Here is a 53,224-nt window from a genome sequence, read left to right on the forward strand (position 1 = left end):
TCATCGGCGGCGGGGGCGGTTTGCGTCTCGGTCTGCGGCGCGGCCGCCATGGCCGGCTTTGGCTCGTCGATTTTGCGCTTGTTGAACACGAAAACTCCGGGGTTCTTCCGCATGATTTTCAAGCGCGTAGCACGGAGAGCCGCGCGGCCACAACCTAGCCATTCCCGTACCGGTTTGCCGAACCGTAGGCTGGGGTGCTAACGCGGCCCCAGCAGCAAACCCTTGGGAGATGGGATAAAATGTCCACGACGCGCTTCGATATCACCGGCATCGGCAACGCCATCGTCGATTATCTCCTCCCCGCCCATGACGATTTTTTAAGCCGGCACAACATGCCCAAGGGCGCGATGTCGCTGATCGACGCCGACACCGCCACCCGCCTGACCGCGGCGATGGCGGGGGGCGTGACCGCCTCGGGCGGCTCGGTGGCCAATTCCTGCGCGGTGGCGGCGGCGCTGGGGGCGCGGGTGGCGTTTCTCGGCAAGGTCGGCACCGATGAGATGGGCGAGGTGTTCCGGCGCGAAATCGCCGCCCAGGGCGTGCATTACCCCACCGCGCCGCTCACCGCGCCCATCCCCACCGCGCGCTGCCTGATCCTGGTTACGCCCGACGGCCAGCGCACCATGAACACTTACCTCGGCGCGGGCGGCGAATTCTCGCTGCATGACCTCGACGAAACCGTAATCGCGGCCTCCGCCATCACCTATCTTGAGGGCTATTTGTTCGATCCGCCCGCCGCCCAGGCGGCCTTTGCCGAGGCCGCGAAGATTGCCCGCGCCGCCGGCCGGCAGACCGCGCTCTCGCTCTCCGACGCGTTCTGCGTCGACCGCCACCGCGACGGCTTCCGCCGTCTGATCGCCGAGGGGGTGGACATCCTGTTCGCCAACGAGGCGGAGATCGCCTCGCTCTACCAGTGCAACAGCTTCGAGGAAGCGGCCTTCCACGCCGCCCAGGACATCCCGCTCGCCGTGCTCACGCGCAGCGAGGCGGGCAGCGTGGTGCTGCAGAATGGCCGCAGCGTGGCGGTGCCCGCCGTGCCGGTCGAGGTGGTGGACACCACCGGCGCGGGCGACGCCTATGCCGCCGGGTTCCTCGCCGCCTATACGCGCGGCGCCAGCCTGGCCGAGGCCGGGGCGCTCGGCGCCAAGGCGGCGGCGCTGGCGATCTCGCGCATCGGCGCCCGCCCGCCCGCCGATGAGTTGCGGAAGCTGCTCTGATGTGGGGCTATATCCTCGTCGGCATCGCTGGATTCCTGGCCGGGGCGCAAAACGCCGTGGCCGGGGGTGGCTCCTTCCTCACCTTCCCGGCCCTGCTCTTCGCCGGGCTGGACCCGCGCGCGGCCAACATCAACTCCACCATCGCGCTGTTTCCCGCGCAGGTGACGATGGGCTGGTCGGGGCGCACCATGGCCTCGGGCGCCTCGGGCCTGAGCCTGCGCACGCTGTTCGTCATCAGCATCGTCGGCGGCGCCATCGGCGCGGTGCTGCTGCTGGAAACCCCGGTCAGCATTTTCACCCATCTGGTGCCGTGGCTGATCATGTTCGCCACGCTGGTATTCGTCTGGGGCAATTTCTTCGCCAAGAAGCGGCCCGAGGGCGCCCCTCCGGCGTTGCCGGTTCCGGCGGCGCTGGTGCTGCAATTCATCATCGCGGTGTATGGCGGCTATTTCGGCGGCGGCATCGGCATCCTGATGCTGGCCACCCTCACCGCGCTGGGCTTGGCCGTGCGCAATGCCGGGGCCACCAAAAACGTGCTCTCGGGCGTGATGAACGTCGCCGCCGTGGTGATCTTCATCGCCCGCGGGCATATCGCCTGGGGGCTGGTGGCGGATCAGTGCGTGACCGCCATCATTGGCGGGCAGATCGGCGTGGCGATCCTGCGCCGGGCGCCGATGAACGTGCTGCGCATCGCCGTGGCGGCGATCGGCACGGCGCTCACCATCGGCATGTTTCTGCGCGCGTGAGCCCGAACGGCGCGAGCAGCGCCGGGGCCAGCGCCTCGCCGGTGAAAAACGCGGTGCCCGCTTGCGGGTGATGCGTGGCGGGCAGGTGCTGGGTCACGGCCAAGCTGCGCCGCGCCACCGGCAGCGCCGGGTCGAACCAGGAAATATCCGGCCGCAGGGCGGAGAATTCCTCCTGCAAAAAGGTGTAATGCGTGCAGCCGAGGGCGATGGCGTCGATGCGCCCGCCATTCTCCTGCCGGAATAGCGGCGCCACGGCGTCCTCCACCTGCACTGTCTCGCCGCGGAATTTGCGCTCCGCCAGCTCGGCCAGGGCCGGGGTGCCGAGCGAGAGCACCTCGCAGCCCGGCGCGAAGGCCTCGATCAACCCGTTCAGATAGGGCCGGCGCACCGTGGCGGCGGTGGCGAGCACGCCGATCACCTTGCTGGCGCTGGCGGCGGCGGCGGGCTTCACGGGCGGCACGCAGCCGATGATGGGCAGGTGATAAGTGGCGCGCAGCGCGGGCAGGGCGATGGTGCTGGCGGTGTTGCAGGCCACCACCACCGCCTGTGGCGATAAGGCGGCGATCGCCTGGCCGATCAGCGCCACGATATGCGCCAGCAGCGCCTCGTCGGGTTTTTCGCCATAGGGGAAGAAGCCGTTATCGGCGAGGTAGATCAGCTCCCGCGCCGGGGCGAGGCGGCGGAGCTGCCGCACCACGCCAAGCCCGCCAATGCCGGAATCGAAAACCAGGAGCGCCATGGCCCGCTTATAGATCGTCGGGCGAGGCGAAGGTTACGTCGCGGTGCACATGGATGGATTGCAGCACGCCAAAGCCCAGCATCACCGCCGTGAGCGCCGAGCCGCCATAGGAGATGAGCGGGATCGGCACGCCGCCAACCGGGATCAGCCCCATCACCATCGAGAGATTGACGAAGCAGTAGAGGAAGAAATTCGTGCCGATGCCCAGCGCCAGCAGCCGCCCATAGGTATGCCCGCAGGTCAGCGCCGTATGCAGCGCCAGCGCCACGATGCCGAACAGCAGCCCCAGCACCGCCAGGCTGCCGAGATAGCCGAACTCCTCGGCGATGATGGTGAACACGAAATCGGTCTGCTTCTCGGGCAGGAAGTTGAGCTGGTTCTGCGTGCCGTGCAGATAGCCCTGGCCGAAAAACCCGCCGGAGCCGAGCGCGATCTTGCTCTGGATGATGTTGTAGCCCGCACCCAGCGGGTCGGCGCCGGGGTTGAGGAAGATGTCGATGCGCGCCTTCTGATAGGCGTGCAGGTGGTGATAGATCACCGGCGCCGAGATCGCGACGATGGCGACGATGATGGCGAACCACCACCAGCGCACCCCGGCCCCCAGCATCACCGTGGCGCCGATCGTCGCCGTGATCACCGCCGTGCCGAGATTCGGCTCCTTCAGGATCAGCCCGACCGGGATCAGCACCGCCAGGGCCATGGGCAACACATAAAGCGGGTTGCCGGTTTGCTCCGGCGTGGCGCGCTTGAAATAATCGGCCAGCGCCATGGCCAGGAACAGCTTCATCAGCTCGCTCGGCTGGATCTCGATCGGCCCGAGATCGATCCAGCGTTTCGCCCCCAGCCCGGTATGCCCGGCCAGCATCACCACCAGCAGCAGCGCGATGCCCAGCCCATAGGCGGGCCAGGAGAGCTTGGCCAGCAGGCGGATATCGACCATGGCGATGCCGAGCATCATCACCAGCATGCCGCAGAAGCGGATGATCTGGCTCTGCGCGTAAGGCTCGGCGCTGCCCCCGGCGGCGGAATACAGGGCCGCATAGCCCACCCCGGCGAGCAGGCAAACGCAGAGCACGAACAGCCAGTTCACCCGGCCGAGCTTGCGCACCACGCCGAAGGAGCGCTCGCGGAACGGGCGGCGCAGGGCCAGGCTGTCATCGAGGATCATGTGTTGTTCACCGGCAAAGCGGGGCTGGGCGATTGCAGCGGCTGCGTCAGCGGGGCGTCGCGCCCGGCCGGGTCGTTCTGGATGGCGTAGGTCATCATCGCCTGCGCGATCGGCGCCGCGGATTGCGCGCCGTAATTGCCATGCTCGATCACCACGGCGATGGCATAGCGCGGATTGTCGTAGGGCGCGAAGCCGACGAACAGCGCGTTGGGCCGTTGCTCCCAGGCCATGGTCATGTCGTTGAAGTTCTTCTGTTTCTCGGCGGCGCTATTGTCATGCACCTGGGCGGTGCCGGTTTTGCCGGCCATCTGCACATCTGGCAGTTGCAGGCGCGAGGCATAGGCCGTGCCCTGCGGGTTGTTCACCACGTCGAACAGCCCCTGGCGGACGATCGCGAGATGGCGGTCGTCGATGTCGAGGGCCGGCCAGTCGCCGGGCGCGGCGCCGGTCTGCAATACGCCGCCGACGCGCCGCGTGATATGCGGCCCCACCGCGGCGCCCGCGCCGATGCGCGCGATCATCGTGGCCAGCGCCAGCGGGGTGAGTTGGGTGTAGCCCTGGCCGATGCCCTGCACCACGGTGCTGCCCTGCACCCAATGGATGCCGCGGCCGCGCGCCCAGTCCAGCGTCGGCACCAGCCCGGTGGCGACATGCGGCAGATCGCTGCCGAGATCGACGCCGAGGCCGAGCTTGGCGCCCATCGCGGCAATCTTGTCGATGCCGACCATCAGCGCGACCTGGTAGAAGAACACGTCGCAGCTCACCGTCAGCGCTTGGGTGACCGTGATGGTGCCGTGCGCGGTGTGGTTGTCGCACCAGAACACATGGTCGCCCAGCTTGAAGAAGCCGGGGCAGGTGAGCCGCGTATCGGCGGTCAGCACGCCATCCTTCATCGCCGCCAGCGCCACGGTCGGCTTGAAGGTGGAGCCGGGCGCGAACAGCCCGGATGTCGCCTTATTTTGCAACGGGTGCTTGGCGTCGGCCATCCAGGCGTTCCACACCGCCGTGGGCACGCCCCGGTCGAACAGCGATGGATCGAAGGACGGGGTGCTGGCCAGGGCCAGGATCTCCCCGGTGGTGGCGTCGAGCATCACCACCGCCCCGGCATTATCGGCCAGGCTCTGCACGGCGAGCTGCTGCAGCCCGGCATCGAGCGCGAGGGTCACGGTCTGCCCCGGCGTGCCGTTGTCATGCGCCACCTCGCGCACCACCTCGCCATGCACGTTGGTCTCGGTCTGCACGAAGCCCGGCGTGCCGCGCAGGGCGCTGTCCTGCGCGTCCTCGGCCCCGGTGCGGCCCACCCGCATCCCGGGCAGGGCAAGAACCGGGTCGGTCTTGGCCTCGCTCTGGTTGGGCCGGCCCACATACCCCACCGCATGCGCCGCCACCGGCCCCAGCGGATAAACCCGCGAGGACCCGGCCTCGACCACGATGCCCGGCAGGTTGGGCGTGTTCACCTCGATCGCGGCCATGTCCGGCCAGTCCAGCCAGTCTTTCAGCAGCACCGGAATATAGCCAGGCCGGTCTTTCAGGTCCTGGGCGATGCGCGCCTTCTCGTCGTCGGAGAGCGGCACCAGCTTGTAGAAATTCTCCAGCACTGTTTGCGGTTCGGGCGCCATGGCCTGCATGAACAACGCCCGCCAATGCTGCTGGTTCCCGGCCAATATGGCGCCAAAACGGTCGGTGATCAGCCCGCGCTCCGGCGCGACGAGCCGCTCGGAGATCGAGTTCTGCTCCGCCAGCAGGGCGTATTTGCTGTGCTGGGTGATCTGCAGATTATACAGCCGCGCGGCGATCCCAACGAACACCGCGCCTTGCCCGGCGCCGATCAGCAGCGCCCGGCGGCTGAAGGCCGAGCGGTCCTTGGCGGCGCGCCTCATGCCAGCTCCACCGCCGCGGCGCTGCGGTGCACGCGGATCAGCAGCCGCGCCAGCGCCGGATACAGCCCGGCGGCGAACAGACCCTGCCACAGTACCGGCCAGAGCGGCAGCAGGCGCAGCTGCAGAAGCCCTTGCGCGGCCCAGGCCAGCCCGGCCCCAGCCAGGGCGAAACCGATGAAGGCGCCCCAGCTGGTGAGGAAGCGCGCCGGGGCGAGGCGGCGCCGCGCGGCGATCACCGCGAGTTGCAGCAACAGCAGCAGCACCGCCCAGATCCCGAGCGGTGACAGGCCAAGCAGGTCCAGCAGCAGCCCGCACAACGCCACGAACGGCACCGGCAGCGCCGCCGGGCGGTACAGCGACCAGAAATATACGCAGGCCATGGCGTAAACCGGGCGCAGCGCCGCTTGGCTGGGCAGGCCGAACGGCATGCCCAGCACCACCAGCCCGGCGACCAGCATGAAGCCGGGGAAGGCCCAGCGCGCGGCGATATCGAGACGACGCCACAGCGTCAGCGGGCGGCGCAGGGCCGGGCCTTGCACCATGGTTCAGCGTTTCCTGTGATGCGTCCCGGCCGCGGCGGCGGTTTTGGCGGCCGTCTTGGCCTCCGGCTTGGTGTGCGGGATCGGCGTCAGCTCCGGCAGGTTTTGCGGGTAGCTGAACAGGCGCAGCACCCGCAGCGCGTCGAGATTGGCCAGCGGCAGCACCACCGGGTTGTTTTGCGCGTCATAATGCACCACCCCCACGGGCAGGCCGGGCGGGAAGGCTCCGCCTTGCGACGAGGTGAGCACCATCGCGCCCTCGGCTGGTGGGTGGCCTGGCGCCCAGTAGAGCAGCGCCGGGTCCGGCCCGTTGGTGCCGGCCATCAGCGCGGGCGCGCCCTCGGCCCCCAGCGCCACGGGAATGCGGCTGTTGATGTCGGTGATCAGCAGCACGCGCGCAGAACGCCCGCCCGCTTCCACCACCCGGCCGGCCACGCCGCGGCCATCCATGGCCACCGCGCCCACCAGGCTTTGCCCGTCCGCCACCGGCGGCACCGCGACCAGCACCGAGCGCGCATACACGCCGCCAAGATCGGCGACCACCTCGCCCGTGGAGAATGTCGGCGTCGGCTGCGGCACGTAGCTGAGCTGCGCCTTCAGGGCGTTGTTCTGCGCCTGCAGCGCCATCGCCACTTCCTGCCATTGCAGCAGCTCGGCATTTTGCTCGCGTAGCTGCGCGTTCTCCTGGCTGAGCGCGAAGAGATGCCCGATCGCCCCGGTGCCGTGCTCGGCCGCCTGGAGCGGCCCGGACACGGCCTGATACAGCGGCGCCAGCAGGTCATCGAGGCCCGCGCGCAGATGGTCGGAGAAATTCTGGTCGGCGCGGCCGATCAGCACCGCGCCCAGCGAAGCCATGAGCATCACCGGAAAGCTGAGGCGTGACAAAGCCTGACGGAACGGGACCGATAACCTGATCACCGGCAGCGCATCTCCCGAACGCAAAGAAATCCAGCGCAGGCAGATACCGCGAAACACCGGCCCCGCCCAGCCCGGAATCGCGAGATTCTGGCCAGGGCCCCAAATAAAAGTTAAGCCTGTGTTTCGCGCGCCCCGAAAATTGCGGTGCCGATGCGCACATGCGTGGCTCCGGCGGCGATCGCCGCCTCATAATCGCCGGACATGCCCATCGAGCGCACGGCCAGCCCATGCACATCCGCCATGGCGGCGAGGCGCCTGAAATGCGGCGCCGGGTCCTCATCGGCGGGCGGGATGCACATCAGCCCCGCTAGCTTGGCGCCGAAGCGCGCGCGCATGGCGCGGATGAAAGCGTCGGCCTCGGCCGTGGCCACGCCGGATTTCTGCGGCTCGTCGCCGATATTCACCTGCACCAGCAGATCCGGCAGCCGCCCCTCCTTCTGCGCCGCGCGCTCGATCGCGTCGGCCAGATGCGCGCGGTCCAGGCTGTCGATGGAATCGGCGATGCGCACCGCCTGTGCCGCCTTGTTGGTCTGCAGCCCGCCGATGATATGCAGCCGCGCGCCGGGCAGGGGGAATTTCTCCGCCGCCTCCTGCACCCGGTTTTCGCCGAACACGCTCTGCCCGGCGGCCATCGCCGCGCGCACGGCGTCCTGGGGGTGGGTCTTGCTCACCGCGATCAGGGTGATCTCCGCCGGGTCGCGCCCGGCCGCGCGCGCGGCGGCGGCGATATGGGCGCGCACGGTTCCAAGATTGGCGGCAATCGCGCTAGGGTCGGTCATGGATCAACGGTTAATCGCCTGGGCCCGCGCGGTAAAGCGTGGCCCCTTGCCGCCGCTATGGTTTTTTACCGATGCCACCCGCGCCCCGGACCCGCTGGCCGCCATCGCCGCGCTGCCGCGCGGGCTGTGCGGCGTGGTGTTCCGCCATGATGCCGCGCCCGGCCGCGCCGCGCTGGCCCGGCAGGTGGCCCGGCTCTGCCGCGCGCGGCGGCTGGCGCTGGTGGTGGCGGGCGATGCCGGGCTGGCGGTGTCGCTGCGCGCCGGGCTGCATCTGCGCGGCGGGCGGCAGCCGGGGCGGGTGAAGCCGCCGAAATTGCGCACCGCCTCGGCCCACAACGCGGCGCAGGTGGTGCGGGCCCGCCGGGCCGGCGCGGCGGCGGTTTTCATCTCGCCAATTTTTTCCACGGCCAGCCATCCCGGCGCGGCGGGGATCGGGCCATTTGGCTGGCGCCGTTTGGCGCGTCTGGCCGCGCCTGTATCTCCATTCGCCCTGGGGGGAATTTCCGGCCGCCGGATCCGAGCCCTCGGGCCGGGCTGTGCAGGGGTTGGTGCCATAGAAGCGCTGCTTTCCAGCCACTTTCCGGGTGATTCGCGACGGCCTTGAAGGCGTCCGAAAAAGTAAATCAAAGCAATAGGGATATTTACAAAGAAACTGTCATAAAACTGTCATAGTTCCTGATTTCATTATATAATCTGATTTTAAAATTTAACACTGTTGTCATAGTTTTGTGGCAATCGCGCCACAGTGGCGGCGGGATTATCGGCAGCCGCGCATTGGCGCATTGCTTCTCCTTTAAGATGTGGTTTTAAGGCGGCGGCGCGTTCGGTCCGGAAGGTCGGCGCGGTCCGGTTTGGGGGCCTTGGTCCCATAAAGTTACCAATTCCGCCGGGATTGCCCGGTGAACTAGGAGATGTAGTTTATGCGCAAGTTACTCCTTGCCTCAGTGGCCTCGATGGGTGCGCTGGCCGCCGTGTCCGGCGCCGCGCAGGCCCAGCCGGTTAAGCCGGTGGCGCCGGCCACCATCGTCGTTCACCTGAACGGCTACTTCCAGGCTGGCTTCGATAACGTGAACTCCACCTACAACAACTACATGGGCAGCAAGCTGAGCCCGATGGCGACCAATGGTGGCCTTCGCCTCTACCCGGGCTTCGACGCGATGACCGTCGACGGCCTTGGTTACGGTGTGCAGGTTGAGCTGCGCGACGCCTTCACCGGCGGCGGCAAGGGCGCCAACACCAGCGCCAATAGCGGCCAGGGCACCGGCAACATCTATGTGCGCCGCGCTTATGGTTACATCGGCACCCCGGATTACGGTTATGTCCGCATCGGCCAGACCGACGGCGCCTTCACCCTGGCGCAGACCGGCGTGATCGAGCAGTTCGGCGACGGCGCTCAGTGGGCCAATAACGACGACATGGACCTCTACACCGTGCCGTCCAAGGCGCAGCCCGGCCAGTTCATCTATGCCGACGTTGGCTCGCTCTACACCACGGACAAGGTGGTGCTGATCTCCCCGGCTGTCGCCGAGCCCTATCTGGGCGGCAAGCTCTCGGCCATCTTCTCCTATGAGCCGAACAGCAACGGCCTGAAGGCTGGCTATGGCCTCAACTGCGCGGTCGCCAACAACTCCTCCCCCGGCACCTGCGCGGCGGTTGCCTCCACCAACAGCGGCAGCGTGTTCAACGCCGTTGCTCGCCGCAACACCTTCGACTTCATGGCGCAATACGCGGTCAAGCTCGGCGGTTTCGACAGCAAGATTGCCGCCGGTCTGCTGAATGGCCAGCCGGAGCGCTACACCGGCACGTACAATGCGGCCTACAACCTCGACCAGCTGCAGGTCTTCCAGGTCGGCGCGCAGACCACTTATAAGGGCCTGTTCACCGATGGTGACGCGATGACCCTGGGCGCCAACGTCAAATGGGGCCAGACCCTGGACGCCTATGCGCCGAAGCCGGTTGGCGCGCGCAACGCGTTCTCCTACATCGTTGGTGGCAACTACGTGCTTGGGCCGTATGTGATCGGCGCCAGCTTCTGGGATAGCCAGAGCGCCGGTAACTACAACCCCTCCAAGGCCGGCACTGAGGCCCGCACCTTGTCTGAATACGGTATCGCCGCTGGCGCCAACTACGTGATCAGCAAGGATCTGAGCCTGTACGCGCAGTACATGTATGGCCACCAGCACCAGCCGGGCAACACCAACATGCCGAAGCCGACCACCGGCACGGGCAGCAACAACAATGTTCAGATGCAGCTCGTGAGCGCCGGCGCCACCTTTAAGTGGTAATCGCCTAACTCCGGTCACAGCACAGAGAGGGTGGCGGGCAACCGCCACCCTTTTTTGCGCCCATTACCATCCGGCCCTTGGCGAGGCCCGGCGCCAAGGCTAAAGAACGTGCAGATTTAGGGTTTTGGAGAGCTGATTTGCGGATCTTGAAAAAAACGGCCCTGCCCGCCGGATTGCTGCTGGGCACTCTGGCGCTGAACGCATGCAGCGGCGTCAAAACCAGCCAGGCGGACATCAATAACCCCGAGACCAAGGGGCTGCCCCCAGGCCAGACCGGCGAGGGCGCCCCGCTCTTCACCTTCGGCAAGAACAGCGGCGGCGGCAATGGCGGCGGCACCACCCAGATCCAGGTCAACGCCTATCTGTGGCGGGCCACGCTGAACACGCTGTCCTTCATGCCGCTGGTCTCGGCTGACCCGTTCGGCGGCGTCATCATCACCGATTGGTACACTCCGCCCGCCTCGCCGGGCGAGCGGTTCAAGGTCAACGCCTATATCCTCAGCCGCCAACTCACGGCGGATGCGGTGCAGGTGAGCGTGTTCCACCAGGTCAACCAGGGCGGCCAGTGGGTGGACAGCCCGGCCGATCCCTCCGTCGCCTCGGGGCTTGAGGACCGCATCCTCGCCCAGGCGGCCGATCTGCAGGCCGCGGCCAAAAACGCGCAGTAACATCGCGGGCCAACCAACCGGGCCGGGGGCGTCACGCTCCCGGCCCTTTTTTATGCCGGCCAGAGCCACGCCGCGCCGCGCACGCCCGAGGAATCGCCATGCCGGGCGCGCATGATGTTGGGGCTGAACGCGTCGGAAAAAATATAGGGGCGCATCAGCCCGGGCAGCTGGTCATAAAGATGCGCCATGTTCGAGAGCCCGCCGCCCAGCACGATGGCGTCCGGGTCGAGCACATTGGTGATGCTGGCCAGCGCGCGGGCCAGCCGGTCGGCATGCAGCGCCAGCGCCGCCTGCGCCTTGGCCTCGCCCGCGGCGGCGCGGGCCGGAATGGTGGTGGCGTCGCGCGCGGCGGGGCCGTCGCATTCGCGCGCCAGGGCCGGGCCGGCCAGATACAGCTCCAGGCAGCCCACCTGCCCGCACCAGCAGCGGCGCAGCGGCATTTCCTCGGCCCGTGGCCAGGGCAGCGGGGTGTGGCCGAACTCCCCGGCCAGGCGGTGCCGCCCCTCCACCAGCCGGCCATTGACGACGATGCCACCGCCGCAGCCCGTGCCGATGATCACGCCGAACACCACGGCGCAGCCCGCGGCCGCGCCATCCGACGCCTCGGAGAGCGCGAAGCAATTCGCGTCATTGGCCACGCGCACCGCGCGCCCGAGCAGCGCGGCGAGATCCTGGTCGAACGGATGCCCGTTCAGCGCGTTGGAGTTGGCGTTTTTCACCAGCCCGGTGGCGGGCGAGATGCAGCCCGGAATGCCGACGCCGACACTGGCCTTCACCCCGGCCTCGGCCTCGGCCCCGCGCACCAGCGCGGCGATCATCTCCAACGCCGCGCCATAGCCGGCGGGGGTTGGCGCGCGGCGGCGCAGAATCTCCTCGCCCCCAGGGCCGAGCAGCAGGATTTCGGTTTTGGTGCCGCCAAGATCGATGCCGATGCGATAGCTCATGGCGCTGTCATCCCCTGTTTTCATGCCTTGCTCAAGTCCGCGTCCCGGCGCATGTTCGTTGGCATGGGTGAACGTCTGATCGATGCGCAATATCAAAAATCGCCAATCCCCGTGCTGCGCGCCGCTAGGGCGTTGCGCGGGATGGAGCCGGGGGAGAAGCTGCGAATCCTCGCCACCGACCCTGCCGCCGTCGCCGATGTCCGCGAATTCTGCCTCGCCGCCGGGCACGCCCTGATCGCCGCCAGCGAGAGCCGCGGCGTGTTCAGTTTTTCCGTGAAGCGGGGAGACACCTGATGAGCGTGGCGCTGTTCACCCACCCGGCCGCGCTGGCGCACGACACCGGCTATGAGCATCCGGAATGCGCCGAGCGCATACGCGCCGTGCTGCGCGCGCTGGAGGCGCCGGAATTTTCCACCCTGCTGCGCGAGCTGGCGCCCCAGGCCACCACCGCCCAGCTCAAGGCCGTGCACGACCCCGATTATGTGGACGCGATCTTCGCCATGCCGCGCGACCGCGAGACGGTGATCGACGGCGACACCGTGTTCAACAGCGGCACGCTGGAGGCGGCCTTGCGCTCGGCCGGCGGCGCCTGCGCGGCGGTGGACGCGGTGTTCGAGGGCTGGGCCGAGGCTGGCTTCGTCGCCATGCGCCCGCCCGGCCATCATGCCGAGATCGACCGCGCCATGGGCTTCTGCTTCTTCAACAACGCGGCCGTGGCGGCGCTGCACGCGCGGGCGCGCTGGGGCATCACCCGTGTTGCCGTGGTCGATTTCGACGTGCATCACGGCAACGGCACGCAACATATGTTCAGCGCCGATCCGGGGCTGTTCTACGCCTCCACGCACCAGACCGGCAGCTTCCCCGGCACGGGCGCGGCCACCGAGCGCGGGGTGGCCAACAACATCATCAACGTGCCGCTGATGCCCGGCGCCACGGGCGAGGTGTTCCGCGGCGTGTGGGAGACGCAGATCCTGCCTCGGCTGCGGGATTTCGCGCCCGAGCTGCTGATCATCTCCGCCGGGTTCGACGCCCATGCCGCCGATCCGCTGGCGCAGCTGCGCCTGCGCGAGGCCGATTTCGCCTGGGTGACCACGGCGCTGCTGGAGGTGGCGGATGCCACCTGCCCGAAGCGTGTGGTCTCGTTGCTCGAAGGCGGGTATGATCTCAATGCTCTGGCGCAGAGCGCCGCCGCCCATGTGCGGGCGTTGATGCGGTTGTGATTTTCGCCCCGCCCCTGTAGGTGAACGGCCATGACCAAGAATGCCGATATTGCCGCGATGTCGTTCGAGGATGCCCTGGCCGCGCTGGAAGCGATCGTGCGCGGGCTGGAATCCGGCCAGCAGAAGCTGGAGGACGCCATCGCCGCTTATGAGCGCGGCGCCGCGCTGAAGGCGCATTGCGAAGAAAAGCTGGCGCAGGCCGAGGCGCGCGTGCAGGCCATCGTGGCCCGCGCCGATGGCGCGCTGACCCTGAAGAACGAGGACTGACCCATGGCGCAAACGCCGCATAAGGACGCCCTGGCCGAAGCCATGGCGGAAACCGCCCGCCTGGTGGAAGCACAGCTCGACGCGCTGCTGCCCGTGCCCGAAACCGCCGAGGCCAAGCTGATCGAGGCCATGCGCTACGCCGTGCTGAATGGCGGCAAGCGCCTGCGCGCCTTTTTGGTGATGGAGGTGGCGAAGCTGTTCGCGGTGAACAAGACCTGCGCCGCGCGCGTCGCCGCCGCGGTGGAGATGCTGCACGCCTATTCGCTGGTGCATGACGATTTGCCCGCCATGGACGACGACGATCTGCGCCGCGGCCAGCCGAGCTGCCACAAGAAATTCGACGAAGCGACCGCCATTCTGGCCGGCGACGCTTTGCAGACCCGCGCCTTCGAGGTGCTGGCCGAGCCCGATACCCATGACGATGCCGAGGCGCGCTGCGAGCTGGTGCTGGCGCTGGCCGCAGCCTCGGGCATGCGCGGCATGGTCGGCGGACAGATGATCGACATGGAATCCGAGGGCAAGCAGCTCAACGGCGCCGAGATCACCCGGCTGCAGGCGCTCAAGACCGGGCGGCTGATCCAGTTCGCGGCCGAGGCCGGGGCTATTCTCGGCCGCGCCTCCGCGCCGCAGCGCCATGTCATCGCCGCCTACGGGCGCGAGCTGGGCGGCGCCTTCCAGATTTATGACGACGTGCTGGACGAGATCGCCGATGCCGCCACGCTGGGCAAGACGGCGGGCAAGGATCTGGCGCAAGGCAAGGCGACCATGGTCTCCATCCTGGGGCTGGAGCGCGCCAAGGCGCAGGCCGAGCTGATGGCCGAGCAGGCCGCCGGGCATCTGGAGAGCTTTGGCGAAAAGGCCGATCTGCTCAAGGCCCTGGCCCGCTTCACGGTCAGCCGCAAGAACTGAGCCGGCGCGGCGAAGATTCGCTATAAAAAAGGCCCCGCGCGCGGGGCCTTTTTTTGTGCCGAGGGTCAGAACCCGTATTTCACGACCCGGTCATTGCTGGCCATCAGCTGCTTGTAGCGGCTGAGCGCCAGCAGCGGGAAGAAGCGCGGATAGCCGTGATATTTCAGGTAGAACACGCGCGGGAAGCCGACAGCGTTATAGGCCTGCTCGGTCCAGCTGCCCTGGTCGTCCTGCGCCGCCTGCAAGAATGCGATGCCCCGGCGCACGGCGTCGTGGTCGGCCAGCCCCGCCGCCATCAGCCCGATCACCGCCCAGGCCGTCTGGCTGGGCAGGCTTTGCGCGGCATAGCCCTGGAACTCGCCGGGCGGGGCGTCGGCATAGCTCTCGCAATCCTCGCCCCAGCCGCCATCCGCGCGCTGTTTCGAGATCAGCCACGCCGTCGCGCGTGTCACCATCGGGTCGTCATGAGCCACCCCGGCGGCGTTGAGCGCGCACAGCACCGACCATGTGCCGTAAATATAATTCGTGCCCCAGCGGCCAAACCAGGAACCGTCGGGCTTTTGCGTCTCGCGCAGATATTGGATCCCGCGTTCGATTGCCGGGCGGTCTTCCGGATAGCCGAGCTGGGCCAGGAACGAGATGCAGCGGGCGGAGACATCCTCGGTCGGCGGGTCCAGCAGCGCGCCATGGTCCGCGAAGGGAATGTGGTTGAGGTATTGGCGGTCGTTGTTGATGTCGAACGCGCCCCAGGCCCCGTTGGTGGATTGCATGCCGATGATCCACTCGCGCGCGCGAGAGATGGATTCCGCGTATTTCGGGTCGCCGGTGCGGTGCAGCAGCATCCCGGCCACGGCGGTGTCGTCCACGTCCGGGTAGTGCGGATTGGCGTATTGGAAGGCCCAGCCGCCCGGCCGCGTGCCCGGCGTGTTATCCGCCCAGTCGCCCACCACATCCAGCACCTGGCGGGGGATCAGCCAGTCGCACCCGGCCTTGGCCGCGTCCACCGCGCCGGCTTCCAGCAGCGCATGCCCGGCCAGGGCGGTGTCCCACACCGGGGAGAGGCAGGGCTGGCAATAGGCTTCGTCGTCCTTGATGACGAGCAGCTTCTTCACCGAGCCCATGGCGATGTCGAAATGCTCTTTGTCGCCAAGATGGTCGAACATCATCGCCGCATTCGCCATGGCCGGGTAGATCGCGCCCAGCCCGTCCTCGCCGTTCAGCCGCTCAATGGTCCAGGCGATCGCCTTGCGGATCGCCTTGTCGCGGTAGGCGGCGGGGAAATGCGGCTCCACCACGCGCAGCAGCGAGTCCAGCCCCTTGAAGAAATACCCCCAGGGCGATTTATACGGGCCGCGGATCCAGTCCTTGATCTGCGCCTGCGGGCGGGTGAAGAGTTCATCCACGAACACCTTGCGCGGGTTGCGCGCCACCGGCTTCTTCGCGGTCAGATACATCAGCGGCGTCATCACCGTGCGCGACCAATACGACACTTTGCGCATGTTGATGGGGAACCAAGGCGGCATCAGCATCAGCTCGATGGGCACCACCGGGCAGGCCTCCCACGGCGCGGCGCCGAACAAGGCGAGCTGGATGCGGGTGAACACGTTGGCGCGCTCCGCCCCGCCATGCGCCAGGATCGCCGCGCGCGCCTTGCGCATATGCGGCGCCTCCGGGGAGTCGCCGATGATCTTGAGCGCGTAATAGGCCTTCACGCTGGCCGAGAGGTCGAATTTGCCGCCATGGAAGAGCGGCCAGCCGCCGGGGTTGGTGGCATGGTCGCCCTGGATCCGGCGCAGGTAATTGCCGATTTTCTGTTGCAGCGTCTCGTCGATCTGGTCGAGATAATGCTCCAGCAGCACATATTCGGCCGGGATGGTGGCATCGGCCTCCAACTCGTAGCACAGATGCCCGTCCGGCCGCTGTTCGCTGGCAAGAGTGGCTTTGGCGCGGTCGATCGCGGTGTCGAGAATGGCGTTCATGACCCGGCTTTGACAAATTTTGCCGCGGATTGCCAGTGCGGCACGGCGGAAACGAGGGAAACATGGAAAGCTTTTATGCGCGCCACATTCTGCCATACCTGGTCCGTTGCGCTTGCGGCTGCGGGGCGCTGGAGGGCAAACGCGCGGCGCTGGTGCCGCGCGCGGCAGGGCGGGTGCTGGAGCTGGGCGCCGGCGGCGGGCTGAATTTCCGCTTCTACGACCCGGCGCGGGTGGAGCGGGTCATCGGCATCGACCCCAACGCCAAGCTGCGCGCCTTCGCCGAGGCCGCGCCCCGCCCGCCAGGGCTGCGGGTGACGCTGGAAGACGCCAGCGCCGAGGCGCTGCCCTTCGCCGGGGCCAGTTTCGACACGGTGCTCTGCACCTACATGCTCTGCACCGTGCCCGATGCCGGGCGGGCGCTGGACGAGGCGAAGCGCGTGCTGCGCCCCGGTGGGCGGTTTTTGTTCTGCGAGCACGGGCTGGCGCCGGATGCAGGGGTGCGGGTTTGGCAGCGCCGGGTGGAGCCGGTGTGGAAAAAGCTGGCCGGGGGCTGCCACCTCACCCGCCAGCCGCGCGCCGAGATCGCCCGCCGCTTCACCCTGACGGAGAGCGGCTGCGGTTATCTGCCCAAGGCGCCGCGCCTCGCGGGCTGGGTGGAATGGGGCGAGGCGCTGGCCTGAGCCGCGCCGGTTACGCCGGGTTGACCAGCGCCATGGCGGCGGCGTTGCCCGAGCGGATCGCCCCCTCGATGGTGGCGGGCAGGCCGGTATCGGTCCAATCCCCGGCCAGCATGACATTGGCGATCGCGGTGCGCGTGCCGGGGCGCAGCGCCAGCTGCGCGGGCGTGCCGCGGATGGTGGCGCGCTTCTCCCACAATACCCGGTTGGGCGGCACGGCGCTGTCGAGCTTGAAGGTCCGGGCCAGCTCGCCCCAGACCCGCGCGGCGATCGCCTCGTGGTCCATGTCGGCATAGCGGTTGGCGGCGGAGATGGTGACCGAGATCACATCTTTGCGCACGAACACCCATTCGCTCATGCCGCCCACCAGCCCCCAGAAGCCGGCCTCGCCAGGGTCCATCTGCGCGCGGAAATGCAGGTTGCAGATGGATTCGAATTCGGTCGGCACGTGCAGCCCCGGCACCAGCTCGGCCGCTACCCAGGGCGGCACCGCCACCACCGTGGCCTGGCCCGGCTGCAGCTCGGTCACCCGCTCGCCCATGCGCACATCGGCGCCGCGCGTGCGCAGCCATTCCAGCGCCGGGTCGATGAAGGTCTCCGACAGCCCGAGCCGCGCCCAGCGCGGCAGGGTGGCGTAGCCGCCGCGCTCGATGGTCTCGGCCAGCACCGCGCGCAGCGGTTCAGCCGAGGCGTCCTCGGGCATGGTGTTGAGCGCCGAGATCGCCAGCGGCTTGAGCAGGCGGTGGTAGAGCTGGCCGGCAGTGCCCACCAGCGCGCTCACGCTGTCGGGCCGGGTGGCCGTGCGCAGGCGCTTCAGCGCCCGGTATTGCAGCAGCCTCGTGCCCGGCACGCGCCGCGCGCGCGAGAACACCCACCACGGGAACGCGCCCTTGTTGAGCCGCAATGTCCAGTCCTGGCCGCTCACTACGTCGCGGAACGGGAAGATCGGTTCCGCCGGGCCGATGAGCGAGCGCCGCGCGCCGATGCGGTGCAGATAGGAGAGGGTGGAGATGTTGCCCGAGAGCAGCAGATGATTGCCATTATCGATGCGGCAGCCGAGCTGCTTGTCGAAATAGGAGCGCGCCCGCCCGCCCGCCTGCGGCGCCGCCTCGAACAGCACGACATGATGGCCCAGCTCGGTGAGCTGGCAGGCCGCCGCCAGGCCCGCGAGCCCGGCACCAATAACGTGGACACTCATTGTTTTTCTTTCGAACCAGAATGATGGGCGTCAGCTTCAGGCCAGCAGCAGGCGCGCGGCCAGCAACAGCTTGCGCCATTTCGGTAATTTAATCCTCTCGCCAGAATATTCAAAGTTTCGTTTACGAAGAATGGCCAAAAGGGGGAGGTAGCTCTGTGCCATCAGCCGTGCCGGGCGCATGGCGCGAGCGTCGCAGCGTGCCATGGCCTGCTCCGCCGCGGTGAAATAATGCTCGGCCAGACCAGCGAGTTTCGCGCACACCGCGGCGAGGTTGCGCGACCGCAACGCATCCTCTGGTTGTGTTGGCACCCCGGCTTCATCGAGCCATTCGCGCGGCAGGTAGAGCCGCCCGCGCGCCGCGTCCTCGCCCACATCGCGCAGGATGTTGGTGAGCTGCAGCCCGCGCCCGAGGGCGAAGGCGACATCATCCGCCGCCGCCGAGGCGTCGCCGAACACCCGCACCGAGAGCCGCCCCACCGCCGAGGCCACGCGGTCGCAATACAAATCCAGCTCAGCCATGGGCGGGGCGATGATCGGCTCACCCGCATCCATCTCCATGCCGTCGATGATGGCGAGAAAGTCCTCGGCGCGCAGGGCGTAGGTTTTCGCCACCTCGGCCAAGGCGCGGGTGATCGGCCCATCCGTCTCGCCCCGGTAGAACGCGGCCACGCGCGCGCGCCATTCGTTCAATTCGCGCTGTTTGGCGGCGAAGTCGCGGCCCTCCTCATCGGCGATGTCGTCCACGACGCGGCAGAAGGCGTAGACGGCGTACATCGCATCCCGCCGGTCCGGCGGCAGGATCTTCATGCCGTGATAGAACGATGTGCCGGAGCGCTTCACCAGCGCGGTGACATAAGCGGTATCTTCAGGGCTCACGCGGCATACCTCAGCCCCGCCAGGGTGGCGGTCAGGAAATCGAGTTTCGAGAGTTTCACCCGCGTCGCCAGCGGGTCCCCGGCCCGCAGCTTGGTGGTGAGCCGCCGCGCCAGCCCGGCGATCACCGCCGTTTCCACCCGCAGCCGGGGGGCGCGCACGGCGCGGGGCAGGGCGGCGGCGTCGCGGTTCAGCCGCTCGGTGGCGTCGAGCATACGGTCGAACACCGCGCGCAAATCCGGCACGGTTTCGCCCCTGGCCAGGGCGTCGGTCGCCAGCCCGGCCTCGGCCAGCCAGTCCTGCGGGATGTAGCAGCGGTCGAGGTCGCGCAGATCCTTGGCGCAATCCTGCATGTGGTTGAGCACTTGCAGGGCGGCGCAGAGCGCGTCGGAGGGCGGCCATGTCGCCTCGCTCTCGCCATGCAGGGCGAGCACATAGCGCCCCACCGGCGCGGCGGAGTAGCGGCAATATTGCAGCAGCTCGTCCCAGCTGGCGTAGCGGGTCTTGGTCGCATCCTGGCGGAAGGCGATCAGCAGTTCGCGGGCGTGGATGTCGTTCACCCCGGTTTCGGCGAGGCTGGCGCGCAGCCGGGCGGCGCTCGGGCTGCCCTCGGCGCGCGCCCCGGTCAGCACCGCTTCCATCGCGTCCAGCCGGGCGAGCTTTTCCTCGGGCGCCAGGGCCGGGTTGTCGGCGATATCGTCGGCATTGCGGGCGAAGGTGTAATAGGCGTGGATATGCGGGCGCAGCGCTTTGGCGATGAGCAGCGACCCGACCGGGAAATTCTCATCGCCGCGATCCTTGCCGGACCACGCCTCCACCCCGGCCGTGGCGGCGGTAGGCTTGGCGGGCTTGCTGTTGTCATTGGCGATCATTGGCGCTGGTCTCCATAGGCGCGGCTCTTCCATTGCGCCCCGGTGCCGCGCCAATGGTTCACCGCCGAGGCGATGGTCGCGGCCATGTAGAACAGGGCGATGCCCGGCAGCGCCAGGGCGAAATAATAGGGTTGTTTGTAGCGTTGCAGCGTGGGCAGATAGCTCAGGCAGGCCAGCCCGAAGGTGGCGAGGCCGAGGAAGAACCGCCAGCCGAAGCCGGAGAAAAGAATGGCCAGCGGCGCCGCCAGCCACACCACCGCCATGCCGAGAATGGTGCCCAGGAGCAGCGCCGCCGAATAATTGAGCTGGGTGAAGGCGGTGCGCGCGATCATGTTCCAGATATCGCGCGCCTGCGGGTAGGGGCGGATGGAGGTGGCGAGGCCGGAATGGCCGAGATAAATCGGCCCGCCGCGCTTCACCTCGCGCGCCAGGGTGCAGTCGTCGATCAGCGCGCCCTTGATTTTTTCCAGCCCGCCGATGCGCGCCAGCGCCTCGCGCCGGATCAGCACCGTGCCGCCCGCCGCCCCGGCGGTGCGCGCGGCCGGGTCGTTCACCTTGGCGAAGGGGTAGAGCATCTGGAAGAAATACACGAAGGCCGGGATCAGGAAGCGCTCGGCCAGCGAGGCGCAGTTTAGGCGCACCATTTCCGAGACCATGTCCGCCCGCGGGGTTTGCAGCCGCGCCACCAGCGTGGCCAGATGGCGCGGGTTATGCGTGATGTCGGCATCGGTGAACAGCAGCACTGGCGCGGTGGAAGCCGCCACGCCTTGCGAGAGCGCCCACAGCTTGCCCGACCAGCCCTCGGGCTTGGGCTGGCCGCTGAGGATGGTCAGGCGCTCATGCGCGCCCGCCTTCTCCGCCGTGCCGTCGGTCGAGTTGTCGTCCACCAGGATGACACGGAACTTGCCACCGTAATCCTGGCTCACCAGCGAGGCGATGACCGGCCCGATCGTCTCCGCCTCGTCGCGCGCGGGCACGATGATGTCCACATCCGGGTGCGTCAGCGGTTCGGTGGGTTGCAGTTCGGGCGCGGATTCCCAAAACCGCCCATGCAGGAAGAACAAATAGAGCCAGATCAGAAAGGCGAGGAACACGATCATGCGAGCAATCCTTCGGCGCGGAACCAGGCCAGCGCGTCGGCCACGGCGGCCTCGGCCGGGCGCGGGGCATAACCCAGCTCGGCCCGCGCCTTGGCGGAGGAGAAAAACATCGTCTTGCGGGCCATGCGCAAGATGTCCGGGGTCATCAGCGGCGTCTTGCCGGTGAGTTCGGCCACGCGCTCCATCGCCCAGGCCAGCGGCATCAGCGGCGCGATGGGCAGACGCAGCCGTGGCGGGCGCCGCCCGGCCAGCCGCGCCACCAGGGCGAAGAGCTCGCCCAGCATCAGATCCTCGCCGCCCAGAATATACGCCTCGCCGCTACGGCCTTTTTCCAGCGCCAGCAGATGCCCGGCCGCCACGTCGTCCACATGCACCACGTTCAGCCCGGTGTCGACATAGGCCGGCATCTTGCCGCGCGCGGCGTCCAGGATCATCTGGCCGGTCGGCGTCGGCTTCACATCGCCCGGCCCCACGGGGGTCGAGGGATTGACGATCACGATCTGCTGCCCCGCCGCAGCCAAGGCGCGCACCGCCTGCTCGGCGTCGTATTTGCTCTGCTTATAGGCGCCGACATGGTGCGCGGGCTTCACCGGCGTGCGCTCATCCGCCGGGCTGCCGTCATCGGTCAGGCCCAAGGCGGCCACCGAGCTGGTGTACACGCTGCGCTCCACCCCCGCGGCGGCGGCGGCGCGCAGCAGCGCCACGCTGCCGTCGATATTCACCCGGCGCATGGCCGCCACGTCCGGCACCCAGAGCCGGTAATCGGCGGCGACATGGAACAGATACCGGCAGCCCGCCAGGGCCGGGGCGAAGCCCGCCGGATCGTTGAGGTCCAGCGCCACAATTTGCGCGCCCAAGCCCTTGAGATTGCGCGTATCCGAGCCCGCCCGCGCGGTCACGCGCACGGTCAGCCCCGCTTGCCGCAGCGTTCGCGCCACCGCCGCGCCGACAAACCCGGTCGCCCCCGTCACCAGCACCAGATCGCCTTGCGCCAAAATCCCAGCCTCCCAAGGTTTGCAACGCCACCCCCCGGCCCCGTATATCAGCGCCGGGCTGGAGCCTGTAGAACGCATTGCCGCCTTTGGCGCAACCATGAGGACGATGATGAACGACATGGCCGTCGCAACCGCCGACCATAACGCGAGGCATTGGGGCTATCCGCACCCCGGCCCGGCCAAACCCGGCTCGGCCATGCATTTCGAAATGTTCACTCAGCTGCTCCGCGCCACCTACAACCCCTATAAGCCCGCCGCGCTCAACTGGCCGAAGTTGGCGCCCGAGGCGCTCGCGCGCATCACCTCTCTGCCGATCTGGGATATCGCGGTGCAGACCGAGAACAAGGCCGGGGCGCGCATCGAATTCTTCGCCCAGACGGTGAAGGAGCCGGCGCTGCGCGACGCGCTCACCCACATGGCGGGCGAGGAGCGCCGCCACCGTGACGTGCTCTCCCGCCTCGTCGCCGCCTATGACATTCGGGTGAAACCCGACGAATATTATGCCCTGCCGAACGACGCCGAATGGGGCTTCCTCGTCACCGGCTATTCCGAGTGTCTCGACAGCTTCTTCGCCTTCGGCCTGTTCGAGATGGCCCGCCGCTCCGGCTATTTCCCCGCCGAGCTGGTCGAGACCTTCGAGCCGGTGATCCAGGAGGAGACACGCCACATCATCTTCTTCACCAATTTCATCGCCTGGAAACGCGCCACCATGCCCTGGTGGAAGCGTCCGTTTTTCGAGCTGAAGGTGGCGGCGGTCTATGTTTATCTGGTATGGGAGCGCATCGGCCTCGCCAAGGCGGTGGACGGGCTGGAAGGCGCCGACGCCAATTTCACCGTCACCGGCTCGGAAGCGATCGCCGGGGAGATGGACACGGCGAAGCTGATCGATATTTGTCTGACCGAGAATGACCGCCGCATGGCCGGCTACGACGCGCGGCTGCGCCGCCCCACCACCGCCCCCACCCTGGCGCGCCTCGCGCGCCTCTTCATCAGGCCGAAAACATCTTGAGCCAGAAGCTGAAATTCCTGCCCGCCATCTTCGCCCTCGTGGGGGTGGCGGTGATCACCATCCTCGTCATCTATTTCGGCGCGGCGGATGTGCTGCGCGTGCTCACCTCGGTCAGCCTCGCCGGGTTTGGCGCCTATACCCTGGCGCAGCTTGGCATTTTGGCGGGGCTGGGGCTGTGCTGGCGCATGCTGCTGCGCTCGCACCAGGCGGGCAGCTATTGGCTGTGCACCTGGGGCCGCGCGGTGCGCGACGCCACGGGCGAGTTCCTGCCCTTCTCGCAGGTGGGCGGGTTCGTGCTGGGCGCGCGAGTGGTCTCGATGGGCGGGGTCTCCACCGCCAACGCCGTCGCCTCCACGCTGGGCGATGTCACCACCGAGTTCCTGGCCCAGCTCGTCTTCATCGGCATTGGGCTGACCATCCTGGTGCGCAAGGCGCCGCATTCCGAGCTGCTGCTGCCCATCGCCATCGGGCTGTGCGTGGCGGTGGTCGCCGGGGTGGGGCTGGTGCTGGCGCAGCGCGGCACGGGGGCGAAGATCTTCCGCGCCCTGGCGCTGAAGATCGCGGGCGCGGCGGGTGATGGCGCGGCCCAGAACATCGACCGGCTGCAAACCGCGCTCGACATCATCTATGGCGAGCGCGGCCGCCTCGCGCTCTCCGCGCTGTTCCATCTCGGCTGCTGGTTCGGCACCGCCACCGCCTCGTTCATCGGCTTCCACGCGCTTGGCGTGCCGCTCTCCTTCCTCGATGCCATCTGCGTCGAGGCGCTGCTGCACGCGATCATGGCGCTGGCCTTCTTCATCCCCGGCCGGGCCGGGATTCAGGAGGCCGCCTATACCGCGCTCGGCGGTATTTTCGGCGTGCCGCCCGATGTCGCGCTGTCGCTCTCGCTGCTGCGCCGGGCGCGTGATTTCGTCATCGCCGTGCCGGTGCTGGTGATCTGGCAGGGGCTGGAGGCGAAGAAGCTGAAGGCGACGGTGTGACCGGCGCCTGCCAGCGCGGCGCGCGCTAGCCCGGTGCGCATGGCAGCCAGATTATGGACGATGCGGCTGATGTTCGCGATGGCCGGATTTGGCATCTCCGTCTGGGCCATCACCATCCCCTTCGCCAAAATCCGTTTCGGGCTCGATGACGGCACGCTCGGGCTGATCCTGTTCGCGGGCGGGCTGGGCGGGGTGCTGGTGTTTCCGCTCGCGGGCCTGGCCGTGGCGCGCTGGGGCAGCCGCGCGGCGCTGGCCGGGGCAGGGCTGGCCACGGGGCTGATGCTGCCCTGGCTCACCCTGGCGCCCTCGCCGCTCTTGTTCACCGCGCTGCTGTTTGGCTATGGCGCGCTGTTCGGGGTGTTGGACATCTCGCTCCAGGCCCAGGGCGCGGTGGTTGAGCGCCTCTCCGGGCGGTTGCAAATGTCGGGGTTCCACGCCTGGTACAGCCTCGGCACCCTGGCCGTGGCCCTGGCCAGCAGCATGCTGCTGCGCCTGGGCATCCCGCACGCCACCGGCGCGCTGCTCACCGCCGCGGCCATGCTGCTCCTGCTCACCCAGGTCTGGCGCCTGATTGGCAAGGCCGGCGATCCGCCCGCCGAGGGCCCGCATTTCTCCTGGCCCAACCGCGCCACGCTAGTGCTCGGGCTGTGCTGCTTCACCTGTTTCATGACCGAGGGCGCGGCCACCGATTGGAGCACCATTTTCCTCCGCTTCTCACGCGGGATGCCGCTGGCCGCGGCTACGCTGGGCTATGCCGCTTTCGCCGTGGCGATGCTGGCGGCGCGGCTCTCGGGCGATGCGGTGGCCGAGCGGCTGGGCCAGGCCTGGGTGATGCGCGCGGGCAGCGCGCTCGGCGTGCTCGGTTTCGCGTTGATCATTTTCGTGCCCTATGGCTGGGCCGGGGTGCTGGGCTTCGGGCTGGTCGGGCTGGGCACGGGCAATATCGTGCCCCTGGTGTTCAGCGCCGCCGCCCGCGTGCCGCAAATGGCCGCGCATCATGCCGTGCCCGCCGTGGTCGGGCTGGGCTATGCCGGGTTTCTGGCCGGGCCGGTGATGATCGGGCTGGTCGCGCATCATCTCGGCCTCGGCGCGGCGCTGGGGGTGGTGGCCGCGCTGCTCGGCATCGTGTTCTTTCTGGCCGAGGCGGTGGCCTAACCGCCGTAATAAATCTCGGCCAGCTTGCCGAGCAACGCCCCGCGCCCCAGCCCGCGCGGCAGGGCCGGATGCACCCAGATATGCACAATGCCCGGTGTCTTGTTGAACGAGTTGCGCCCCCAATGGCGGCCCGAATCGGTGCCCGCCGGCACCAGCGGGGCCGGCACCGCATGGGCCAGCGCGGCGATGCCCTGGCGCAGCTGCCCGCGCGCGCCATGGGCGACGCGCGTGCCCTCGGGAAAGATCACCACCTGCCGCCCCGCCTCGGCCGCGCGCCGCGCCCCGGCCACCATCTCGCGCAGCGCCGCGGAGCCGCCGCCGCGATTCACCGAGATCATCCCCGCCGGCTCCAGCAGCCAGCCGAACACGGGGATGCGCTTGAGCTCGCGCTTGAACACGAAGGCCGGGCGAGGCAGCAGGGTCAGCCAGATCAGGATGTCGAGCGCCGATTGGTGCTGCGCGGCAATAATCGCCCCGCCCGTCGGCAGATGCTCCAGCCCCTCGGCCCGCACCTCGATGCCGCAGAACGCCCGCAGCGCCCACAGGCAGATCCGCGCCCAAAATTGCGCCACGCGGGTAATGCCGCCGGGCAGGAACTGCCCGATGCAGGCGGCCCACAGGCTGAGCAAGGCGCCGGTGCCGAGCATGACGGTCTGGAAGGCGGTGAGGCGGAGAAAACGCATGTCTGTGGTCAAGGCTCCGAGTTGAGCAAGCCCGCGGCCAGCCGGCCAAGCCCGGCGCGGACGGTGAGGTACTTCGTATATTCCGCGATGAGCAAGCGCAGGGTGGGCAGGCTGATCATCTTGCGCATGGCGGGCGGGCGCACCGGATCGGGGATCAGCGTGACCCCCGGCAATTGCTGGCTGATCTCCTGCATCGCGCGCGGCATGTGGTAATCGGCGGTGACGACGATGAGCGAGCGCATATTGTGCGCGCGCGCCCAGGCGGCGGCTTCCAGCGCGTTGCCATGGGTGGTGTCGGCCATGTGGCCGAGCGTGATGGCGCTGGCATAGCGGGTGATGGCGGCGGCGTCGTCGGCGGTGAAGTCGCCGAGATAGGTGCCGCGCCCGGCGCCCGAGATCAGCAGCAGCGGCGCTTGGCGCTCGGCCAGCAGGGCCAACGCGGCGCCGATGCGGTTATCACCGCCGGTGAGGGCGACGATGCCGTCCGCCGGGGGCAGCGGGTTGGGCGGCGCGGCGGTGAATACGCTGATCAGGAACACTACGAACCCGGCCAGCCACAACCCCGCCAGGGCGAACGCGCCGCGCAGCAGCAGGCGCGGCAGCGAGGCGCGTTGGCGGCGGCGGCGCGGCATCAGGGCAGGTTCCGCAGCCAGCCGCGCACGGTGAGCTGCGCGGTGCCCCAGCCAATGCCGGCGGCCACCACCGGCAGCCCCGGCAGGGCGATGAGCAGCGCGGGCGGCAGGTTATAGCTGTCGGCGATTTGCGCCGGCCCGGCGAAGGGCGCGGCCAGCGCCGCCAGCCAAGCCAGCACCGGCAGCGCCAGCACCGCCCCGGCGGCGGCCCCGGCGAAGGTGAGCAGCGTGATCCGCGCCGCGAAACGCGCCGCGATGTCGCCATCCAGCGCGCCGAGCGCGTAGATCAGGGTGACCGTCTCGCGCCGCTGCGCGAGGCCCGAGCGCGTGGCCACCGCCACCACCGCCGCCGCCACCAGCGCGACGATGATCAGCACCGCCGCCGCGCAGCCCTGCAGGCTGGTGGTGAGCGCCGCCACCCGTCCGGCCCAGAGCGCGCCGGTTTGCACCAGCGTGCCGGGGCTGAGCTTGGCCAGCGCCGGGCCGAGCGCGTCGGGCGGGGTGGCCCCGGTCCAGTGCGCCGAGATCACGCCGGGCAGCGCCAAGCCGAGTGCCGCCGGGTCGGCGCCGAGCCAGGGGCTGATCAGCGCGCTCACGCTTTGCGGGCTCATCTCTTGCGGGCTGGCTACGTCCGGCATGGCTTGCAACGCCGCCAGCACGGCGGCGAGGCGCGGCGTCTTGCCGTCGGCGCTGGGCGCCTGCGGCTGCGGCACCTGGATGGTGAGTTGCGCTGTGGCGTCCTGCTGCCAGCGCGCGGCCAGGGTGGCGCTGGCCAGCGCCCCGGCCATCGCCAGCGCAGCGAGGAAGCTCATCGCCGCCACCAGCACCGGCAGCAGCCTGTCGCCCAGTGCCTCGCGCAGGCCGAGATAATCCGCGCGGTGGCGAGGCTCAGTCCGCATGGGTCAACCTGCCATGCTCGATGTCGAGGCGCGGCGCCGGATAGCGTTTGACGAGCTCGGTGTTGTGCGTGGCCACCACCACCGTGGTGCCGAGCTGGTTGAGCGCGGTGATCAGATGCATCAGCCGGAACGCCTGGTCATCGTCCAGATTGCCGGTCGGCTCGTCGGCCACCAGCAGCTTGGGCCGGGCGACCACGGCGCGGGCGATGGCGATGCGCTGCTGCTCGCCGCCGGAGAGTTCGTCGGGCCGGGCGTTGAGCCGCGCTTCCAGCCCCACCCAGCGGAGGATCTCGGTGACATCGGCATGCACCTGCGTCTCGTTGCGCCGGGCCAGGCGCATCGGCAGGGCCACGTTGTCATAGGCCGAGAGCTGCGGCAGCAGGCGGAAATCCTGGTACACCACGCCGATGCGCCGGCGCAGCAGGGCGGCATCGCGCCGGGAGATCTTGGCCGCCTCGGTGCCGAGGATCTCGATCCGCCCCCGCACTGGATGCTCGGCCAGATAAATGAGCTTGAGCAGGCTGGTCTTGCCCGCGCCCGAGGGGCCGGTGAGCCAGCGGAACCCGCCATCGGGGATCTCGAAGCTGATCCCGCGCAGGGCTTCGGCCTCGGCATCGCCCTGGCGTGCCGGATGCCGGTATCTCAGCCATACATCCTCGAATTTGACCATCAGCCCATGCGACAAATTACTGGCACCGTTTCTGCCGCGTGTGGACGTGTGCCGGCAAGAGAGTGCGGTGGATATTTTCGGACAGCGTTGCGCCCGTGTTGCGCGAAACGGTCAAAACTGCCATGTCTAGGCCCGATATGCAGATCGTCTGCCCCAAATGCTCAACCGCTTATGAAGTGCCGGATACCGTGTTTGGCGGGCGTCCGCGCAAGCTGCACTGTGTGCAATGCGGCCATCAATGGCGTGGCGGCCCGCCCGAGCCGGCCATGGAATGGTCGGAGGGGCCCGCCGCGGCCTTGCCCCGGTCGGCTGAACCCGGCGCGCAACCAGCGGACCAGGAGTCCCAATTTCTGCTGAGCGCGGAGGAGCGTTTGGCGACCGCGCAAGAGGCCGAGATGGACCCGGCCTCCGGGCCGGCGGCGCCGGAGGCCGAAGGTGGCCGGATCATGGGCATCGAGCCTGGCGCCACGATGCATGATGGGTTTTATGACCTGGTGGTGGCCGCCCGCAACAAGGCCATCGAGGTTGAGCCCGAGCCGCCGCCGCCGCCCAAATTCCGCATCAGCAGCCCGGGCTTCTTCGCCGTGCTGGCGCTGCTGTTCCTGGTCGCGCTGGCGCTTTTGGAGCACCGGCTGGTCGAGCGCCTGCTGCCCGCCAGCGCCGGGTTGTTCAACAAGATCGGTATGTAGCCCGCCCCGCGCGGCGGGGTTGGCGCGGCGGGTTCAACGCGCTTTGGTCACCTGCCGCCCGCGCGCCACGGCCAGCGCGCCATCCGGCACATCCTTCGTGATCACCGACCCGGCCCCGACCAGCGCCCCCGCCCCCACCCGCACCGGGGCGACCAGCGCGGTGTTGGAGCCGATGAAGGCTTTTTCGCCGATAATGGTCTTGTGCTTGGCCTTGCCGTCGTAATTGCAGGTGATGGTGCCGGCGCCGATATTGCTGCCCGCGCCGATCTCGGCATCGCCGATATAGGTGAGGTGGTTGGCCTTGGCGCCCTTGCCCAGCGTCGCCGCCTTCAGCTCGACGAAATTGCCGACATGCGCGTCCTCGCCCACATCGGCGCCGGGGCGCAGCCGCGCATAAGGGCCGATGACCGCGCCCGCGCGCACCACGCAGCCCTCAAGATGCGAAAACGCCTTGATCTCGACGCCGCGTTCCACCACCACGCCCGGCCCGAACACAACATGCGGGCCGATCAGCACGTCCTCGCCCAGCACGGTGTCGGCGGCGAGGAATACGGTCTCGGGGGCCTGCATGCCCACGCCATCGGCCATGGCGGCGGCGCGGGCGCGGGTCTGGAACACCGCCTCAGCCTGGGCCAGCTCGGCGCGGGAATTCACGCCCATGCATTCCGCATACGGGGCTTCCAGCGCGGCCACGTTGATGCCCTGGCCGCGGGCGATCGCCACGATGTCGGTGAGGTAATACTCGCCCTTGGCGTTATCGTTGCCCACTTCGGCCAGCCAGTCGCGCATGTCGGTGCCGCGCGCGATGAGCCCGCCCGCGTTGCAGAAGCCGATGGCGCGCTCGGCCTCATCGGCGTCGGCATATTCGACGATGCGCGTCACGTATCCGCCCTCGGTGACGAGGCGGCCATATTTGCCCGGTTCCGGCGGTGTCATGCCCAGCAGCACCAGCCCGGCATCGCCGGCCTCCAGCCGTGCCTTGAGCGCGCGCATGGTGGCGGCGCTGACGAGCGGGTTATCAGCATAAAATACCGCCACCGGCCCTTCGCCGAAGCAGCTTTCGGCCATGCGGGTGGCGTGCGCGGTGCCCAGGCGCTCATGCTGCACCACCACCTCATGCGGGGCGGCGAGCTTGGCCAGGGCGGGCATGTCCGGCCCGATCACCACCACGATGCGCTCGAACACCTGCGCCGCCGCGGCGATGATATGCGCCAGCATCGGGCGCCCGGCGATTTTGTGCGCCGCCTTGGGTAGCGCCGATTTCATCCGCGTGCCCAGCCCCGCCGCGATGATGACCGCTGTACTTTGCATCCCAGGCTCCGTCAGGCTTGCTTGATGTCGATCAGGCTCTTCCTGATCTTCCGGCCGCGGTTGATCTTGTCCTCGATATACGAGGTGTCGCCCCAGCGCACCGCGCGCGCCATGCTTTGCGCGTCCTCGGAGAAGCGGGCGAACATCTCCAGCAGGGCATCCTTGTTGTTGATGAAGATGTCGCGCCACATCACCGGGTCGGAGGCGGCGATGCGGGTGAAATCGCGGAAGCCGCCCGCGGCGAATTGCAGCACCTCCTCGCGGGTCTCATCGGCCAGATCATCGGCGGTGCCGCAGATGGTGAAGGCGATGAGATGCGGCAGATGGGAGACGATCGCCACCACGCGGTCATGATGCGCGGCGGTCATCCGCACGGTGCGCGCCCCCAGGGCCTGCCAGAAGCCCTCGATCGTGGCGGTGGCGGCTTCGTCCGCGCCCTCGGGCGGGGTGAGCAGGCACCAGCGGCCCTTGAACAGATCGGCCATGCCGGATTCAGGCCCGGAGAATTCCAGCCCCGCCATCGGGTGGGCGGGCACGAAATGCACACCCTCCGGCACATGCGGGCCGACATCGCGGATCACCGATTGCTTGGTGGAGCCGACATCGGAGAGGATGCAGCCGGGCGCCAGATGTGGCCCGATGCCCTTGGCGATGGCCGCGAAGCTGCCGACCGGGGTGCACAGGATGACGCCATCGACGCCCTGCACGGCCTCGGCCGGGTCGGCGGTGTAGCTATTGCCCAGCTCCAGCTCACGCGCTTGGGCCAGATGTGTCGGGCTGGCGTCGCAGATCACCAGATGCGCCACCGCGCCGGGGGTCAGCTTCACCGCGCGGGCGATGGAGGAGCCGATATGGCCGATGCCGATCAGCGCCAGCCGGCGGAAGAGCGGTTCAGCCACGGCAGAATTCCGCCAGGGCGGTGGCCACGCGGTTGCACTCCTCATCGGTGCCGATGGTGATGCGCAGGCATTGCGGCAGGCCGTAGGATTTCACCCGGCGCACGATGATGCCGCCGCGGCGAAGATGCTCATCCGCCGCGATCGCGCGGTCCTCGCCGCCGAAATCGACGAGCAGGAAATTCGCTTCGGAGGGATGCACGGTGAGCCCGCTCTGGCGCAGCCGCTCGGCCAGGCGGCGCTTGGCCTGGGTGTTGTGGGCGCGCCCGCGCTCCAGCCAGCCCGGCTCGCGCAGCGCGGCGATGCCGGCGGCGGCGGCGAAATTATTCACCGGGAAGGGCGGGCGCACGCGGTTCAGCACATCGGCGATGGCGGGCGGCGCATAGGCCCAGCCGAGCCGCGCCCCGCCCATGCCGAAGATCTTGGAGAAGGTGCGGGTCATCACGCAATTATCGCCCGCCTCCACCAGCGCGGCGCCGGCATCGTAATCCGGGCGGTCGACATATTCGGAATAGGCGGCGTCGATCACCAGAAGCACGTGGCTGGGCAGGCCCTCGCGCAGGCGCAGCATCTCGCTCTGCGGCAGCAGCGTGCCGGTGGGGTTGTTGGGGTTGGCGAGGAACACCATCGTCGTCGCCGGAGTGACCAGTGCCAGCATCGCGTCGACATCGGTGGTGAGGTTGGCCTCCGGCGCCTTCTTCACCGTGCAGCCCACGATCTTGCCCGCGATTTCATACACCGAGAAGCCGTGCTCGCTCATGATCAGCTCGGTGCCCGGCCCGCCATAAGACTGGATGAGCAGGACCAGCAGCTCGTCCGACCCGTTGCCGCAGACGATGCGCGCCGGGTCCAGCCCGAATTTGGCGCCGATCTCGTGGCGCAGCGTGGCGGAGGAGCCGTCCGGGTAGCGGTGCATGGCCGCCGCGGCTTCGGCCATGGCCTTGATCGCGGAGGGGGGCGGGCCGAACGCGCCCTCGTTGGAGGAGAGCTTCAGCGGCGCCGTGACGCCCGGCAGCCTGGATTCGCCGCCGACATAGGGGGCGACTGAAAACACCTCCGGCCTTGGGGTAGGGGCGCTCATGCGTCCACCGGCACGGCGAAGCCGCCAATCGCCACCGGCGGCGCCTCCAGCCCGCCAATGGCGGCGAGGCGCGGATCGGCGTCTTCCACCAGCCCGGCCACCTCGACCAGTGCGTGCAGATGCGTATTGCCGGGCAGGCGGCGCACCCACAGCGCGCCTGGCTCGAACCCGGCATCCTTGACCAGCGCCATCATCCGCGCGCGCGAGGTGTCGGCGGTGAATTGCAGCGCCAGCAGCCCGCGGTCATCGCCGCTGGCATCGGGCGGCACGGTGGCGACGACATAGGCGTCACCCACGGGCAGACCCTCGCTCCGCTTGGTCCAGAACGGGATTTTGGCGATCACGTAAAGCCGTTGCGCGCCCGAGGCGGTGAGCAGCGGCCACCAGCCGCCATGCGCCTCGTCATCCTCGGCTAACGGCGGCAGCACGCCGAGCTGCGCGCCGCCCTCGCGGGTGAGGTCGGCCATGGTTTGCGCCGGGTTGGCGTGGCGGCGCACCGGGGTGAGCGGGCCGAAATGCTCGCGTGCCAGAGCGAGGCGCGTCTCGCCGCCCTCGCCATCACACACCGCCATGGTTTGCCCGCCCTCGATGATCAGCGCCGCGCCGAACATCTCGCGCCAGATGCGCACGATGGCCTGGCGCGGCAGGGCGCCGCCGTGGCGGGCCAGCAGGCGGCGCAGGATGCTCGCCTCGCGCCCGGGGCGGATCTTGGTGCCGCGCTTGCCGCCATCGGTGGCGACGGATTCCACCACTTTCGCCCGCTGCATCAGCAGGTCGTGGATCTGGTCGTCCAGCGCATCGAGCTGCGCGCGCAGCTCGGCGAGGCGGGTGTTCGGGGTGAGGGACTGTGTCATCGCCGAATGCTGTTAGCGAATTGTGCGGGAAGCGCCAAGCCAGCCGGGTGGAATCGGCGGCGAGGGTTGCGCGCCGGGGGCGGCCAGAGCATATGCGTGGGGTTAGCCATGGACCAGAATCCCGCCTTTCCGGAGACGCAGCACCAGAGCCTGACCTTCAGCCAGGGTCTGGCGCTGGATTGCGGCCAGCGCCTGGACAGCGTGACGGTGGCCTACCGCACCTATGGCACGCTGAACGCCACGCGCAGCAATGCGGTTTTCGTCTGCCATGCGCTCACGGGCGACCAATACGTGGCCGAGCACAACCCGGAGACCGGCAAGCCGGGCTGGTGGGATTATGTGGTCGGCCCCGGCAAGCCGGTGGATACCGGCAAATATTTCGTGATCTGCGCCAACGTGCTGGGCGGCTGCATGGGCACCACCGGCCCGCGCTCGCCGCACCCCGATGGTTCCGGCCAGCCCTGGGGCGTGGATTTCCCGCCGGTGACGATCCAGGACATGGTGCGCGCGCAGAAGCTACTGGTGGAGCAGCTTGGCATCTCCCGGCTATTCGCGGTCATTGGCGGCTCGATGGGCGGCATGCAGGTGCTGGCCTGGGCGGCGCTCTACCCGGAAGCCGTGTTCGCCGCCGTGCCGGTGGCCACCGCCTCTTACCATTCGGCGCAAAACATCGCCTTTCACGAGATCGGCCGCCAAGCCATCGCCGCCGATCCCTCCTTCCATGACGGGCATTACTGGCGCGCGGGCGTGCGGCCCGAGCGCGGGCTCGCCGTGGCGCGCATGACCGCGCATATCACCTATGTTTCCGAGGCCGCGCTGACCCGCAAATTCGGCCGCAAGCTGCAACATGCCGAGGGGCTCTCGGCGCTGGGCGATCAGTTCGCGGTGGAGAGCTATCTGCAATACCAGGGCAGCTCCTTCGTGCAGCGTTTCGACGCCAATTCCTACCTGACCATCACCCGCGCCATGGATCTGTTCGACCTCGCCGCCGAGCATGGCGGCGTGTTGGCCAACGCCTTCAAGGGCACGAAGACGCGCTTCCTGCTGGTGAGCTTCTCCTCCGACTGGCTGTTCCCCACGGCGCAGAGCCGGGCCATCGCCCGCGCGCTCAACCATGTCGCGGCCAATGTGTCGTTCGTCGAGGTGCAGTCCGACAAGGGGCATGACGCCTTTTTGCTTGACGAGCCGGATTTCCACACCACGCTGCGCGGCTTCCTCGCCGGCTGCGCCGAACATGCGGGGCTGGCATGATCGCGCCGCGCAAGATCCGCGTCGATCTCAAGCTGATCGCCGATCTGGTGGCGCCCGGCTCGCGCGTGCTCGATATCGGCTGCGCCGACGGCACGCTGATCGACCATCTCTACCGCGAAAAGAATTGCGACGCGCGCGGCATCGAGCTCGACATGCAGGAGGTGCAGCGTGCCGTGGCGCATGGCGTGCCGGTGATGCAGGGCGACGCGGATACCGAGCTTGTTACTTATCCTGACGGCGCGTTTGATTATGTGATCCTCTCGCGCACGCTGCAAGCGGTGGAGAAGCCGCGCGAGGTGCTGGCCCAGATGCTGCGCATCGGCACGCATGTCATCGTCAGCTTCCCAAATTTCGGGCATTGGTCGTTGCGCGTGCAACTGCTCGCCAAGGGGCGCATGCCGATGACGGCGGGCTGGAACCGCATGTGGTATGAGACGCCGAACATCCACCCCTGCACGATCGGCGATTTCTTCGCCCTGTGCGCGCAGGATGGCTATATCGTCGAAGATTGGCTGGCGGCGGATGAGCAGGGGCTGCGCACGCCTTGGCGCCGCTCGCGCCGGCTGGCCAATCTGTTTGGCGAGCAGGGGCTGTTTCTGCTCCGTAAGGCCTGAGTTCAGCGCCGCGCCGCGCCGACCAGCGCGGCGGTATAGGCGTCGCGCGGCGCGCTGATCAGCCGCGCCACCGGCCCGGTTTCCACGACCTGCCCCTCGCGCAGCACGGCGATGCGGTCGGCCATGTAGCTGACCACGGCGAAGTCATGGCTGATGAGGATGTAGGACAGCCCGAGCCGCCGCCCTAGAGCCTTGAGCAGGTTGAGCAGCATCGCCTGGGTCGAGACATCGAGCGCCGAGGTCGGCTCGTCCAGCACGATCAGCTCCGGCTGCGCCGCCAGGGCGCGCGCGATGGCCACGCGCTGCGCCTGCCCGCCCGAGAGCGTGGCGGGGAAGCGGCTCGCCATCTCCGCGCTCAGGCCGACATTGTTCAGCAACTCGGCCACCCGCGCGGCATTGGCGGCGCGCGCGGTCTGGCCTTGCAGCACCAGCGGCTCGGCGATGATCTCGCCCACGCGCATGCGCGGGTTCATCGATTCGCGCGGGTCCTGGAACACCACTTGCAAGCGCCGCCGCCAGCCGCGCAACGCCGCGCCGCGCAAGGCCGTTACATCCTGCCCGTTTAGCGTGACCTGCCCGGTATGCGGCTGCATCTGCAAAATGGCTCGCCCCAGCGTCGATTTGCCGGAGCCGCTGGCGCCGACAATGCCCAGGCATTCGCCGCGCCCGAGCTCCAGCGACACGCCTTGCAGCGCCGGGGCGGCATGGCCAGGGTAGCGCACGCCGAGCGCCCGCGCCTGGAGCAGCGGCAGGTAGCGGCGCTCCCCGGCGGGCAAATCCGGGGCGGGTTCGGCGGGGGGCGCGGCGCTCAGCGGGTAGAGGCAGGCGGCGTGCGTGCCGCCCGCTCGCAGCGGCGGCGGGTCCGTGGCGGTGCAATCGGGGCGGACATAGGCGCAGCGCGGGGCGAAGCGGCAGCCGGGCGGCCGCGCCTCGGGCTCGGGCAGCGCGCCGGGGATCGTGCGCAGCCGCGCCACCCCGAGCCGCGGCACGGCGCCGAGCAGCGCCTCGCTATAGGGGTGCCGGGGCTGGGCGAAGAAATCCCGCGCGCCGCCCCATTCGGCGCTGCGCCCGGCATAGAGCACATGGATGGAATCGGCATGGTCGCGCACCACCGAGAGGTCGTGCGTGACGAACAGCACCGCCATGTCGCGCTCGCGGCGCAGCCGCGTGATCAGCGCCATGATCTGCGCCGCCACCAGCGGGTCCAGCCCGGTGCTGGGTTCGTCGGCGATCAGCAATTGCGGCGCGCAGGCCAGCGCCATGGCGATCATCACGCGCTGGCGCATGCCGCCGGAGAATTGGTGCGGGTAGTCATCCAGCCGCGCGGCGGGGTTGGGGATGCCGACCTCGCCCAGCAGGTCCAGCGCCCTGGCCCGCGCCGCCCGGGCCGAGCCGCCCTCATGCACCCGCCACGCCTCGGCGATCTGCGCCGCCACGCTGCGCGAGGGGTTGAGCGCCGCCAGCGGGTTTTGGAACACCATGCCGATGCGCTTGCCGCGCACGCGGCGCATCTCGGCCTCGCTGGCCTGGGCCAGGTTTTGCCCGCCGAGCCGGATCTCGCCGCTGAGCGCCGCCCCCGGCGGCAGCAGCCGCATGATGGAGAGCGCCGCGATGGTCTTGCCCGAGCCGCTCTCGCCCACCAGCCCCAGCATCTCGCCCGGGGCGATGGCGAGGCTGAAATCCTCCAGCACCTTCACCAGCCCCGCGCCGCCGCGCGGCAGCGCCACGGAGAGATTGCGGATCTCCAGCACCGGGCTCATCGCGCCTCGCCCCAGCGCCGCAGCAGCCCCTGCCCGGTGAGCGAGGCTGCCAGCAGCGAGCCGAACACCAGCAGGCCGGGCGGCAGGATCAGCCACCACGGGTCGAGCGCGATGATGTTGAGCGCCGTTTCCAGCAGGCTGCCCCAGCTCACCTGCGGCGGCTGTACCCCGAGGCCAAGGAAGCTCAGCGCCGAGAGCGCGAAGATCGCGTCGCCGACCATGAAGGTGCCGTTGACCACCAGCACCGGGGCGATGACGCGCAGCAGATGCGCGCGCGCGAGGTAAAGCCGCCCGGCCCCCGCCTGCTCGGCGGCGAAGATGAAATCGCGCCCGCGCTGGGCGCGCGTCTCGTTGCGCACCAGCCGCGCCAAGCCGGGCCAGGAGATCAGGCCGAGCAGCAGGATCAGGCTGGTATTGTTGAGCGGCACCAGCGCGGCGAAAAACAGCAGCACGATCAGGCTCGGCAGGGCCAGCACCACATCGAGCAGGCGCATCAGGATTTTATCCGCCCAGGGCGGCGCCAGCCCGGCGAGCAGCCCGTAGGCCAGCCCGGCGGCAAAGGCCAGCGCCGCCGCGGGCAGCGCCACTACCAGCGTCGCCAGCCCGCCCGCCAGCACCAGCGCCAGATTGTCGCGCCCCAGCTCGTCGGTGCCGAGGGGGAAGGCGAGGCTCGGCGCCTGCAACGCCTGCGCGGGGTGGAGGGCGTATGGATCGGCCGGATAGAGAAACGGCGCCACCAGCCCGAGGGCCAGGATCAGCCCGCCCAGCGCCAGCCCGGCGGCGAGGCTCCCGCGCGGCCTATTCATAGCTCGCCCGCGGGTCGAGCAGCCCGTTTACCAGATCGGCCAGCAGATTGCCGATCACGGTGAGCAGGCCGATGATCAGCACGATCGCGATCAACACCGGATAATCCTGCGCCAGGGCCGAGCGCCACATCAGCCAGCCGAGGCCGGGATAGTTGAACACGGATTCGACGATGACGCCGCCGGTGAAGATGTAAGGGAAGGACAGGCCGAGCATGGTGACGAGCGGACGCAGCGCGTTGCGCAGCACATGCGCGAACAGGATGCGCAGGAAGCCCACGCCCTTGGCCCTGGCGGTGCGCACGTAATCCTTGCCCAGCTCCTCATGCACCGCCTCGCCGAAATAGCGCGAGAGCGGCGACACGGTGAGCAGGGTGACGGTGGTGACCGGCAGCACCAGATGCGCGGCGTAGGCGCCAAGGCCCGGATGCGCGCTGCGCAGATCGGTAATGCCGCTGGCCGGCAGCCAGCCGAGCTGCACCGCGAACCACAGCACCAGCATGGCGGCGACGAAAAAGGGCGGCGCGGCGTAAAACCCAAGCTGGAAGGCGCCGATGAGCCGTGCCGGCCAGCGTCCGAACCAAACCCCCTGCGCGAGGCCGAGCAGGATCGCGAGCGCGGTGCTGAGCGTGATGGCGGCGCTGTAGAACACCAGCGTGTTGCGCTCATAGCTCCACAGCAGCGCGCCGACCGGGCGGTTGAGCAGATAGGAATAGCCGAGCTGCCCATGCGCCAGATGCCACCACCAGATGCCGTATTGCTTCAGCAAGGGCTGGTCGAGCCCCAGCCGCGCGTTCACCTGCGCCACCGAGGCCAGCGTCGCCTTCTGCCCCAGGATCGAATAGGCCGGGCCGCCGGGGGTGAGATGCGCCATGAAGAACACCAGCGTGACCAGCACGAACACCGACAGGCTGGAGGAGGCGGCGCGGCGCAGGATCATGCTGATCATGGCGCCGCGGCCTCGGGGCAATAGAGCTTATCAGGGTAATAATTGTAGACGGGATCGACGAAATCCTCCACGCCGCGGATGCGCGCGCGGGCCAGGATGGTGGCGCTGCCCACGGGCATGAAGATCACCGGCTGCTGCGCGCTGGCATAGGTGGCGTAGTCATACAGCCCTTGCAGCCCCGGCTGGTCGGTACTCTGCGCGATCAGCCGGTCCATCTCGGGGTCGGAATAGCCGCCGGCATTGGCGAAGGCGCCGGTGCCGAACAGATCCTCGCCGGTGGGATAAGCGGAGATCGTCTCGCCCAGCCCGGCGGCCTCCCAATCACCATGCGGGTTGTTGAGCAGCGCCACGAGCTGGTTGAACTCGATCTCCCGCACTTTCATCTCGATGCCCACCCGGCGCAGATAATCCTGCACCATCACCGTCATCTGCGCCGAGCCCGCATTGCCCGCGAGGCTGAGATAGGTGAAGGAGAGGCGTTGCCCCTGGCGGCGCATGATCCCGTCCGGGCCGCGGCTGAAACCGGCTTGTTGCAGCAGGGATATGGCTTTTTGCGGATCGTAGCCGACCGGATACTGCCCCGCTTGCATCGCCGGGGGCAAATAGGTGGGTGGTTGCGGTGGTATCGGCGCGCGGATTTCCTGGCCATGCCCGTGGTCGATCAGCGCGATCATCTCGCGCTGGTTCATCGCGTCGGCCATCGCCTGGCGCACGCGCACATCGCGGAAAAAGGCGGCGCGCGGGTTACGCAGGTTCAGCTCGATTTCATCATAGCTCAGCCCCGGCGGCAGGCTGATCAGCCGGATGCCGGGCAGATGCTGCACCGCGTTCCACAGCCCCATCGGGGCGTTGGCCATGTCCAGCTCGCCCGATTCCACCTGTTGCAGCGCCGCGCCGTCGCCCTCCACGAATTTCCACACCAGTCGCGAGAGATGCAGAGGCGGGCCCTCCCAGCGCGGGTTTGGTGTCATCACCAGATCCTGCCCGATATCCAGGCGCTGCGGACGCAGCGGGCCATCCACCACCTGGAAGAAGCCGGGCTCGCTCTGGCTCTGGAAGATCTGGTCCAGCGTGAAGCGGCTCCAGGCATGGCGTGGCAGCGGCAGCAGCAGGCTGAGGCCGTTATAGATATACCATTGCGGGTTCACCGGGCGTTTCAGCGTCACGCGGAATTCCTCGGGGCCGAGCACGGTGAGTGATTGCACGATATCCGGCATGCCTCCCGCGCCATACCCGGCATAGCTGGGGCCGAGCGCCTTGATCAGGTTGAACGTGTAGGCAACGTCATCGGCGGTGACCGGCACGCCATCCGACCAATGCCAGGGGCGGAGCTTCACATCGTAGACCTCGCCGTTCGCGGAGGGCGTGATGGAGGTAGCGAGGCTGCGCGGCCAGTCGATTTGCAGGGTGCGGCCGTTGATCCAGATCAGCCCCTCGAACATCATGCCCGCGGCGGCGGTGTTGTAGAGCGAATTGGCGAGCAGCGGGTTGAAGGAGGTGATGTCCGCCCCGGCGGAGATGCCGATGCCGGTGGGGATGACAACGCTGCCGCAATCCTGCGCGGCGGCGGGGTGGGGGGCGGGCGCCAGGACGCAGGCGAGCGCCAGGGCGGCGAGCCGGGCAGGCGCGGTCCTGCGCCGGGGGCTCACACCAGCGCCGTGCCGGGGGCGCGCCAGCGCAGCGAGCCGATTTTGTGGCAGACGGGGCAAACGGGCGCCCAATCGGGCTGCGCGTGATGGCAGGAGTCGCAGAGCCAGGCGAAGCGCGAGGGCTGCGCCGGTTTACCCGCCAACTGGTCGAGGATCGCCTGGGCGCGGCCATCATCGCCCCCGGCCTCCAGTGCCGCCTGGGCGTGGCGCGCGGCCTCGCCGGGCAGCTTGGCGGCGAGATCGGCCTGCGCCAGCAGTAATTCAGACTCCACATGGCCGGGATTGGCCGCGGCCAGTTCCGGCGCCTCTCTCGCGCGTTCCAGCGGCGTGGCGTCGGCGGGTGTCCACGCCTCGGCCAGCAGCGGGTGGGGCGCGGCTTCCCATCCGGCGCGCAGGGCCTTCTTCGCCGCGCGCTCTTTGCCCAAAGCCCGGAGCGCATTGGCCAGCGCCGCCACGGCCGGGGCGAAGAGCGGATCGGCCTTCACCGCCCGCTTGGCGAAGGCGAGCGCCTGTGCTGGGGTGGTGGCCTGCCGCGCGGCGGCCGTGGCCAGCGCCGCGATCTCATGCTTGTCCTGCGTCAGCCCCAGGGCGGCGGCGTAATCTCCGGTGCGCAGGGCCAGGTCCAGACGCTGCGCGCGGGTCCAGGCGGCGCCGGGATAGGCGGTCTCCGCCGCCTCGGCATGCTGGCGCGCGGCGTCATGCTCGCCCGCTTCCAGGCTGGCGCGCAGCAGGCCGCGATGGCCAAGGAATTTCAGCTCCTTGTGCTGAGTGAGCTTGGCGAAGGCGCTCTTCGCCTGCGTGGCGTCGCCAGCCAGACGCGCGGCTTCGGCGCTGAGCAGCAGGGCCAGCGGGGTTTCGCCGGCGAGTTTCAGCGCCTTGGCGGCCTCGGCCTTGGCGGCGCGGGCATCCTGAGCGGCCAGGGCGGCCAGCCCGCGCAGGGTCGCCGCTTCGCCCGCCGCCGCCCGCTTCGCCGCCCGCCAGGCGCCGAATTGCCCCGGTGCGCGGCGGATTCCGCCCAGCACCCGCAACAGCACGGTGAGCAGCAGCGCGATGAGCAGCAGCAGCAGCAGCGCCGCCGGGGTGGAGGTGGTGACGACATATGGCCCGGCATGGGCCGTGACGCTGCCGGGCAGCCCACCCACCCACCAGGCGAGGGCCAGCAGGACCGCCGCCAGCAGCATGAATTTCACCGCGCGCAGCATCGGCCTACGCGCCTTGTGCCATGCTGGTGAGGGCCGCCCGGGCCTCCAGCAGCGCCTTGGCCTGGGCAAGCCAGGGCGCCATCGCCGCCTGCGCGGGCGGGCTGAGCGCCTGCAGCGCCGCCACCGCCCCGGCGAGATCGCCCGCGTCCAGCGTGGCCTTCGCCTGGTTCAGCACCGCCTGCGCGGGCGGGCCGAACAGCACGGTGTTGCCGTTGCTGATGGTGATGATGCCCTCCAGCCGTAGCTTCACCTTCGCCCAGAACCCGGCCTCGCCATTGGTGGAAAGGCTGGCTGCCGCGGCCGCCGTTGCCGCCGCGGGGAAGCTCTGGCGCAGCGCCGCCTCGGTCGGTGGCGCGGTGCTGGCGAATTGCGCCAGAGCGTCCGGCGCGTTGGGAATAACGCCGAGCGGCTGCCCGGCATCCAGCGCCAGGCGCGCCGCCGCGAGGTCGTTCAGCAGCGCCATGCGGGTGGTCAGCTTGCCGAGATCAGCCGTGTTGGCCTGCACCTGGCTAAGCTGGCCGTGATCGGCGGCTTGCTGCGCCTGCATCGCGTTCACCTGCGCGGCCAGTGCGGCGAATTTCTGCGTCAGATCGGCTTGCACGGTCACGCTGTCCGGCGCCGGGGCGGCGCGGGCGGCGGCAGCGCGCAGATCGTCGAGCTGCGCGCGCAGCACGGCGAGTTCGGTGGCGTCGGCCTGATGGGCGCGTTGGTTGGCCCAGAGATACCCCTCGCCCCCGGCCAGCACCAGAAAGCCAAGGATGAACGCCACCGGCCACGCTGAACGCCGGGGGCGCGGCGCGGGGGATACCGGCGGCGCGGCGGCGCTGGCCGGGGTGGGCGGCGCAGCCGGGGCGGCCTCGGGAATGGGCGTTTCGTTCGGGGTTTCGGTGTCACTCATGCCAGCAATGCCATCAAATCCGCTTCCGTTGGCGCTACTGCCGCACGGATTTGCGCCCAGGGCAAGTCTTGTAACGCCTCCGCGACCGTTTTGCTGAGCGCATAGGCCGTGATCGCCGCCGTGCCGGGCGGGTTCAGCCTGGCGAAGGCGCGGGCGGTTTCGGCGGAATAAAACAGCGCGCCGACGATGTCGCCGCCCGCCAGCGCCGCCGCCACGGTCTCCGGCAGGCGGCGAGTGGGCGTGACCGTGTAGACCTTGCGGCGCAGCACCTTGATGCCGGCTTCGCGCAGCCTTGCCGCCAGGGCCAAGCCGTGCCGCTCGCCCACCGCGAGCAGATGCAGCCCCGGCACATGCCGCGCCGCGATCAGCCGGAACAGATCATCCGCATTGCCGCGCGCGCTCTCGACGCGGGTGAACCCGGCCTCGCGCAGCTTGGCGGCGGTGGCGTCGCCCACGCAAAAGGCGGGAACGTGATGTAGCGCCGCGGGCAAGGCGGGCACGGCTTGGCCGCTGGTGATGACCAGCGCCGCCGGTTTTTCCGGCAGGCGCGGGGCGGTGGTGCGGATCGTCAGGCAGGGCAGCACCACCGGCTCGTGCCCCATGGCCGCCAGACGCGCCGCCGTGGCGCTCGCCCCCGGCTCCGGCCTGGTGACCAGCAGCTTCACGGCAGGAAGATATCCGGCGGGCTGTCGGCCTTCAGCGACTCGCCCAGCTCGCGGCCCAGGCGCTCGGCGTCATCCGCCGCGCCGGTCAGGCTGCGCTTGAGCAGGAAGGAGCCATCGGCCCGCGCCACCAGCCCGGTGAGGTGCAGCGCGCCATTTTCCAGCAGCCGGGCATAGCCGCCGATCGGGGTGCGGCAGGAGCCGTCCAGCGTGGCCAGCAGGGCGCGCTCGGCGCGGGAGACGGCCTTGGCCTCCTGGTCCTCGATCGCGGCCAGCAGCTCCCAGAGATCTTCATCGGCGGTGCGCACGGTGATGCCGACAATGCCCTGGCACGCGGCGGGCACCATCTGCTCGGGGCTCAGCACGACGCTGGATTGCGGGACCAGCCCCAGCCGCTTCAGCCCGGCCTGGGCGAGCAGCGTGCCGTCCAGCTCCGCCGCCTCGATGCGTGCCAGCCGCGTGCCGACATTGCCGCGCAGCAGCGTGAAATTGAGGTCGGGCCGGGCATATTTCATCTGCGCCTGGCGGCGCACCGAGGCCGAGCCCACCGTGGCGCCATGCGGCAGCGCGCCATAAGGGTCAGCCGGATCGGCGGGGGTGCGTCCCGGCGGCAGGATCAGCACGTCGCGCGCATCCTCGCGCTTCAGCGTGCAGGCCAGGGCGATGCCCTCGGGCAGGGTGGTTTCCAGATCCTTGAGGCTGTGCACCGCGAAATCGATCCGCCCGGCGGCCAGGGAGTCGTGGATCTCCTTGGCGAACAACCCCTTGCCGCCGATCTCGGCGAGCGGGCGGTTTTGCACCGCGTCGCCGGTGGTGGTGATGATGTGCTCCTCGAACATCTCCGTGCGGCCCATGGCGGGGCAGACGGCGCGGATCAGGCCCAGGAAGGTCTCGGTCTGCTGGCGGGCCAGCGGCGAACCGCGCGTGCCCACCTTCAGCGGCAGGTTACGGCGATGCGGCTTCACATTGGGTGTTACGGTTTTCACGTGGCTGGTCTAGAGCGTGCGGCATGGAAAGAAAAGGTGAGCCGCACCCCCCCGGCGGGCCGGTGCTGGGCATAGAGAGTTCGTGCGACGAAACCGCCGCCGCGATTCTGGCGCCGGATGGACGGATTCTCGCCGAGCGCGTGCTGAGCCAGATCGCCGATCATGCGGCTTTTGGCGGGGTGGTGCCCGAAATCGCGGCGCGCGCGCATCTGGCGGCGCTGGATGCCATGGTGAAAGACGCACTGGGCGAAGCCGGGCTGGGGTTCGCTGATCTCGCCGCCATCGCGGGCACGGCCGGGCCAGGGCTGATCGGCGGGCTGCTGGTCGGCACGGGGTACGCCAAGGGCGCGGCGATCGCGGCGGGTAAGCCGTATCTGGCCCTCAACCACCTGGAAGCGCACGCGCTCACCGCCCGTCTGCCGGGGCTGGCGCCGGTGCAGCCGGGATTTCCTTATCTGCTGCTGCTGCTCTCGGGCGGGCACAGCCAATGCGTGGCGGTGGAGGGCGTGGGGCGCTACCGGCTGCTCGGCTCCACGCTGGATGACGCGGTGGGCGAGGCCTTCGACAAATCCGCCAAGCTGCTCGGCCTGCCTTACCCCGGCGGCCCGGCGCTGGAGGCGCTGGCGCGCGAGGGCGATGCCGCCGCCGTGGCGTTGCCCCGCCCGCTGCTGCATCGCGAGGGCTGTGATTTCTCCTTCTCCGGGCTGAAAACCGCTGTGGTGCAGCTGGTTGCCGCCGAGCCGCCCGGCCCGCTGGCGCGCGCCCGCGCCGCCGATATCGCCGCCAGCTTCCAGGCGGCGGTGACGGATATTCTCGGTGACCGTCTGGTCCATGCCCTGGCGCTTTGCCCGGACGCCTCGGCGGTCATCATCGCTGGGGGCGTGGCGGCCAATAGCGCGATCCGCGCCCGGCTGGCCGAAGTGGCGGCCAAGGCCAGCAAGCCGCTGATCGCCCCGCCGCTGCGCCTGTGCACCGATAACGCCGTGATGGTCGCCTGGGCGGCGCAGGAGCGGCTGCGCGCCGGGCAGGTGAGCGGGCTCGATGCCCCCTGCAAGCCCCGTTGGCCGCTGGACCAGCTCACTCCATGAATTACCGCCATATCTACCATGCCGGTAATTTCGCCGATGTGATGAAGCACGCCCTGCTGCTGCCGCTGATCCGCGCCATGCAGCGCAAGGACAAGCCCTTTCTGCTGCTCGACACCCATGCCGGGATCGGGCGTTATGACGTGCGCTCGGTGGAGGCGGAAAAAACCGGCGAGTGGCGCGACGGCATTGGCCGCCTGCTCGACGCCCCGCCGCCCGCCTTGGCTGATTACGTGCGGTTGGTGCAGCGTCTCGGCTTGTATCCCGGCTCCCCGGCGCTGGCGGCGGCGCTGCTGCGGCCGCAGGACCGGCTGATCGCCTGCGAGCTGCACCCCGAGGACGCCGCCACACTGCGCCGGACCATGCGCGGGGCGGAAAACGTGGCGGTGCATGAGCGCGACGGTTACGAGGCCATCGGCGCCTTTTTGCCGCCGCCGGAGAAGCGTGCCCTGGTGCTGATCGACCCGCCCTTCGAGCGCACGGACGAATTCGCCGCAGTGGAGACGGCGCTGCTGGCGGGCTGGAGGAAGTTCAAATCCGGGGTGTTCGTGGTGTGGTACCCGATCAAGCACCGCGCCCCGGTGCGCGCGTTTTTCGAGAGTCTGAAATTAACGCCGCTGCGGGATGTGGTCGCTGTGGAATTCCTGCGCCGCCCGGATACCGACCCCGGACGGCTCAATGGCTGCGGCCTGCTGGTCGTGAATCCGCCTTACGGGTTTGAGGCCGAGGCGGCGCCGGTGCTGGCCGCGTGCGAAACCGCGCTGGGCGAGCCGGGCTGTTCCAGCCTGATCGAAAGGGTGATCCATGAGTGAGTCGATTGCCGTGATCGGCGCCGGGGCCTGGGGCACGGCGCTGGCGGTGTTGCTGGCGCGGGCGGGGAAGGATGTGACGCTGTGGGCGCGTGATGCCGCCAAGCTGGCCGAGATGGCGGCGGCGCGGGAGAATCCACGCCTGAAAGGGGCGGTGCTGCCGCCGGCGCTGCGCCTGACGCATGAGATGCCGGAGGCGGATATTTTGCTGCTGGCGGTGCCGATGCAGCATCTGCGCGGGACCCTGCCCGCTTTGCCGCAAAACGGCGCGCCGCTGGTGCTGTGCTGCAAGGGGCTGGAAACCGGCACGCTGAAACTGCCGCCCGAGCTGGTGACGGGCCGCCCGGCCGCCATGCTGAGCGGGCCGAACTTCGCGCATGAGGTCGCCGCCGGGCTGCCGGCCGCCACGGTGCTGGCCGCGCCCGATGCCGCGCTGCGCGCCCGGCTGATGGCGGCCCTGCGCACCGATACGCTGCGCCTGTACGGCAGCGCCGACATCATCGGCGCGGCGCTGGGCGGGGCGGCGAAAAACGTGATCGCCATCGCGGCGGGCGTGGTGATCGGCGCCGGGCTGGGCGAAAATGCGCGCGCGGCGCTCATCACCCGTGGCCTGGCCGAGATTTCGCGCCTCGCGGTGGCGGTGGGCGGCAAGGCGGAGACGATGTCGGGCCTGTCCGGCATGGGCGATCTGCTGCTCACCTGCACCGGCCCCAGCAGCCGGAATTTCTCGCTCGGGCTGGCGCTGGGCGAGGGGCGGAGCCTGGCCGAAATCCTCGGCGGGCGCAGCGGCGTGACCGAGGGCGTGACCACCGCCCCCGCCCTGCTCGCCCGCGCCGCGCAAGCCAGGGTGGAAATGCCGATCACCGCCGCCGTCACCAGCTTGCTGGCTGGGGAGATGACCGTGCCGCAGACCATGGCGGCGCTGATGAGCCGCGCGCTCAAGGATGAATAGCCAGCGTCTCGCGCTGTTCATCCTGGCGGCGGCAGTGCTGCTGCTCGGCCTCGCTTGGCTGCGCCCGCCAGAATATGACGAAGCCTATTCCCTCTTCCTCGCCGCCGGGCATGCCCGCCCCGCCTGGCCGCAGGGCGTGTTTTCGCCTGCCGCCGTACGTGGCCTGTATGCGGGTGGCGCGGGGTTTGGGCGGATCGCGCATGATCTACGCGTGGGGGATGTGCATCCGCCGCTGTATTTCTGGGCGCTGGAGGTTTGGCGGCGGATCTGGGGGCCGTCCTGGTTCGCGGCGCGGGTGCTGTCGGTGCTGTTCACGCTGGGCGGGCTGGCGGCGCTGGCGCGCTTGGCGGCCGCGGCGGTGGTGCCGGTGCTGCCCGCTCTGGCACTCACCCTGTTCTCCTACGGGTTTGCCTATACCGGCATCGTCGCGCGCGGTTTCGCCCTGGCGCAGCTTTGCGACATTGGCGGCGTGCTGCTGTGTTTCCGCGCGGCGCAAGCGCGGCGTTGGGGCTTGGCGCTGGCGGGCGGGGCGGTGTTTGGCGCGGCGAGTTTCAGCAATTATCTGGCGGTGTTCACCGCGGGCGGGGCGCTGCTCTGGCTGGCCGCCACGCGCTGGCGGCTGGTGCCGGTGGCGCTGGCCGGAATGGCGCCGTTTCTGGCGCTGGATTTCTGGTTCTTCCTGGCGCAGCGGCATTCGCGGGTGGGGCAGTTCGTGCCGTTCAACATGCGCCACGCATTGGCGGTGCTGGCGCGCGATGCCGGGGCGGCGGTGTTTGGCGGATTGCCGGTTTATGCCGGGGCGTTTGCCGTGCCCGTGATGCTGGGCTTGCTCGGGTTGCTGCTGGCCGGGCTGGGCTATGTGGCGCGGCGCCGGCACGCGCAAGCGGGGTTGTTCGCGCTGCTGGCCCTGGCCACCCCGGCCGGGCTGCTGCTGCTCGGGCTGGTCTTCCACAACACGCCGATCGAGATCCGCTACCTCGCCTTCGCCACGCCCTGGCTGGCGTTGCTGCTGGCCCCCGCCCTGCCGCGCCTGCTATTGGCGGCGATGCTGGCGGTGCAGGCGGCGGCCATCGCGGGGCTGGCCTTCGCGCCCGCCACCGCGCAGCCGCAGGGTTTGGCGGCGCGCGCGGCGGCGGCGTATCCGGGCGCGCTGGTGCTGGTGCCGTTTGGCAATGATGGGGTGGGCGTGCCGGGCCCGTTCATCGCCGCCGCACCGGATGACATGCGGATCATGCTCATCCATCCGGGGCAGGCTGTGGATCTGCGGGGCGAGCGGCGCATCGTGCTGGCGGCAATCGGCGCGGATGATTCCAGCCGCAGCGCTAGCGCGCAGATGCTGGCGATGCTACAGGCCGATGCCTGCCTGCGGGAGACGGCGCGGACGAGCCTCATCGCGGTCTTTGACCGCAGCTGCGCGGATCAGCAATAGCAGCGCCGCGAACAGCTCGGCGCCGTTCAGCCAGACCGAGACATTGTGCCAGAACGCGAACCCGGCGGCGTTGTTGGCGGCTTTCAGCGCGTCCATATGCGGCAGCAGCCAGAGCAGCGACCATAGGGTGACGGCGATCACCGCCCCCGGCCCCGCTGCGGCGGCTTTGCGTTGCAGCAGCAACCCGAGTCCCGCCAGCGCCGCGCTGGCCAGCACGAAGCCGTAATACCAGGGGAAGGCGGCGCGGATGAACGCGCCCGCCACCGGCAGCGGCAGATGCGTGAACACCAGCGGCGCCATCACCGCGCCGAAGAACAGCATCCCGCCGGTCAGGATTCCGAGCCCGACAATGGCCAGGATGCCGCCCCAGCTGCGCATCAGTAGCGGTAGAGATCGTGCTTGAACGGCCCCTGCACCTCCAGGCCCAGATAATCGGCCTGCTTCTGGGTGAGCGCGGTCAGCTTGGCGCCGACCTTGGCCAGATGCAGCGCCGCGACCTTTTCGTCGAGATGGCGCGGCAGCACGTACACCTTGTTTTCATACTTGCCGGCGGGCGCGGTCCACAGCTCGATCTGCGCCAGCACCTGGTTGGTGAAGCTGGCGGACATCACGAAGCTCGGGTGCCCGGTGGCGTTGCCGAGATTCACCAGGCGGCCTTCAGAGAGCACGATCAGGCGCTTGCCATCGGGGAACACCACCTCGTCCACCTGCGGCTTGATGTTCACCCACTGGTAGTTGCGCAGCGCCTCGATCTGAATCTCGCTGTCGAAATGCCCGATATTGCAGACGATCGCGCGGTGCTTCATCGCCCGCATGTGGTCGGCGGTGATGACATCGACATTGCCGGTGGCGGTGACGAAGATATCGCCGCGCGGCGCCGCGTCGTCCATGGTCACCACCTCATAGCCTTCCATGGCGGCCTGCAGGGCGCAGATCGGGTCGATCTCGGTCACCATCACGCGGCAGCCCGCGTTACGCAGGCTGGCGGCGGAGCCCTTGCCGACATCGCCGAAGCCGCACACCACGGCGATCTTGCCGGCCATCATCACGTCGGTGCCGCGGCGGATGCCGTCCACCAGGCTCTCACGGCAGCCATAGAGATTGTCGAATTTCGACTTCGTCACAGAGTCATTCACGTTGATCGCCGGGACCTTCAGCTCGCCGGTGCGCGCCATGTCCCACAGCCGGTGCACGCCGGTGGTGGTCTCTTCCGAGATGCCGCGCACATGGGCCAGCAGCTCCGGGTATTTGTCGTGCATCAGCTTGGTGGCGTCGCCGCCATCGTCGAGGATCATGTTGGGCGTCCAGCCATCCGGGCCGGTCACGGTCTGGTTGATGCACCACCAGAACTCGTCCTCGCTCATGCCTTTCCAGGCGAACACCGGGATGCCCGCGGCGGCGATGGCGGCGGCGGCGTGGTCCTGGGTGGAGAAGATGTTGCACGACGACCAGCGCACCGAGGCGCCGAGCGCGGTGAGCGTCTCGATCAGCACGGCGGTCTGGATGGTCATGTGCAGGCAGCCGACGATGCGCGCCCCGGAGAGCGGCTTGGAGGTGCCGAACTCCTCGCGCAGCGCCATCAGGCCGGGCATCTCGTCCTGGGCCATCTCGATCTCCTTGCGGCCCCATTCGGCCAGCGAGATGTCCTTGACCTTGTAATCCAGCTGCGTGGCATCCGGCATAGCGCAATCCTCTCACAACAAATTCTGTTGGCGTTCCTTATTCCGTCGCGGGCGGGCGGACAACCTGGGGCGGTCAGGGTTTTGGCAGCGCGGCGAAATAGGCGGCCACGGCCTCGGCCTCGGCCGGGCTGAGCGCGTGGGCGATGGAGCGCATCAGCGCGTTGCCGCCCTTGCCCTGGGCCATCGCCGCCAGCTCGGCCTCGATCTCGCCCTCGGGCCGGCCAGCCAAAGCGGGAGCGCCGGTGGCGGGTTTGCCGGCGCCGTTCACCCCGTGGCAGGCGGCGCAGGGCAGGGCGCCGTTGCTGTTGCCGTGCAGCACGATGTCCTGCCCCGAGGGCGCGGCGCGGGCGGCCCAGGGCAGCAGGCAGAGCAGAACGGCCAGACGCCTCACGGCGCGCCCGAGGGGCCGTAGACCGGTGCGGTGAGGTCCAGGCTGGTGCCGTCCTGGAAGTCGAGCGTGATTGGCACCTCGGCGCCGACGCGCATTTTTGGCTGCATGCACATCAGATGGTAGCCGCCCTCGGCCAGGGCAATGCTGCCATGCGCCGGGACGGTGAGGCTGGAGACCGCCATCATCATCGAGGTGCCGCCGCTATTCACGCTCTCGTGCAGCATCAACATGCCGCAGGCGGGCGAATGCGCGCCGGTCAGCACGGCCTGGGTGTCGCCGTTATTGGTCAGCGTGAGGTAGGCCCCCGCCGGAATGTTGGGCAGCAGGTAGCGCACCCAGGGGTGCTGCACGCTCACCCCGGCGGGCGGCCCGGCCCAGGCCAGCGCCGGCAACAACCCGAGGGCTAACCATGTCTTGCGCATCCACATCCTCCGCTGGATTGGTTCTACGCCGGTTTAGGCCAAAAAATCCGGTGTCGGGAGGTGCTTTGTGGCCGGGGTGGAGATTGCCTTCGACCCGCCAGGAGCGCAAAACACCGGGCCATGGAATATCCCCGTTATGCCGATGCCACCCGCGCCACCCGCCGGATGTTTATCCGCGATTTGGTGCTCGATGCCAGCATTGGCGTGCACCCGCATGAGCATGAGCGCTGCCAGCGCATCCGCATCAACCTCGACCTTGGCGTGGCGGATGACGGCGCGCAGCGGCTCTCCCGCACGGCGGTCGGCGCCGATGATCTGGCGCGGGTCGTGGATTACGAATCCATCGTGAATAATGTCCGCGCCGCCGTCACCTCGGGCCATGTGCAACTGGTGGAGACCTTGGCAGAGCGCCTAGCCGAGATCTGCCTGGCTGATCGCCGGGTCCGGCTGGTGCGGGTTTGTGTGGAAAAGCTCGACGTGTTCGCCGACGCGGTCGCCGCGGGCGTGGAAATCGAGCGCCGCAACGATTAGTTTTCCACCGCCCGAATTGGTGTGGATTCAACGTGTTTTGGGGTTGATTTCAGGCCTTTGGCTGCGCGGTTGTTTCTGAAAAAATGTATTGATATCAGCGTGTTAACTCTGGGTAATAAGCCAAACGGACGAAATGCGGCTTTTGCTGGCCGAATCCGGGTTGTCCCGGCTTTTGGCGCAGTGTCCACACACTTATCCACAGGGTTATCACGATGAGTGTGGATAAGCCGTCGGCGGTCGGAGTCACCGTGATTGAGACGGCGTTGCGCACGATGCCCGGCAACCCTGGCGTGTATCGGATGCTGGGCGCCAAGGGCGAGGCGCTCTATGTCGGCAAGGCGCGCAATCTGAAAAAGCGGGTGGTGGCTTATACCCAGCTTGCTCGCCTGCCCGAGCGCCTGCGCCGGATGGTGTCGGAAACGGTGTCGATGGAGATCGTGACCACCCACACCGAAGCCGAGGCGCTGCTGCTGGAAGCAAACCTGATCAAGAGGTTACAGCCGCATTACAATATCTTATTGCGCGATGATAAATCCTATCCCTGGCTGATGCTGACCGAGGATCACCCCTACCCGCAACTGGCCAAGCATCGTGGCGCGCAGACGCGCAAGGGCAGCTATTGGGGGCCGTTTGCCTCGGCCTGGTCGGTCAATCAAACCGTGCAGGCCTTGCAGCGCGTGTTCCTGCTGCGCACCTGCGAGGACACGGTATTCGCCAACCGCACCCGGCCCTGCCTGTTATTTCAGATCAAACGCTGCAGCGCACCATGCGTCGGGCGGATCTCGGAAGCGGATTACGAAACGCTGGTGGAGCAGGCGAAGGCGTTCCTGTCGGGAAAAACCAGTGCGATCCAGAAGGATCTCGCGGCCGCCATGCAGGAGGCGGCAGAGCATCTGGAGTTCGAGCGCGCGGCGGCAATCCGCGACCGCATCCGCGGGCTCACGCAGGTGCAGAGCACCGATGTGATCAACCCGGCCAGCCTGGGCGATGCCGATGTCATCGCCCTGCACCAGGCCGCGGGGCAGAGCTGCGTGCAGGTGTTTTTCATCCGTGGCGGGCGCAATAACGGCAATCGCAGCTTCTTCCCCGCCAACACCAAGGGGGACGAGCCGGGAGCGGTGCTGGCGGCGTTCATCTCGCAATTCTACGACAACAAGCCGCCGCCGCCGCAGGTCCTGCTCAACCACGTGCCGGAGGAGGAGGAGCTGCTGGCGGAAGCGTTGTCGCTGAAGGCGGGGCGGAAAGTGGCGGTGCTGGTGCCGCAGCGGGGCGAAAAGCATGATGTGGTGATGCACGCCGCGACCAATGCGCGCGAAGCGTTGGAGCGTAAGCTGGCCGAGAGCGCCGGGCAGGGCAAGCTGCTGGCCGCCGTGGCGGAGCTGTTCGGCCTGCCGGAGACGCCGCAGCGGATCGAGACCTATGACAACTCGCATATCATGGGCACCAACGCGTATGGCGTGATGGTGGTGGCTGGGCCGGAGGGGTTCAACAAATCCGCCTATCGCAAATTCGGCATCAAGAGCGCCATCACGCCGGGCGATGATTTCGGCATGATGCGCGAGGTGCTGGAGCGCCGGTTCGGCCGCGCCTTGGCCGAGGACCCGGACCGGGCGTCGGAAAACTGGCCGGACCTCGTGCTGATCGATGGCGGCGCCGGGCAGCTTTCGGCGGCCAAGGCGATCATGGCCGAGCTGGGGCTGGAGGATATTCCGCTGGTCGGCATCGCCAAGGGGCCGGACCGCGATGCCGGGCGGGAATGGTTTTATATGGAGGGGCGCGACCCCTTCCAGCTGCCGCCGCGTGACCCGGTGCTTTACTTCCTGCAACGCCTGCGGGACGAGGCGCACCGCTTCGCCATCACCACCCACCGCAATGCGCGCAGCAAAAAGATCACCACCTCGGAGCTGGACGAGATCCCCGGCATTGGCGCGGCGCGCAAGAAGGCGCTGCTGTTGCATTTCGGCTCGGCGCGAGAGGTGCGCGGCGCGGGGCTGAGGGATTTGGAGGCGGTGGATGGCATCAACCGCGCCACCGCGCGGGCGGTGTACGCGTTTTTCCATCCCGGCGTGCGGCTGGACGAGGCATGAATTTGCCGTAATGCCGCCACGGTCGGGCGGCTAAAAGGGACGCGTCAGGCAGGGAGGTAGGCGCGATGAGCCAGGAGATTTGGGCCAGTCTGGAGACCGAGGCGCGGGCGGCGCCGTCCATCAAGGATCTCTTCGCCGCCGACGCTGCTCGCTTTGCCAAATTCTCGGCGCGGTTTGGCGAGATGCTGCTGGATTTCTCCAAGACCAGCCTGACGGAGGCGTCGCTGGCA

55 protein-coding genes are annotated in these 53,224 nt (G+C 68.8%); 22 read left to right on the forward strand and 33 right to left on the reverse strand.

The genetic code is table 11. From position 1 onward, the window contains the following. Nucleotides 1–239: 239 nt before the first annotated feature. Together LI953_RS11785 and LI953_RS11790 are read left to right on the forward strand one after the other, a co-directional pair. A complete protein-coding gene (locus tag LI953_RS11785) occupies nucleotides 240–1,217 on the forward strand; it encodes an adenosine kinase (protein WP_227076282.1) in 978 nt (325 codons plus the stop codon). After that, nucleotides 1,217–1,963 carry a sulfite exporter TauE/SafE family protein gene (locus LI953_RS11790; RefSeq protein ID WP_227076283.1) on the forward strand — a complete coding sequence of 249 codons (747 nt, stop codon included), beginning with the start codon at nucleotides 1,217–1,219 and terminating at the stop codon, nucleotides 1,961–1,963. The genes LI953_RS11785 and LI953_RS11790 overlap by 1 nt, the downstream gene beginning before the upstream one ends. Here the strand turns inward: LI953_RS11790 and murI are convergent. From murI to LI953_RS11820, 6 genes are all read right to left on the reverse strand, one after another. Beyond that, nucleotides 1,935–2,702 carry a glutamate racemase gene (murI, locus tag LI953_RS11795; protein WP_227076284.1) on the reverse strand — a complete coding sequence of 256 codons (768 nt, stop codon included), beginning with the start codon at nucleotides 2,700–2,702 and terminating at the stop codon, nucleotides 1,935–1,937. The two genes, LI953_RS11790 and murI, sit on opposite strands and share 29 nt — an antisense overlap. Before the next feature lie 7 nt (nucleotides 2,703–2,709). Further along, nucleotides 2,710–3,870: a rod shape-determining protein RodA gene (rodA, locus tag LI953_RS11800; RefSeq protein WP_227076285.1), complete on the reverse strand. Its 1,161-nt coding sequence runs from the start codon at nucleotides 3,868–3,870 to the stop codon at nucleotides 2,710–2,712. Beyond that, nucleotides 3,867–5,750: a penicillin-binding protein 2 gene (gene mrdA / locus LI953_RS11805; RefSeq protein ID WP_227076286.1), complete on the reverse strand. Its 1,884-nt coding sequence runs from the start codon at nucleotides 5,748–5,750 to the stop codon at nucleotides 3,867–3,869. The genes rodA and mrdA overlap by 4 nt, the downstream gene beginning before the upstream one ends. Beyond that, the gene (gene mreD / locus LI953_RS11810) at nucleotides 5,747–6,292 is read right to left on the reverse strand and encodes a rod shape-determining protein MreD (protein WP_227076287.1); all 546 of its coding nucleotides are present in this window, start codon (nucleotides 6,290–6,292) and stop codon (nucleotides 5,747–5,749) included. The genes mrdA and mreD overlap by 4 nt, the downstream gene beginning before the upstream one ends. Before the next feature lie 3 nt (nucleotides 6,293–6,295). Next, nucleotides 6,296–7,150 carry a rod shape-determining protein MreC gene (gene mreC, locus LI953_RS11815; protein WP_227076335.1) on the reverse strand — a complete coding sequence of 285 codons (855 nt, stop codon included), beginning with the start codon at nucleotides 7,148–7,150 and terminating at the stop codon, nucleotides 6,296–6,298. A 167-nt stretch (nucleotides 7,151–7,317) separates the two neighbouring features. Further along, nucleotides 7,318–7,986, reverse strand: a complete 669-nt coding sequence (locus LI953_RS11820) for a YggS family pyridoxal phosphate-dependent enzyme (protein WP_227076288.1) — start codon at nucleotides 7,984–7,986, stop codon at nucleotides 7,318–7,320. Between LI953_RS11820 and LI953_RS11825 the strand changes: the two genes are divergently transcribed. The 3 genes from LI953_RS11825 (at nucleotide 7,985) to LI953_RS11835 (ending at nucleotide 10,939) form a co-directional block, all read left to right on the forward strand. Continuing rightward, nucleotides 7,985–8,590, forward strand: a complete 606-nt coding sequence (locus tag LI953_RS11825) for a thiamine phosphate synthase (protein ID WP_227076289.1) — start codon at nucleotides 7,985–7,987, stop codon at nucleotides 8,588–8,590. The two genes, LI953_RS11820 and LI953_RS11825, sit on opposite strands and share 2 nt — an antisense overlap. Before the next feature lie 316 nt (nucleotides 8,591–8,906). Continuing rightward, nucleotides 8,907–10,271, forward strand: coding sequence for a porin (locus LI953_RS11830; RefSeq protein ID WP_227076290.1), 1,365 nt, complete (start codon nucleotides 8,907–8,909; stop codon nucleotides 10,269–10,271). A gap of 146 nt (nucleotides 10,272–10,417) precedes the next feature. Next, a complete protein-coding gene (locus LI953_RS11835) occupies nucleotides 10,418–10,939 on the forward strand; it encodes a DUF3576 domain-containing protein (protein ID WP_370635798.1) in 522 nt (173 codons plus the stop codon). Between the two features lie 50 nt (nucleotides 10,940–10,989). Here LI953_RS11835 and LI953_RS11840 read toward each other — a convergent pair whose 3' ends face one another. Then, nucleotides 10,990–11,883 carry an ROK family protein gene (locus LI953_RS11840; protein ID WP_227076292.1) on the reverse strand — a complete coding sequence of 298 codons (894 nt, stop codon included), beginning with the start codon at nucleotides 11,881–11,883 and terminating at the stop codon, nucleotides 10,990–10,992. A 63-nt stretch (nucleotides 11,884–11,946) separates the two neighbouring features. On the opposite strand from LI953_RS11840, the gene LI953_RS11845 reads away from it, so the two are divergent. The 4 genes from LI953_RS11845 to LI953_RS11860 are packed head-to-tail and all read left to right on the forward strand — an operon-like array spanning nucleotide 11,947 to nucleotide 14,279. Then, a complete protein-coding gene (locus tag LI953_RS11845) occupies nucleotides 11,947–12,177 on the forward strand; it encodes a sulfurtransferase TusA family protein (RefSeq protein WP_227076293.1) in 231 nt (76 codons plus the stop codon). After that, complete coding sequence (locus LI953_RS11850) at nucleotides 12,177–13,103, forward strand: histone deacetylase family protein (RefSeq protein WP_227076294.1); 927 nt, start codon at nucleotides 12,177–12,179, stop codon at nucleotides 13,101–13,103. Before LI953_RS11845 ends, LI953_RS11850 begins: the two co-directional genes overlap by 1 nt. 30 nt (nucleotides 13,104–13,133) lie before the next feature. After that, entirely contained in the window at nucleotides 13,134–13,370 is a 237-nt protein-coding gene (locus tag LI953_RS11855) for an exodeoxyribonuclease VII small subunit (RefSeq protein WP_227076295.1), read from the forward strand. A gap of 3 nt (nucleotides 13,371–13,373) precedes the next feature. Continuing rightward, entirely contained in the window at nucleotides 13,374–14,279 is a 906-nt protein-coding gene (locus tag LI953_RS11860; RefSeq protein WP_227076296.1) for a polyprenyl synthetase family protein, read from the forward strand. Between the two features lie 65 nt (nucleotides 14,280–14,344). Here the strand turns inward: LI953_RS11860 and shc are convergent, their stop codons facing one another. Further along, nucleotides 14,345–16,258, reverse strand: coding sequence for a squalene--hopene cyclase (shc, locus tag LI953_RS11865; RefSeq protein ID WP_227076297.1), 1,914 nt, complete (start codon nucleotides 16,256–16,258; stop codon nucleotides 14,345–14,347). A 62-nt stretch (nucleotides 16,259–16,320) separates the two neighbouring features. Here shc and LI953_RS11870 point away from each other — a divergent pair, with 62 nt between their 5' ends. Next, complete coding sequence (locus tag LI953_RS11870; RefSeq protein ID WP_227076298.1) at nucleotides 16,321–16,938, forward strand: class I SAM-dependent methyltransferase; 618 nt, start codon at nucleotides 16,321–16,323, stop codon at nucleotides 16,936–16,938. 10 nt (nucleotides 16,939–16,948) lie between these two features. Here the strand turns inward: LI953_RS11870 and hpnE are convergent, their stop codons facing one another. From hpnE to hpnA, 5 genes are read right to left on the reverse strand one after another with little or no spacing between them, the layout of a single operon-like run. Continuing rightward, nucleotides 16,949–18,133, reverse strand: a complete 1,185-nt coding sequence (gene hpnE, locus LI953_RS11875; protein WP_227076299.1) for a hydroxysqualene dehydroxylase HpnE — start codon at nucleotides 18,131–18,133, stop codon at nucleotides 16,949–16,951. 36 nt (nucleotides 18,134–18,169) lie between these two features. Next, entirely contained in the window at nucleotides 18,170–19,009 is an 840-nt protein-coding gene (gene hpnD / locus LI953_RS11880) for a presqualene diphosphate synthase HpnD (RefSeq protein WP_227076300.1), read from the reverse strand. Then, entirely contained in the window at nucleotides 19,006–19,878 is an 873-nt protein-coding gene (hpnC, locus tag LI953_RS11885) for a squalene synthase HpnC (protein ID WP_227076301.1), read from the reverse strand. The genes hpnD and hpnC overlap by 4 nt, the downstream gene beginning before the upstream one ends. Continuing rightward, nucleotides 19,875–20,978 (reverse strand): glycosyltransferase, encoded by a 1,104-nt coding sequence (locus LI953_RS11890; RefSeq protein WP_227076302.1) that lies wholly within the window; start codon nucleotides 20,976–20,978, stop codon nucleotides 19,875–19,877. Before LI953_RS11890 ends, hpnC begins: the two co-directional genes overlap by 4 nt. Further along, nucleotides 20,975–21,973, reverse strand: a complete 999-nt coding sequence (hpnA, locus tag LI953_RS11895) for a hopanoid-associated sugar epimerase (RefSeq protein WP_227076303.1) — start codon at nucleotides 21,971–21,973, stop codon at nucleotides 20,975–20,977. Before hpnA ends, LI953_RS11890 begins: the two co-directional genes overlap by 4 nt. A gap of 109 nt (nucleotides 21,974–22,082) precedes the next feature. On the opposite strand from hpnA, the gene LI953_RS11900 reads away from it, so the two are divergent. The 3 genes from LI953_RS11900 to LI953_RS11910 are packed head-to-tail and all read left to right on the forward strand — an operon-like array spanning nucleotide 22,083 to nucleotide 25,117. After that, nucleotides 22,083–22,982, forward strand: a complete 900-nt coding sequence (locus LI953_RS11900; RefSeq protein WP_227076304.1) for a ferritin-like domain-containing protein — start codon at nucleotides 22,083–22,085, stop codon at nucleotides 22,980–22,982. Beyond that, nucleotides 22,979–23,962 carry a lysylphosphatidylglycerol synthase domain-containing protein gene (locus LI953_RS11905; protein WP_227076305.1) on the forward strand — a complete coding sequence of 328 codons (984 nt, stop codon included), beginning with the start codon at nucleotides 22,979–22,981 and terminating at the stop codon, nucleotides 23,960–23,962. Before LI953_RS11900 ends, LI953_RS11905 begins: the two co-directional genes overlap by 4 nt. A gap of 39 nt (nucleotides 23,963–24,001) precedes the next feature. Next, nucleotides 24,002–25,117 (forward strand): MFS transporter, encoded by a 1,116-nt coding sequence (locus LI953_RS11910; protein WP_227076306.1) that lies wholly within the window; start codon nucleotides 24,002–24,004, stop codon nucleotides 25,115–25,117. Here LI953_RS11910 and LI953_RS11915 read toward each other — a convergent pair. From LI953_RS11915 to ftsE, 4 genes are read right to left on the reverse strand one after another with little or no spacing between them, the layout of a single operon-like run. Beyond that, entirely contained in the window at nucleotides 25,114–25,800 is a 687-nt protein-coding gene (locus LI953_RS11915; RefSeq protein WP_227076307.1) for a 1-acyl-sn-glycerol-3-phosphate acyltransferase, read from the reverse strand. The genes LI953_RS11910 and LI953_RS11915 overlap by 4 nt on opposite strands. A gap of 8 nt (nucleotides 25,801–25,808) precedes the next feature. Next, nucleotides 25,809–26,432, reverse strand: coding sequence for a YdcF family protein (locus tag LI953_RS11920; RefSeq protein WP_227076308.1), 624 nt, complete (start codon nucleotides 26,430–26,432; stop codon nucleotides 25,809–25,811). Continuing rightward, nucleotides 26,432–27,331: an FtsX-like permease family protein gene (locus LI953_RS11925; RefSeq protein ID WP_227076309.1), complete on the reverse strand. Its 900-nt coding sequence runs from the start codon at nucleotides 27,329–27,331 to the stop codon at nucleotides 26,432–26,434. Before LI953_RS11925 ends, LI953_RS11920 begins: the two co-directional genes overlap by 1 nt. Next, entirely contained in the window at nucleotides 27,321–28,001 is a 681-nt protein-coding gene (gene ftsE, locus LI953_RS11930) for a cell division ATP-binding protein FtsE (protein ID WP_227076310.1), read from the reverse strand. The genes LI953_RS11925 and ftsE overlap by 11 nt, the downstream gene beginning before the upstream one ends. 122 nt (nucleotides 28,002–28,123) lie before the next feature. Between ftsE and LI953_RS11935 the strand changes: the two genes are divergently transcribed. Beyond that, nucleotides 28,124–28,690 (forward strand): zinc-ribbon domain-containing protein, encoded by a 567-nt coding sequence (locus tag LI953_RS11935; protein WP_227076311.1) that lies wholly within the window; start codon nucleotides 28,124–28,126, stop codon nucleotides 28,688–28,690. 33 nt (nucleotides 28,691–28,723) lie between these two features. On the opposite strand, the gene glmU is transcribed toward LI953_RS11935, so the two are convergent. Genes glmU through LI953_RS11955 form a run of 4 tightly spaced genes read right to left on the reverse strand, consistent with a single transcriptional unit; the run spans nucleotide 28,724 to nucleotide 32,832 of the window. Further along, nucleotides 28,724–30,001, reverse strand: a complete 1,278-nt coding sequence (gene glmU, locus LI953_RS11940; protein ID WP_227076312.1) for a bifunctional UDP-N-acetylglucosamine diphosphorylase/glucosamine-1-phosphate N-acetyltransferase GlmU — start codon at nucleotides 29,999–30,001, stop codon at nucleotides 28,724–28,726. An 11-nt stretch (nucleotides 30,002–30,012) separates the two neighbouring features. Next, complete coding sequence (locus LI953_RS11945; RefSeq protein WP_227076313.1) at nucleotides 30,013–30,900, reverse strand: prephenate/arogenate dehydrogenase family protein; 888 nt, start codon at nucleotides 30,898–30,900, stop codon at nucleotides 30,013–30,015. Then, nucleotides 30,893–31,978: a histidinol-phosphate transaminase gene (gene hisC / locus LI953_RS11950; protein ID WP_227076314.1), complete on the reverse strand. Its 1,086-nt coding sequence runs from the start codon at nucleotides 31,976–31,978 to the stop codon at nucleotides 30,893–30,895. The genes LI953_RS11945 and hisC overlap by 8 nt, the downstream gene beginning before the upstream one ends. Next, entirely contained in the window at nucleotides 31,975–32,832 is an 858-nt protein-coding gene (locus LI953_RS11955) for a chorismate mutase (RefSeq protein WP_227076315.1), read from the reverse strand. Before LI953_RS11955 ends, hisC begins: the two co-directional genes overlap by 4 nt. A 108-nt stretch (nucleotides 32,833–32,940) precedes the next feature. On the opposite strand from LI953_RS11955, the gene LI953_RS11960 reads away from it, so the two are divergent. Then, the gene (locus tag LI953_RS11960) at nucleotides 32,941–34,083 is read left to right on the forward strand and encodes a homoserine O-acetyltransferase (RefSeq protein ID WP_227076316.1); all 1,143 of its coding nucleotides are present in this window, start codon (nucleotides 32,941–32,943) and stop codon (nucleotides 34,081–34,083) included. A 14-nt stretch (nucleotides 34,084–34,097) separates the two neighbouring features. After that, a complete protein-coding gene (metW, locus tag LI953_RS11965; RefSeq protein WP_227076336.1) occupies nucleotides 34,098–34,697 on the forward strand; it encodes a methionine biosynthesis protein MetW in 600 nt (199 codons plus the stop codon). 2 nt (nucleotides 34,698–34,699) lie between these two features. Here metW and LI953_RS11970 read toward each other — a convergent pair whose 3' ends face one another. The 8 genes from LI953_RS11970 to hemC are packed head-to-tail and all read right to left on the reverse strand — an operon-like array spanning nucleotide 34,700 to nucleotide 43,606. Then, entirely contained in the window at nucleotides 34,700–36,457 is a 1,758-nt protein-coding gene (locus LI953_RS11970; protein WP_227076317.1) for an ABC transporter ATP-binding protein, read from the reverse strand. Then, nucleotides 36,454–37,263 carry an ABC transporter permease gene (locus tag LI953_RS11975; RefSeq protein WP_227076318.1) on the reverse strand — a complete coding sequence of 270 codons (810 nt, stop codon included), beginning with the start codon at nucleotides 37,261–37,263 and terminating at the stop codon, nucleotides 36,454–36,456. Before LI953_RS11975 ends, LI953_RS11970 begins: the two co-directional genes overlap by 4 nt. Continuing rightward, complete coding sequence (locus LI953_RS11980) at nucleotides 37,256–38,209, reverse strand: ABC transporter permease (protein ID WP_227076319.1); 954 nt, start codon at nucleotides 38,207–38,209, stop codon at nucleotides 37,256–37,258. Before LI953_RS11980 ends, LI953_RS11975 begins: the two co-directional genes overlap by 8 nt. Then, nucleotides 38,206–39,858 carry a peptide ABC transporter substrate-binding protein gene (locus LI953_RS11985; protein WP_227076320.1) on the reverse strand — a complete coding sequence of 551 codons (1,653 nt, stop codon included), beginning with the start codon at nucleotides 39,856–39,858 and terminating at the stop codon, nucleotides 38,206–38,208. Before LI953_RS11985 ends, LI953_RS11980 begins: the two co-directional genes overlap by 4 nt. After that, nucleotides 39,855–41,060 carry a heme biosynthesis HemY N-terminal domain-containing protein gene (locus LI953_RS11990; protein ID WP_227076321.1) on the reverse strand — a complete coding sequence of 402 codons (1,206 nt, stop codon included), beginning with the start codon at nucleotides 41,058–41,060 and terminating at the stop codon, nucleotides 39,855–39,857. Before LI953_RS11990 ends, LI953_RS11985 begins: the two co-directional genes overlap by 4 nt. Nucleotides 41,061–41,064: 4 nt before the next feature. After that, the gene (locus LI953_RS11995) at nucleotides 41,065–41,958 is read right to left on the reverse strand and encodes a hypothetical protein (RefSeq protein WP_227076322.1); all 894 of its coding nucleotides are present in this window, start codon (nucleotides 41,956–41,958) and stop codon (nucleotides 41,065–41,067) included. After that, nucleotides 41,955–42,623, reverse strand: coding sequence for a uroporphyrinogen-III synthase (locus LI953_RS12000; RefSeq protein WP_227076323.1), 669 nt, complete (start codon nucleotides 42,621–42,623; stop codon nucleotides 41,955–41,957). Before LI953_RS12000 ends, LI953_RS11995 begins: the two co-directional genes overlap by 4 nt. Beyond that, nucleotides 42,620–43,606 (reverse strand): hydroxymethylbilane synthase, encoded by a 987-nt coding sequence (gene hemC, locus LI953_RS12005; RefSeq protein WP_227076324.1) that lies wholly within the window; start codon nucleotides 43,604–43,606, stop codon nucleotides 42,620–42,622. The genes LI953_RS12000 and hemC overlap by 4 nt, the downstream gene beginning before the upstream one ends. A 23-nt stretch (nucleotides 43,607–43,629) precedes the next feature. On the opposite strand from hemC, the gene tsaD reads away from it, so the two are divergent. From tsaD to LI953_RS12025, 4 genes are read left to right on the forward strand one after another with little or no spacing between them, the layout of a single operon-like run. Beyond that, nucleotides 43,630–44,694 (forward strand): tRNA (adenosine(37)-N6)-threonylcarbamoyltransferase complex transferase subunit TsaD, encoded by a 1,065-nt coding sequence (tsaD, locus tag LI953_RS12010; protein WP_227076325.1) that lies wholly within the window; start codon nucleotides 43,630–43,632, stop codon nucleotides 44,692–44,694. Next, nucleotides 44,691–45,503: a 23S rRNA (adenine(2030)-N(6))-methyltransferase RlmJ gene (locus LI953_RS12015; RefSeq protein WP_227076326.1), complete on the forward strand. Its 813-nt coding sequence runs from the start codon at nucleotides 44,691–44,693 to the stop codon at nucleotides 45,501–45,503. Before tsaD ends, LI953_RS12015 begins: the two co-directional genes overlap by 4 nt. After that, nucleotides 45,496–46,452 (forward strand): NAD(P)H-dependent glycerol-3-phosphate dehydrogenase, encoded by a 957-nt coding sequence (locus LI953_RS12020; RefSeq protein ID WP_227076327.1) that lies wholly within the window; start codon nucleotides 45,496–45,498, stop codon nucleotides 46,450–46,452. The genes LI953_RS12015 and LI953_RS12020 overlap by 8 nt, the downstream gene beginning before the upstream one ends. Next, nucleotides 46,445–47,881 (forward strand): glycosyltransferase family 39 protein, encoded by a 1,437-nt coding sequence (locus LI953_RS12025; RefSeq protein ID WP_227076328.1) that lies wholly within the window; start codon nucleotides 46,445–46,447, stop codon nucleotides 47,879–47,881. Before LI953_RS12020 ends, LI953_RS12025 begins: the two co-directional genes overlap by 8 nt. On the opposite strand, the gene LI953_RS12030 is transcribed toward LI953_RS12025, so the two are convergent. From LI953_RS12030 to LI953_RS12045, 4 genes are all read right to left on the reverse strand, one after another. Further along, the gene (locus LI953_RS12030; RefSeq protein WP_227076329.1) at nucleotides 47,798–48,259 is read right to left on the reverse strand and encodes a DUF4149 domain-containing protein; all 462 of its coding nucleotides are present in this window, start codon (nucleotides 48,257–48,259) and stop codon (nucleotides 47,798–47,800) included. The two genes, LI953_RS12025 and LI953_RS12030, sit on opposite strands and share 84 nt — an antisense overlap. Next, nucleotides 48,259–49,563, reverse strand: a complete 1,305-nt coding sequence (gene ahcY / locus LI953_RS12035; protein WP_227076330.1) for an adenosylhomocysteinase — start codon at nucleotides 49,561–49,563, stop codon at nucleotides 48,259–48,261. Before ahcY ends, LI953_RS12030 begins: the two co-directional genes overlap by 1 nt. 73 nt (nucleotides 49,564–49,636) lie before the next feature. After that, the gene (locus LI953_RS12040) at nucleotides 49,637–49,954 is read right to left on the reverse strand and encodes a c-type cytochrome (protein ID WP_227076331.1); all 318 of its coding nucleotides are present in this window, start codon (nucleotides 49,952–49,954) and stop codon (nucleotides 49,637–49,639) included. Next, nucleotides 49,951–50,376 (reverse strand): copper chaperone PCu(A)C, encoded by a 426-nt coding sequence (locus tag LI953_RS12045; protein ID WP_227076332.1) that lies wholly within the window; start codon nucleotides 50,374–50,376, stop codon nucleotides 49,951–49,953. The genes LI953_RS12040 and LI953_RS12045 overlap by 4 nt, the downstream gene beginning before the upstream one ends. 120 nt (nucleotides 50,377–50,496) lie before the next feature. Between LI953_RS12045 and LI953_RS12050 the strand changes: the two genes are divergently transcribed. Together LI953_RS12050 and uvrC are read left to right on the forward strand one after the other, a co-directional pair. Next, nucleotides 50,497–50,907 (forward strand): dihydroneopterin aldolase, encoded by a 411-nt coding sequence (locus LI953_RS12050; protein ID WP_227076333.1) that lies wholly within the window; start codon nucleotides 50,497–50,499, stop codon nucleotides 50,905–50,907. Between the two features lie 212 nt (nucleotides 50,908–51,119). Then, on the forward strand, nucleotides 51,120–52,994 hold the full coding sequence (gene uvrC, locus LI953_RS12055) for an excinuclease ABC subunit UvrC (RefSeq protein WP_227076334.1): 1,875 nt from the start codon (nucleotides 51,120–51,122) through the stop codon (nucleotides 52,992–52,994). Nucleotides 52,995–53,224: the final 230 nt, after the last annotated feature.

The organism is Acidocella sp. KAb 2-4, from assembly GCF_020567705.1.
Lineage (GTDB): Bacteria > Pseudomonadota > Alphaproteobacteria > Acetobacterales > Acetobacteraceae > Acidocella.

Excerpts from the sequence above, each read along its gene's own strand:
- LI953_RS11830 (WP_227076290.1), top strand. The coding sequence starts at position 8,907 with ATGCGCAAGTTACTCCTTGCCTCAGTGGCCTCGATGGGTGCGCTGGCC.
- LI953_RS11850 (WP_227076294.1), top strand. The coding sequence starts at position 12,177 with ATGAGCGTGGCGCTGTTCACCCACCCGGCCGCGCTGGCGCACGACACC.
- ftsE (WP_227076310.1), bottom strand. The coding sequence starts at position 28,001 with ATGGTCAAATTCGAGGATGTATGGCTGAGATACCGGCATCCGGCACGC.
- ahcY (WP_227076330.1), bottom strand. The coding sequence starts at position 49,563 with ATGCCGGATGCCACGCAGCTGGATTACAAGGTCAAGGACATCTCGCTG.
- LI953_RS12050 (WP_227076333.1), top strand. The coding sequence starts at position 50,497 with ATGGAATATCCCCGTTATGCCGATGCCACCCGCGCCACCCGCCGGATG.
- LI953_RS12015 (WP_227076326.1), top strand. The coding sequence starts at position 44,691 with ATGAATTACCGCCATATCTACCATGCCGGTAATTTCGCCGATGTGATG.
- LI953_RS11860 (WP_227076296.1), top strand. The coding sequence starts at position 13,374 with ATGGCGCAAACGCCGCATAAGGACGCCCTGGCCGAAGCCATGGCGGAA.
- LI953_RS11790 (WP_227076283.1), top strand. The coding sequence starts at position 1,217 with ATGTGGGGCTATATCCTCGTCGGCATCGCTGGATTCCTGGCCGGGGCG.
- LI953_RS11955 (WP_227076315.1), bottom strand. The coding sequence starts at position 32,832 with ATGACACAGTCCCTCACCCCGAACACCCGCCTCGCCGAGCTGCGCGCG.
- mrdA (WP_227076286.1), bottom strand. The coding sequence starts at position 5,750 with ATGAGGCGCGCCGCCAAGGACCGCTCGGCCTTCAGCCGCCGGGCGCTG.
- rodA (WP_227076285.1), bottom strand. The coding sequence starts at position 3,870 with ATGATCCTCGATGACAGCCTGGCCCTGCGCCGCCCGTTCCGCGAGCGC.
- LI953_RS11855 (WP_227076295.1), top strand. The coding sequence starts at position 13,134 with ATGACCAAGAATGCCGATATTGCCGCGATGTCGTTCGAGGATGCCCTG.
- LI953_RS11960 (WP_227076316.1), top strand. The coding sequence starts at position 32,941 with ATGGACCAGAATCCCGCCTTTCCGGAGACGCAGCACCAGAGCCTGACC.
- LI953_RS11820 (WP_227076288.1), bottom strand. The coding sequence starts at position 7,986 with ATGACCGACCCTAGCGCGATTGCCGCCAATCTTGGAACCGTGCGCGCC.
- LI953_RS11995 (WP_227076322.1), bottom strand. The coding sequence starts at position 41,958 with ATGAGTGACACCGAAACCCCGAACGAAACGCCCATTCCCGAGGCCGCC.
- LI953_RS11935 (WP_227076311.1), top strand. The coding sequence starts at position 28,124 with ATGTCTAGGCCCGATATGCAGATCGTCTGCCCCAAATGCTCAACCGCT.
- LI953_RS11870 (WP_227076298.1), top strand. The coding sequence starts at position 16,321 with ATGGAAAGCTTTTATGCGCGCCACATTCTGCCATACCTGGTCCGTTGC.
- LI953_RS11925 (WP_227076309.1), bottom strand. The coding sequence starts at position 27,331 with ATGCGGACTGAGCCTCGCCACCGCGCGGATTATCTCGGCCTGCGCGAG.
- LI953_RS11825 (WP_227076289.1), top strand. The coding sequence starts at position 7,985 with ATGGATCAACGGTTAATCGCCTGGGCCCGCGCGGTAAAGCGTGGCCCC.
- LI953_RS11915 (WP_227076307.1), bottom strand. The coding sequence starts at position 25,800 with ATGCGTTTTCTCCGCCTCACCGCCTTCCAGACCGTCATGCTCGGCACC.
- LI953_RS11975 (WP_227076318.1), bottom strand. The coding sequence starts at position 37,263 with ATGAATAGGCCGCGCGGGAGCCTCGCCGCCGGGCTGGCGCTGGGCGGG.
- murI (WP_227076284.1), bottom strand. The coding sequence starts at position 2,702 with ATGGCGCTCCTGGTTTTCGATTCCGGCATTGGCGGGCTTGGCGTGGTG.
- hisC (WP_227076314.1), bottom strand. The coding sequence starts at position 31,978 with ATGAGCGCCCCTACCCCAAGGCCGGAGGTGTTTTCAGTCGCCCCCTAT.
- hpnC (WP_227076301.1), bottom strand. The coding sequence starts at position 19,878 with ATGATCGCCAATGACAACAGCAAGCCCGCCAAGCCTACCGCCGCCACG.
- LI953_RS11890 (WP_227076302.1), bottom strand. The coding sequence starts at position 20,978 with ATGATCGTGTTCCTCGCCTTTCTGATCTGGCTCTATTTGTTCTTCCTG.
- hpnE (WP_227076299.1), bottom strand. The coding sequence starts at position 18,133 with ATGAGTGTCCACGTTATTGGTGCCGGGCTCGCGGGCCTGGCGGCGGCC.
- LI953_RS11900 (WP_227076304.1), top strand. The coding sequence starts at position 22,083 with ATGAACGACATGGCCGTCGCAACCGCCGACCATAACGCGAGGCATTGG.
- glmU (WP_227076312.1), bottom strand. The coding sequence starts at position 30,001 with ATGCAAAGTACAGCGGTCATCATCGCGGCGGGGCTGGGCACGCGGATG.
- LI953_RS11980 (WP_227076319.1), bottom strand. The coding sequence starts at position 38,209 with ATGATCAGCATGATCCTGCGCCGCGCCGCCTCCTCCAGCCTGTCGGTG.
- LI953_RS11970 (WP_227076317.1), bottom strand. The coding sequence starts at position 36,457 with ATGAGCCCGGTGCTGGAGATCCGCAATCTCTCCGTGGCGCTGCCGCGC.
- shc (WP_227076297.1), bottom strand. The coding sequence starts at position 16,258 with ATGAACGCCATTCTCGACACCGCGATCGACCGCGCCAAAGCCACTCTT.
- LI953_RS12020 (WP_227076327.1), top strand. The coding sequence starts at position 45,496 with ATGAGTGAGTCGATTGCCGTGATCGGCGCCGGGGCCTGGGGCACGGCG.
- LI953_RS11920 (WP_227076308.1), bottom strand. The coding sequence starts at position 26,432 with ATGCCGCGCCGCCGCCGCCAACGCGCCTCGCTGCCGCGCCTGCTGCTG.
- mreC (WP_227076335.1), bottom strand. The coding sequence starts at position 7,150 with ATGCTCATGGCTTCGCTGGGCGCGGTGCTGATCGGCCGCGCCGACCAG.
- LI953_RS11990 (WP_227076321.1), bottom strand. The coding sequence starts at position 41,060 with ATGCTGCGCGCGGTGAAATTCATGCTGCTGGCGGCGGTCCTGCTGGCC.
- LI953_RS11840 (WP_227076292.1), bottom strand. The coding sequence starts at position 11,883 with ATGAGCTATCGCATCGGCATCGATCTTGGCGGCACCAAAACCGAAATC.
- LI953_RS11785 (WP_227076282.1), top strand. The coding sequence starts at position 240 with ATGTCCACGACGCGCTTCGATATCACCGGCATCGGCAACGCCATCGTC.
- tsaD (WP_227076325.1), top strand. The coding sequence starts at position 43,630 with ATGGAAAGAAAAGGTGAGCCGCACCCCCCCGGCGGGCCGGTGCTGGGC.
- LI953_RS12025 (WP_227076328.1), top strand. The coding sequence starts at position 46,445 with ATGAATAGCCAGCGTCTCGCGCTGTTCATCCTGGCGGCGGCAGTGCTG.
- uvrC (WP_227076334.1), top strand. The coding sequence starts at position 51,120 with ATGAGTGTGGATAAGCCGTCGGCGGTCGGAGTCACCGTGATTGAGACG.
- LI953_RS12045 (WP_227076332.1), bottom strand. The coding sequence starts at position 50,376 with ATGCGCAAGACATGGTTAGCCCTCGGGTTGTTGCCGGCGCTGGCCTGG.
- LI953_RS11910 (WP_227076306.1), top strand. The coding sequence starts at position 24,002 with ATGGCAGCCAGATTATGGACGATGCGGCTGATGTTCGCGATGGCCGGA.
- LI953_RS12030 (WP_227076329.1), bottom strand. The coding sequence starts at position 48,259 with ATGCGCAGCTGGGGCGGCATCCTGGCCATTGTCGGGCTCGGAATCCTG.
- mreD (WP_227076287.1), bottom strand. The coding sequence starts at position 6,292 with ATGGTGCAAGGCCCGGCCCTGCGCCGCCCGCTGACGCTGTGGCGTCGT.
- LI953_RS11845 (WP_227076293.1), top strand. The coding sequence starts at position 11,947 with ATGGGTGAACGTCTGATCGATGCGCAATATCAAAAATCGCCAATCCCC.